Source organism: Haloarcula sp. S1AR25-4, assembly GCF_031624555.1.
GTDB lineage: Archaea > Halobacteriota > Halobacteria > Halobacteriales > Haloarculaceae > Haloarcula > Haloarcula pellucida.
In genome coordinates this window covers 442,556-496,707 of sequence record NZ_JAMQOR010000003.1, presented here as the reverse complement: position 1 = coordinate 496,707, position 54,152 = coordinate 442,556, and the positions used below count along the sequence as shown (strand labels likewise).

General features: G+C 66.2%; 64 protein-coding genes (2 of these 64 running past the window's edge). 25 read left to right on the top strand and 39 right to left on the bottom strand.

Features of this window, described 5'->3' with window-relative positions:
• The 12 genes from NDI85_RS15920 to NDI85_RS15865 form a co-directional block, all read right to left on the bottom strand.
• Positions 1-1,375, bottom strand: partial view of a FlaD/FlaE family flagellar protein gene (locus tag NDI85_RS15920; protein ID WP_310916326.1) — the 5' portion only. Its footprint begins 251 nt before the window's first position; the window shows 1,375 of its 1,626 coding nt (coding positions 1-1,375); the start codon lies at positions 1,373-1,375; its stop codon lies beyond the left edge, outside the window.
• A gap of 239 nt (positions 1,376-1,614) precedes the next feature.
• Positions 1,615-2,136, bottom strand: a complete 522-nt coding sequence (locus NDI85_RS15915) for a chemotaxis protein CheD (protein WP_188999797.1) — start codon at positions 2,134-2,136, stop codon at positions 1,615-1,617.
• Entirely contained in the window at positions 2,136-3,353 is a 1,218-nt protein-coding gene (locus NDI85_RS15910) for a chemotaxis protein CheC (RefSeq protein WP_188999801.1), read from the bottom strand. The genes NDI85_RS15915 and NDI85_RS15910 overlap by 1 nt, the downstream gene beginning before the upstream one ends.
• Entirely contained in the window at positions 3,354-3,713 is a 360-nt protein-coding gene (cheY, locus tag NDI85_RS15905) for a chemotaxis protein CheY (RefSeq protein ID WP_166967876.1), read from the bottom strand.
• Between the two features lie 108 nt (positions 3,714-3,821).
• On the bottom strand, positions 3,822-5,762 hold the full coding sequence (locus tag NDI85_RS15900) for a hypothetical protein (RefSeq protein ID WP_310916325.1): 1,941 nt from the start codon (positions 5,760-5,762) through the stop codon (positions 3,822-3,824).
• Positions 5,759-6,235, bottom strand: a complete 477-nt coding sequence (locus NDI85_RS15895; protein WP_188999807.1) for a hypothetical protein — start codon at positions 6,233-6,235, stop codon at positions 5,759-5,761. The genes NDI85_RS15900 and NDI85_RS15895 overlap by 4 nt, the downstream gene beginning before the upstream one ends.
• Before the next feature lie 45 nt (positions 6,236-6,280).
• Entirely contained in the window at positions 6,281-6,850 is a 570-nt protein-coding gene (locus NDI85_RS15890) for a hypothetical protein (RefSeq protein ID WP_310916324.1), read from the bottom strand.
• Between the two features lie 111 nt (positions 6,851-6,961).
• Entirely contained in the window at positions 6,962-7,567 is a 606-nt protein-coding gene (locus NDI85_RS15885; protein ID WP_166967866.1) for an archaellin/type IV pilin N-terminal domain-containing protein, read from the bottom strand.
• 442 nt (positions 7,568-8,009) lie between these two features.
• A complete protein-coding gene (locus NDI85_RS15880) occupies positions 8,010-8,285 on the bottom strand; it encodes a hypothetical protein (protein WP_166972900.1) in 276 nt (91 codons plus the stop codon).
• A 90-nt stretch (positions 8,286-8,375) separates the two neighbouring features.
• Positions 8,376-8,711: a helix-turn-helix domain-containing protein gene (locus NDI85_RS15875; protein ID WP_166967864.1), complete on the bottom strand. Its 336-nt coding sequence runs from the start codon at positions 8,709-8,711 to the stop codon at positions 8,376-8,378.
• A gap of 155 nt (positions 8,712-8,866) precedes the next feature.
• The gene (locus NDI85_RS15870; protein WP_188999813.1) at positions 8,867-9,592 is read right to left on the bottom strand and encodes an ATPase domain-containing protein; all 726 of its coding nucleotides are present in this window, start codon (positions 9,590-9,592) and stop codon (positions 8,867-8,869) included.
• 85 nt (positions 9,593-9,677) lie between these two features.
• Entirely contained in the window at positions 9,678-10,112 is a 435-nt protein-coding gene (locus NDI85_RS15865; protein WP_188999816.1) for a chemotaxis protein CheW, read from the bottom strand.
• Between the two features lie 171 nt (positions 10,113-10,283).
• On the opposite strand from NDI85_RS15865, the gene NDI85_RS15860 reads away from it, so the two are divergent.
• The 5 genes from NDI85_RS15860 to NDI85_RS15840 all read left to right on the top strand — a co-directional run bounded on the left by NDI85_RS15860 (position 10,284) and on the right by NDI85_RS15840 (position 16,304).
• The gene (locus NDI85_RS15860) at positions 10,284-11,351 is read left to right on the top strand and encodes a chemotaxis response regulator protein-glutamate methylesterase (protein ID WP_188999819.1); all 1,068 of its coding nucleotides are present in this window, start codon (positions 10,284-10,286) and stop codon (positions 11,349-11,351) included.
• Positions 11,351-13,321 carry a chemotaxis protein CheA gene (cheA, locus tag NDI85_RS15855; protein WP_188999822.1) on the top strand — a complete coding sequence of 657 codons (1,971 nt, stop codon included), beginning with the start codon at positions 11,351-11,353 and terminating at the stop codon, positions 13,319-13,321. The genes NDI85_RS15860 and cheA overlap by 1 nt, the downstream gene beginning before the upstream one ends.
• On the top strand, positions 13,318-14,127 hold the full coding sequence (locus NDI85_RS15850; RefSeq protein ID WP_188999825.1) for a protein-glutamate O-methyltransferase CheR: 810 nt from the start codon (positions 13,318-13,320) through the stop codon (positions 14,125-14,127). The genes cheA and NDI85_RS15850 overlap by 4 nt, the downstream gene beginning before the upstream one ends.
• Positions 14,124-15,356 (top strand): HEAT repeat domain-containing protein, encoded by a 1,233-nt coding sequence (locus tag NDI85_RS15845; protein ID WP_188999828.1) that lies wholly within the window; start codon positions 14,124-14,126, stop codon positions 15,354-15,356. Before NDI85_RS15850 ends, NDI85_RS15845 begins: the two co-directional genes overlap by 4 nt.
• 78 nt (positions 15,357-15,434) lie before the next feature.
• A complete protein-coding gene (locus NDI85_RS15840; RefSeq protein ID WP_188999831.1) occupies positions 15,435-16,304 on the top strand; it encodes a CheF family chemotaxis protein in 870 nt (289 codons plus the stop codon).
• On the opposite strand, the gene NDI85_RS15835 is transcribed toward NDI85_RS15840, so the two are convergent.
• The 5 genes from NDI85_RS15835 to tenA all read right to left on the bottom strand — a co-directional run bounded on the left by NDI85_RS15835 (position 16,305) and on the right by tenA (position 21,707).
• Positions 16,305-18,236 (bottom strand): hypothetical protein, encoded by a 1,932-nt coding sequence (locus tag NDI85_RS15835; protein WP_310916323.1) that lies wholly within the window; start codon positions 18,234-18,236, stop codon positions 16,305-16,307.
• On the bottom strand, positions 18,233-18,697 hold the full coding sequence (locus NDI85_RS15830; RefSeq protein WP_188999837.1) for a hypothetical protein: 465 nt from the start codon (positions 18,695-18,697) through the stop codon (positions 18,233-18,235). The genes NDI85_RS15835 and NDI85_RS15830 overlap by 4 nt, the downstream gene beginning before the upstream one ends.
• Positions 18,698-18,769: 72 nt before the next feature.
• On the bottom strand, positions 18,770-20,296 hold the full coding sequence (locus NDI85_RS15825) for a sodium:solute symporter family transporter (RefSeq protein ID WP_310916322.1): 1,527 nt from the start codon (positions 20,294-20,296) through the stop codon (positions 18,770-18,772).
• Positions 20,290-21,045 (bottom strand): TenA family protein, encoded by a 756-nt coding sequence (locus NDI85_RS15820; RefSeq protein WP_310916321.1) that lies wholly within the window; start codon positions 21,043-21,045, stop codon positions 20,290-20,292. The genes NDI85_RS15825 and NDI85_RS15820 overlap by 7 nt, the downstream gene beginning before the upstream one ends.
• Positions 21,042-21,707 carry a thiaminase II gene (gene tenA / locus NDI85_RS15815; RefSeq protein WP_310916320.1) on the bottom strand — a complete coding sequence of 222 codons (666 nt, stop codon included), beginning with the start codon at positions 21,705-21,707 and terminating at the stop codon, positions 21,042-21,044. The genes NDI85_RS15820 and tenA overlap by 4 nt, the downstream gene beginning before the upstream one ends.
• A gap of 110 nt (positions 21,708-21,817) precedes the next feature.
• On the opposite strand from tenA, the gene NDI85_RS15810 reads away from it, so the two are divergent.
• A complete protein-coding gene (locus tag NDI85_RS15810) occupies positions 21,818-22,741 on the top strand; it encodes a thiamine-phosphate synthase family protein (RefSeq protein WP_188999861.1) in 924 nt (307 codons plus the stop codon).
• A gap of 217 nt (positions 22,742-22,958) precedes the next feature.
• On the opposite strand, the gene NDI85_RS15805 is transcribed toward NDI85_RS15810, so the two are convergent.
• From NDI85_RS15805 to NDI85_RS15795, 3 genes are all read right to left on the bottom strand, one after another.
• Positions 22,959-23,837 carry a CheF family chemotaxis protein gene (locus tag NDI85_RS15805; protein ID WP_188999864.1) on the bottom strand — a complete coding sequence of 293 codons (879 nt, stop codon included), beginning with the start codon at positions 23,835-23,837 and terminating at the stop codon, positions 22,959-22,961.
• A gap of 82 nt (positions 23,838-23,919) precedes the next feature.
• Complete coding sequence (locus NDI85_RS15800; RefSeq protein ID WP_166967839.1) at positions 23,920-24,348, bottom strand: hypothetical protein; 429 nt, start codon at positions 24,346-24,348, stop codon at positions 23,920-23,922.
• Positions 24,345-24,734 (bottom strand): 30S ribosomal protein S6e, encoded by a 390-nt coding sequence (locus NDI85_RS15795; RefSeq protein ID WP_188999867.1) that lies wholly within the window; start codon positions 24,732-24,734, stop codon positions 24,345-24,347. Before NDI85_RS15795 ends, NDI85_RS15800 begins: the two co-directional genes overlap by 4 nt.
• Before the next feature lie 156 nt (positions 24,735-24,890).
• Here NDI85_RS15795 and NDI85_RS15790 point away from each other — a divergent pair, with 156 nt between their 5' ends.
• A complete protein-coding gene (locus tag NDI85_RS15790; protein WP_310916319.1) occupies positions 24,891-25,199 on the top strand; it encodes a hypothetical protein in 309 nt (102 codons plus the stop codon).
• Here the strand turns inward: NDI85_RS15790 and NDI85_RS15785 are convergent.
• Both NDI85_RS15785 and NDI85_RS15780 read right to left on the bottom strand, forming a co-directional pair.
• Positions 25,196-25,621: a dCTP deaminase gene (locus tag NDI85_RS15785; protein WP_310916318.1), complete on the bottom strand. Its 426-nt coding sequence runs from the start codon at positions 25,619-25,621 to the stop codon at positions 25,196-25,198. The two genes, NDI85_RS15790 and NDI85_RS15785, sit on opposite strands and share 4 nt — an antisense overlap.
• Positions 25,622-25,678: 57 nt before the next feature.
• Complete coding sequence (locus tag NDI85_RS15780; RefSeq protein WP_188999876.1) at positions 25,679-25,984, bottom strand: Hsp20/alpha crystallin family protein; 306 nt, start codon at positions 25,982-25,984, stop codon at positions 25,679-25,681.
• Positions 25,985-26,113: 129 nt separating this feature from the next.
• On the opposite strand from NDI85_RS15780, the gene NDI85_RS15775 reads away from it, so the two are divergent.
• Positions 26,114-26,545 (top strand): DUF5807 family protein, encoded by a 432-nt coding sequence (locus tag NDI85_RS15775; protein WP_188999879.1) that lies wholly within the window; start codon positions 26,114-26,116, stop codon positions 26,543-26,545.
• A 109-nt stretch (positions 26,546-26,654) separates the two neighbouring features.
• On the opposite strand, the gene NDI85_RS15770 is transcribed toward NDI85_RS15775, so the two are convergent.
• The 4 genes from NDI85_RS15770 to NDI85_RS15755 all read right to left on the bottom strand — a co-directional run bounded on the left by NDI85_RS15770 (position 26,655) and on the right by NDI85_RS15755 (position 28,974).
• Positions 26,655-27,092: a hypothetical protein gene (locus NDI85_RS15770; protein ID WP_310916317.1), complete on the bottom strand. Its 438-nt coding sequence runs from the start codon at positions 27,090-27,092 to the stop codon at positions 26,655-26,657.
• An 87-nt stretch (positions 27,093-27,179) separates the two neighbouring features.
• On the bottom strand, positions 27,180-27,320 hold the full coding sequence (locus NDI85_RS15765) for a hypothetical protein (RefSeq protein WP_166967831.1): 141 nt from the start codon (positions 27,318-27,320) through the stop codon (positions 27,180-27,182).
• A gap of 51 nt (positions 27,321-27,371) precedes the next feature.
• The gene (locus tag NDI85_RS15760; RefSeq protein ID WP_188999885.1) at positions 27,372-28,463 is read right to left on the bottom strand and encodes a DHH family phosphoesterase; all 1,092 of its coding nucleotides are present in this window, start codon (positions 28,461-28,463) and stop codon (positions 27,372-27,374) included.
• Positions 28,464-28,506: 43 nt separating this feature from the next.
• Positions 28,507-28,974, bottom strand: coding sequence for a universal stress protein (locus tag NDI85_RS15755; protein WP_166967828.1), 468 nt, complete (start codon positions 28,972-28,974; stop codon positions 28,507-28,509).
• Positions 28,975-29,078: 104 nt separating this feature from the next.
• On the opposite strand from NDI85_RS15755, the gene NDI85_RS15750 reads away from it, so the two are divergent.
• The gene (locus NDI85_RS15750; RefSeq protein WP_166967827.1) at positions 29,079-29,516 is read left to right on the top strand and encodes a universal stress protein; all 438 of its coding nucleotides are present in this window, start codon (positions 29,079-29,081) and stop codon (positions 29,514-29,516) included.
• On the opposite strand, the gene NDI85_RS15745 is transcribed toward NDI85_RS15750, so the two are convergent.
• A complete protein-coding gene (locus NDI85_RS15745; RefSeq protein WP_310916316.1) occupies positions 29,513-30,034 on the bottom strand; it encodes a GNAT family N-acetyltransferase in 522 nt (173 codons plus the stop codon). The genes NDI85_RS15750 and NDI85_RS15745 overlap by 4 nt on opposite strands.
• Positions 30,031-30,402, bottom strand: coding sequence for a universal stress protein (locus NDI85_RS15740; protein WP_188999897.1), 372 nt, complete (start codon positions 30,400-30,402; stop codon positions 30,031-30,033). The genes NDI85_RS15745 and NDI85_RS15740 overlap by 4 nt, the downstream gene beginning before the upstream one ends.
• Positions 30,403-30,503: 101 nt before the next feature.
• On the opposite strand from NDI85_RS15740, the gene NDI85_RS15735 reads away from it, so the two are divergent.
• Together NDI85_RS15735 and NDI85_RS15730 are read left to right on the top strand one after the other, a co-directional pair.
• Positions 30,504-31,166: a DUF5806 family protein gene (locus tag NDI85_RS15735; protein WP_310916315.1), complete on the top strand. Its 663-nt coding sequence runs from the start codon at positions 30,504-30,506 to the stop codon at positions 31,164-31,166.
• Between the two features lie 53 nt (positions 31,167-31,219).
• Positions 31,220-31,609, top strand: a complete 390-nt coding sequence (locus NDI85_RS15730; RefSeq protein ID WP_188999900.1) for a hypothetical protein — start codon at positions 31,220-31,222, stop codon at positions 31,607-31,609.
• On the opposite strand, the gene NDI85_RS15725 is transcribed toward NDI85_RS15730, so the two are convergent.
• The 3 genes from NDI85_RS15725 to NDI85_RS15715 form a co-directional block, all read right to left on the bottom strand.
• The gene (locus NDI85_RS15725; protein ID WP_310916314.1) at positions 31,606-31,785 is read right to left on the bottom strand and encodes a hypothetical protein; all 180 of its coding nucleotides are present in this window, start codon (positions 31,783-31,785) and stop codon (positions 31,606-31,608) included. The two genes, NDI85_RS15730 and NDI85_RS15725, sit on opposite strands and share 4 nt — an antisense overlap.
• 78 nt (positions 31,786-31,863) lie before the next feature.
• Positions 31,864-33,168, bottom strand: coding sequence for a dihydroorotase (locus NDI85_RS15720; protein WP_310916313.1), 1,305 nt, complete (start codon positions 33,166-33,168; stop codon positions 31,864-31,866).
• 65 nt (positions 33,169-33,233) lie between these two features.
• Positions 33,234-33,914 (bottom strand): lipoate--protein ligase family protein, encoded by a 681-nt coding sequence (locus NDI85_RS15715; protein ID WP_188999910.1) that lies wholly within the window; start codon positions 33,912-33,914, stop codon positions 33,234-33,236.
• Between the two features lie 200 nt (positions 33,915-34,114).
• Here NDI85_RS15715 and NDI85_RS15710 point away from each other — a divergent pair, with 200 nt between their 5' ends.
• Positions 34,115-34,936: a hypothetical protein gene (locus NDI85_RS15710; RefSeq protein ID WP_188999913.1), complete on the top strand. Its 822-nt coding sequence runs from the start codon at positions 34,115-34,117 to the stop codon at positions 34,934-34,936.
• A 1-nt stretch (position 34,937) separates the two neighbouring features.
• On the opposite strand, the gene NDI85_RS15705 is transcribed toward NDI85_RS15710, so the two are convergent.
• A complete protein-coding gene (locus NDI85_RS15705) occupies positions 34,938-35,510 on the bottom strand; it encodes a cysteine hydrolase family protein (RefSeq protein ID WP_188999916.1) in 573 nt (190 codons plus the stop codon).
• Positions 35,511-35,590: 80 nt separating this feature from the next.
• On the opposite strand from NDI85_RS15705, the gene NDI85_RS15700 reads away from it, so the two are divergent.
• The 5 genes from NDI85_RS15700 (at position 35,591) to NDI85_RS15680 (ending at position 40,828) form a co-directional block, all read left to right on the top strand.
• Positions 35,591-37,069 (top strand): Hvo_1808 family surface protein, encoded by a 1,479-nt coding sequence (locus NDI85_RS15700; RefSeq protein ID WP_310916312.1) that lies wholly within the window; start codon positions 35,591-35,593, stop codon positions 37,067-37,069.
• Entirely contained in the window at positions 37,062-38,390 is a 1,329-nt protein-coding gene (locus tag NDI85_RS15695) for an Hvo_1808 family surface protein (RefSeq protein ID WP_188999922.1), read from the top strand. Before NDI85_RS15700 ends, NDI85_RS15695 begins: the two co-directional genes overlap by 8 nt.
• A 238-nt stretch (positions 38,391-38,628) precedes the next feature.
• The gene (locus NDI85_RS15690) at positions 38,629-38,814 is read left to right on the top strand and encodes a hypothetical protein (protein ID WP_189000426.1); all 186 of its coding nucleotides are present in this window, start codon (positions 38,629-38,631) and stop codon (positions 38,812-38,814) included.
• A gap of 90 nt (positions 38,815-38,904) precedes the next feature.
• Positions 38,905-40,071 carry a nicotinate phosphoribosyltransferase gene (locus NDI85_RS15685; protein WP_310916311.1) on the top strand — a complete coding sequence of 389 codons (1,167 nt, stop codon included), beginning with the start codon at positions 38,905-38,907 and terminating at the stop codon, positions 40,069-40,071.
• Positions 40,072-40,543: 472 nt separating this feature from the next.
• Complete coding sequence (locus NDI85_RS15680; protein ID WP_310916310.1) at positions 40,544-40,828, top strand: DUF6360 family protein; 285 nt, start codon at positions 40,544-40,546, stop codon at positions 40,826-40,828.
• Positions 40,829-40,864: 36 nt separating this feature from the next.
• Here the strand turns inward: NDI85_RS15680 and NDI85_RS15675 are convergent, their stop codons facing one another.
• Both NDI85_RS15675 and NDI85_RS15670 read right to left on the bottom strand, forming a co-directional pair.
• The gene (locus tag NDI85_RS15675) at positions 40,865-41,224 is read right to left on the bottom strand and encodes a hypothetical protein (protein WP_188999931.1); all 360 of its coding nucleotides are present in this window, start codon (positions 41,222-41,224) and stop codon (positions 40,865-40,867) included.
• 34 nt (positions 41,225-41,258) lie between these two features.
• Positions 41,259-41,909 carry a glycine zipper domain-containing protein gene (locus NDI85_RS15670; RefSeq protein ID WP_188999934.1) on the bottom strand — a complete coding sequence of 217 codons (651 nt, stop codon included), beginning with the start codon at positions 41,907-41,909 and terminating at the stop codon, positions 41,259-41,261.
• A gap of 494 nt (positions 41,910-42,403) precedes the next feature.
• Between NDI85_RS15670 and NDI85_RS15665 the strand changes: the two genes are divergently transcribed.
• Both NDI85_RS15665 and NDI85_RS15660 read left to right on the top strand, forming a co-directional pair.
• On the top strand, positions 42,404-42,703 hold the full coding sequence (locus NDI85_RS15665; RefSeq protein WP_166967801.1) for a CPCC family cysteine-rich protein: 300 nt from the start codon (positions 42,404-42,406) through the stop codon (positions 42,701-42,703).
• 34 nt (positions 42,704-42,737) lie between these two features.
• Entirely contained in the window at positions 42,738-43,613 is an 876-nt protein-coding gene (locus tag NDI85_RS15660; protein ID WP_310916309.1) for a helix-turn-helix domain-containing protein, read from the top strand.
• Here NDI85_RS15660 and NDI85_RS15655 read toward each other — a convergent pair.
• Positions 43,610-44,188 carry an NADPH-dependent FMN reductase gene (locus NDI85_RS15655; protein WP_188999940.1) on the bottom strand — a complete coding sequence of 193 codons (579 nt, stop codon included), beginning with the start codon at positions 44,186-44,188 and terminating at the stop codon, positions 43,610-43,612. The genes NDI85_RS15660 and NDI85_RS15655 overlap by 4 nt on opposite strands.
• Positions 44,189-44,264: 76 nt before the next feature.
• Complete coding sequence (locus NDI85_RS15650) at positions 44,265-45,119, bottom strand: ZIP family metal transporter (RefSeq protein ID WP_188999942.1); 855 nt, start codon at positions 45,117-45,119, stop codon at positions 44,265-44,267.
• Positions 45,120-45,206: 87 nt separating this feature from the next.
• Between NDI85_RS15650 and NDI85_RS15645 the strand changes: the two genes are divergently transcribed.
• Positions 45,207-46,562 carry an arylsulfotransferase family protein gene (locus tag NDI85_RS15645; RefSeq protein WP_310916308.1) on the top strand — a complete coding sequence of 452 codons (1,356 nt, stop codon included), beginning with the start codon at positions 45,207-45,209 and terminating at the stop codon, positions 46,560-46,562.
• Position 46,563: 1 nt separating this feature from the next.
• On the opposite strand, the gene NDI85_RS15640 is transcribed toward NDI85_RS15645, so the two are convergent.
• The gene (locus NDI85_RS15640; RefSeq protein ID WP_310916307.1) at positions 46,564-47,700 is read right to left on the bottom strand and encodes a site-2 protease family protein; all 1,137 of its coding nucleotides are present in this window, start codon (positions 47,698-47,700) and stop codon (positions 46,564-46,566) included.
• 228 nt (positions 47,701-47,928) lie between these two features.
• Here NDI85_RS15640 and thiE point away from each other — a divergent pair, with 228 nt between their 5' ends.
• The gene (gene thiE / locus NDI85_RS15635) at positions 47,929-48,573 is read left to right on the top strand and encodes a thiamine phosphate synthase (RefSeq protein WP_310916306.1); all 645 of its coding nucleotides are present in this window, start codon (positions 47,929-47,931) and stop codon (positions 48,571-48,573) included.
• Here the strand turns inward: thiE and NDI85_RS15630 are convergent, their stop codons facing one another.
• The gene (locus NDI85_RS15630; RefSeq protein ID WP_166967787.1) at positions 48,574-48,822 is read right to left on the bottom strand and encodes a glutaredoxin family protein; all 249 of its coding nucleotides are present in this window, start codon (positions 48,820-48,822) and stop codon (positions 48,574-48,576) included.
• 82 nt (positions 48,823-48,904) lie between these two features.
• On the opposite strand from NDI85_RS15630, the gene NDI85_RS15625 reads away from it, so the two are divergent.
• The 4 genes from NDI85_RS15625 (at position 48,905) to NDI85_RS15610 (ending at position 52,905) form a co-directional block, all read left to right on the top strand.
• Positions 48,905-49,858: an oxidoreductase gene (locus NDI85_RS15625; RefSeq protein ID WP_310916305.1), complete on the top strand. Its 954-nt coding sequence runs from the start codon at positions 48,905-48,907 to the stop codon at positions 49,856-49,858.
• 33 nt (positions 49,859-49,891) lie between these two features.
• A complete protein-coding gene (locus NDI85_RS15620; RefSeq protein WP_310916304.1) occupies positions 49,892-50,977 on the top strand; it encodes a hemolysin family protein in 1,086 nt (361 codons plus the stop codon).
• Between the two features lie 269 nt (positions 50,978-51,246).
• Positions 51,247-52,638, top strand: coding sequence for a sugar porter family MFS transporter (locus NDI85_RS15615; protein ID WP_166967781.1), 1,392 nt, complete (start codon positions 51,247-51,249; stop codon positions 52,636-52,638).
• 105 nt (positions 52,639-52,743) lie between these two features.
• A complete protein-coding gene (locus NDI85_RS15610; protein WP_166967779.1) occupies positions 52,744-52,905 on the top strand; it encodes a ribbon-helix-helix protein, CopG family in 162 nt (53 codons plus the stop codon).
• Between the two features lie 16 nt (positions 52,906-52,921).
• On the opposite strand, the gene NDI85_RS15605 is transcribed toward NDI85_RS15610, so the two are convergent.
• On the bottom strand, positions 52,922-54,152 hold the 3' portion of the coding sequence (locus tag NDI85_RS15605; protein ID WP_188999964.1) for an MBL fold metallo-hydrolase. 2 nt of this gene lie beyond the right edge of the window; only the last 1,231 of its 1,233 coding nucleotides appear in the window; the start codon is cut by the window's right edge — 1 of its three bases falls inside, at position 54,152; it ends in the stop codon at positions 52,922-52,924.

The following is a 54,152-nucleotide window of genomic DNA, read 5'->3' as shown; positions in this document are numbered from 1 at the left end:
CCTGACTGACGAGGAACTCCAGCCACTCCACGACGATGAGGTCTGCCGCGAACCCCTCCGGCATCGTCTGGAGGTACGGTTTGCCGCCGTCGCTGTCGGCGTCTGCGTCCGCCTGAGTCGTCGTTTCGGGTTCCGGCTCCGGTTCCGGGTCGGACGTAACTTCGGGTTCCGGCTCTGGCTCCGGGTCGGACGTAACTTCGGGTTCCGGCTCTGGCTCCGGATTGGGCGTGACCTCGGGTTCCGGTTCCGGCTCCGGATCGGGCGTGACCTCGGGTTCCGGGTCGGGTTCGACCGCGTCGGCGGTCGGTTCGGCCGTTTCGTCGTCGGTGTCGCCCAGCCCGTCGTCCTCGATGACTTCGTCGAACAGGTCGTCGTTTTCGAGGCCGCCGTCGTCGTCTTCCAGCAGGTCGTCGCCGTCGTCGTCTTCCAGTAGCTCTTCGTCCGCATCCATCGACGCCTCGTCGTCGGCCTCGTCGCCGCTGGCCCAGTCGGCGTCGCCCGACTCGTACTCGTCTTTCAGTTCGGCGAAGGACTTCCCGCCCTCGCTGTCGTCGCTACCACCCTCGTCCACGTCGAGTCCATCGTCCATGCTCATGTCGTCTTCCTCCTCGAAATCGTCGAATCCCTCGTCGAACGACCCGCCGTCGTCCTCGAAGTCGTCTCCGCCGAAGTCGTCGTCGCCGAACATATCGTCGCCGTCGTCCATCGACATCCCACCGCCGTCGTCCTCGACGAGGTCCTCGTCGAAGAAGCCCTCGGCGTCCGCGGTGGCGACGTCGTCGTCGATGTCCGCTTCCTCCTCGTCATCGCCGTCGTCGTCGAACAGACCGAACGACCCGCCGCCACCCATGCCGCCGCCCATCCCGGCGTCGACGTCGTCGGCGAAGGGGTTGACCCCGCGGGTGACCATCTCGTAGATGTCGAGTAACTTCCGGACGTTCTCCTGTACTTCGTCGACCGATTCGGAGATAGATTCGTTCTCCGTACGGACCGTGTTGACCGTCGAGGAGAGGCTGCCGACCTCGTTTTCCAGTTCGTCGATTCGGTGTTCCAGTTCGTCGGTGTCCGGCCCGGTCGCATCCTCCATGTCGCCGAACTCGTCGTCACCGAACCCGCCCATGTCGTCGCCGCCGTCGTCGAGTCCGCCGAGGCCGCCGAGGTCGTCGCCGCCACCCTCTTCGGCCATCAACCCACCGCCGTCGGCCATCTCGTCGTCGCCGTCGTCGCTCTCGTCGTCCGACATGATGGAGTCGAACATGTTCTTGATGCTCATACCGACGAGGCCCCCGGAGAGGACGACGAGCAGCGCAGGCACGAGCGTGACCACGTCCGGGGCCAGTGCCTGCAGCGTCGGTAGGAGAGCGAGACTACTCATTGTCTCTGTCAATTGCCGCAAATGCCCTTGAATATTCCGTCTAGCCTATCATAGTTGATAATAAAGGCGATAATTTCCTCGTTTTGGCCGTAAATTTCTCGTCTAACCCCTCACACTCTTTGGCAGAGGTTCGTTTCGAGTGGAGATCCACCGTGAAGGCGTCTGAAGTCCGCGTTTCCGGCAGACAGGCGTCAGACAACGTTCGTGCTACCGTGGCCCCCCACTATCAGGAAGCGAAATCAAAGCGTCGTCGACTCGGTGTTCGCGCTCTTGACCACGAAGTCGCCGGTGTCGGCCTCTAACCTGAGCGACCGGCCGTGGTCTCCACCGACGTCTTCGCCGAGAAGCGGGATGTCGAACGCCGTCAGCGTTTCCCGGACCTGATCGGCGTTTCGAGAGCCGATAGAGGGACCGTTCTCCGAGAAGTCGAGCATGTCGCTCCCACCGGCTATCTTCGCACGCATGCCGTCACGCGAGGCACCCTCGGCTTCGAGCGCCTCGACGAGCGCCGCCACGCCCGTGTCGGCGAACTTCGCCCGGTTACCACCTTCGACGTCCTCTGCCGTCGGCAGCATGACGTGGACGAGGCCGGCGACACCCGACGCCTCGTCGTAGATGCCGACGCCGATACAGGACCCCAGGCCGCTGGTCGTCAGCACGGCCGAGTCGGTGGCCACCCGATACTCGGCGATGCCGACTTTGATACGCTCAGGTTGGCTCTGTTGGGCACTCTCTGTCTGGCTGCCGTCGTACACCTTCATTATTCGAATATCTGTTCGACGTCCGCCTCGGTCTCGTCGGCACGCTCGACGTCTAAGTCTTCGAGCGCTTCTCGCAGTTCCTTCTCGTTCGGTAACGCGTGTATCTCCGCGTTGAACTCGACGTCGTCGGTCCGCATCGTCGAGTTGATGATGAACGCGTGTTCCTGGTGCTGGCCGACCTGTGCCGCGAGCGGGTCGACGATGGACCGGCCCATGTCGTGGACCAGTCGCGGCGGCGTGTGGTCGACCGACGTCTGGAGCACGTTCGCCCACCCGTCGACGAACCCGCTGGTCATGATGTTGCCGAGTTCCTCGATAGCAGCCTTGTGCTGGTCTGTCACGCTGTCGCCGTCCGTCTCGACGGGCATCATCGCCTCGGCGACGTTGACCGCCGACACTTCGTCGAACAGCACCATCAGGTAGCCACTCGGGACGCCGGTGAACTCGACGACGGTCCCGACGTAGGTGTCGGTCCCGATCTGTTTGGGCACGTCCTCTATCGGCGCGAAGCTGATTTCGGTCACTTCGGCGTCCGTCGGGATCCCCGTCATCATCTCGACGTTGCCCGCGGCCTGTTGCGTGCCGTTCGTGGTCATCTCGTTGAACGTCTGGAGTTTGTCGATGGGGATAGCGTCGGCCTCGGGGTCACCGTGTTCCATCATCATCTCCGCGAGCGGCTCGTACTCGGGGAGCATGTAGATGTAGAAGTTGACCGATTCGCCGACCCACTCTATCTCCGACTTGAAGACGAACACCTGCTGGTGCTCGTCGGACTCCGGTGCCTCGGGCAACACGTCCTTGCCCGACTTCTCGATGTACTCGGGCGGGGAGTGGTCGATGGTCGAGTCGAGGTAGTCGGCCCACCCGTCGATGAACCCGCTCATCATGATGTTGCCGATCTCTGTGACGCTGCTTTGGGCCATCGCCGGGTCGTCGCTCGCTCCCGGCATCAGGGAGTCGGCGATGGTGTCTGCCGACTCCGTATCGAAGACGAGTACCGTCTCCCCCTCTAGTGCCCCCTCGAACCCGAACTGGACGCCGACGAACTCCGATCCGGTGAGACCCTCACCGACGTCGGCCCGGTCCAGCAGCGTGATCTTGGTCACGTCGACGACGGCGTCGATACCCGTCATCTGTGCCAGCGACTGCGTGGCCTGCTGGGCCCCCTCGTGGGCGAGTTGGTTGAACGTGCCGAGCGACTGGATGTCGACGTTCATCTATGTCGGGACGACGTCTTCGATGGCCTCGATGACGCTCGGTTTCTGGAACGGCTTCGTGATGTACCCGTCCGCGCCGGCCTTGACCGCCTCTTTCATCTTCTCTTCCTGACCGACGCTCGTACACATGATGACGTTCGCGTCCGGGTTACTGGACTTTATCTCGTCGGTCGCCTCGATACCGTCCCGGATGGGCATCACGATGTCCATCATCACCAGGTCCGGCGTCTCTTCTTTGTACACTTCGACGGCCTCCACGCCGTTCTCGACCTCTCCGACGATAGTGTGGTCCTCTTCGAGAATCTCCCGGAGGAGGTTACGCATAAACTCCGAATCGTCAGCAATCAGTACGTCTGGCATGACCTATCGACACGAAGTACCGTGATGAGCTAAATAAAGGTGTCCCGTAAATTATCGCCTCTGATACCGGTGTACTGCGGGCGGACGGCACGCTCGTCGTCGCCCCGCTCACAGCGTCGGCAACAGGTCAGCGACGACCCGGACGAGGTCGAAGGCGTAGGCTCCGTACTCGAAGTACACCAGTCCCGACAGCACCAGCAACGCCGTCGTGAACCCGGCCGGCAGTGCGAGTCCGACCGCGACAGCACGGGGAGACACCCGCGTGGGCGCGGCCGTCCGACCGACGACTGCGATAGCACAGACGGCCGCCGCCGCGAGGTTCCACAGCGCGTGATACTGCACGGCCTCCCCGAGTGCCAGCCCGAGACCTACGATGCCGCCGAGGACGACGACCACTGCAAACAGGAGACTGAGGGCGTAGGCCCGGATCAGCCACCCGGTCGCGTCGGTTACGGCCGTCCGAACCGCGGGCACCCGGCAGACGCCGTACACCGCGAGCGGGACGACCGGATGGAGGTACCGCACCGTCAACTGACTGTAGAGCGGCAAGCGAGGGAGGTAGATGACGGTCAGGACCACCGCGAGTGCCACGACGAAGAGGTCTGTCTGGCGTCGGGGCGAGAGACGTCGTGGCTGTGACGGGCGGAGCGACCGCCGCTCGGTACCGACCAACCGCCGGCCGACGAGCACCGGCAACGCCAGCAGCGTCCCGAGTATCGGCGTCGCCTCCAGCAACGCGAGTTCTATCACCTCGTACTCGTTGAGCCGGTATTTGACCCCCGGAATGTGGCCGCTCCGGACGAAGACGTTCGAGAGGCGGGCCGGGTCGTCGAGGGTTCTGACCCCGTCGACGACCGCCCCGCCGGCGAACTCGCCTATCGGCCCCGTCGCGTCCAGTACCGTACCGAGCGGCGAGCTATCGGGTCCCCCGCTGGCACCCTCGCCACCGGAGTCGGTACCGTCCGCCGGTCCGCCGCGTTCACCGCCAGCACCCGCGTTTCCGCTCGCTTCGCCGTCTGTGGCCGGCGAGAACTCGACACCGCCACCGCCCTCGACGTTCGGTAGCAGGCGCGGCGGTTCCGCGGGATTGCCGGAGATAGCGGAGTTCGTCGCCAGCATCGGCGTCGCCGCCAGCAGGAGGACGAGGCCGACGACCAGCAGGTCTCGCGGGCGGTTCGACCGCGCCGTCAGGAGGTCCACGACGCCGAGGACCCCCACGACGAAGAACGCCTCGAAGGCGTGGACCCACGTTATCACGCCGGCGAACGCGTACGCCGCCGCTCTGGCTCGGAGCGCCGCCCGCCCCTCGGACCGCCTGCTCACGGCGAAGGCGTACACCGCCGCGAGGACCAACGCAGCCACCAGCGTGTGTCGTTTCGGGATGGTCGCCCAGAAGCCGACGGGTGTCGCGAGACCGAGTGCGGCGCCGGCGGCCAGACCGACTCGTCGCCCGTGCCAGTCGGCGACCAGTCGGTACAGCACGAGTCCGGCCGTCGCCGCCGCGGCTATCGTCGACAACTGGTAGGCCGCCAGCGCGAGTCGGGTCGGGTCGAGATCCGTCGCCGTCAGGACGCTCCCGGCAAAGAGGAGCGCGACGGCCATCGAACCGACGGTGACCGTTCGCTCCCGGTCCGCACCGTCGAGTCGGCCGACCTGCGTGACGAACGCCAGTCCGAAACCGGCCCACAAGCCGGCGAGGAGAAGCCGCGGGTCGACCACCGTGGCGAGCCCTTCAAGCGCCCAGACCAGCGGCACCGCCAGCGCGAGTTGGCCGTAGTTGCGCCCGTACAGCAGTCCGTCGACCCGGTGGAGGCCGGGCTGTGACCCCAGCGTGAGCGAGTAGCGAATCTCCGTGACGTGTAACTGGCCGTCGGCGAGTGCGACCAGCGTGTTCGCCGTGGCGTAGGTGTCCTGGAGGAAGATGCCGACGCGCCACGTCAGCCCGAACCAGCAGAACAGGCCCAGCCACAGGACCAGTCCGTACCGGTCGGCGAACGCCCAGCGCGCGAGGGTGCGGAGACGCCGCCGCACGGCGGCACCGTCGCTCACGTCGCCACCTCCACGGTCACGTTCTCGCGATAGACCGTCCGGTCGGCGGTGAAACTCTGGACGCGGACCGTCAGGGTGCCGTCGTACGTCTCCGCCGCTGCGGTGCCACGCGCCAGCCCCTCGTCTTCAGGGACGAGTCGGTACGTCCCCGGCCCTCCTACGACCGTCGTCTCAACGAGGTCGACGTCGATATCCGGCACCGAGACGAGATAGATCAGCCGTGGCCGGCCGGTGACCGACGCGACGTGGACCGTCGCCGTCGGCGGCCGGAGATACTCGACCGCAGTGCCGAATCGGCCGTCCGTGACACGGATAGCTGCCGTCTCGGCGCGGACCGACGACACCGTCGCGGTCCCCTCACCGAAGTCGGAAACTCGCTCGGCCGTCACGTCGCTGCCCGCGAGCGGGCCCGTCGACAGCGAGACGACGACGACGAAGAGTGCAACACCAGCCACCAGATACCGTCGGACCATCGTCTGCCGGAGAACCGCCCCCACCGGTGTTAAAACTCTCGCCGCTCAGAACTCCGCACCGTCCCGCTCTTCGACCGCTTCGACGAGGTCCGCGATGCTGTCGTCGGGGGAGAGACCGGTCGACCGGACCATCTCCTTGAAGCTCCCCGGCGGATACTTCACGGGCACGTTCGACTCCGAAAGGAGGATGCCCAACACGTCTTCGACGGGCGTCGACCCGTCCATCTGCCGGCCGTACCAGAGCATGAAACTCTCGAAGGCGGTGACGATGTCGTTGGAGACGAGCTGCTGCTGGTCGACGTCGCCGTCGAACTTCGCCGTCACGTCGAAACCGTACCGGCTGTTCGAGTCGGCCATCTGTTCGGCGATCCACTCGTGGACGTTCGCGTCGGTGAACTCCGGGGTCTCGGGTTCCGGGTCCGGCACAGGCTGTGGGCCCGGGTCGGAATCTGCGGATACCTGATTGCCGTAGGAGTCGTCGGTCCGCACGTCCGGTGAAACGACGTATCGCCCTTCGTCTATCTCCGTGACGTGGTCGTCGTCCGCGATATCCAGTTCCTCCGGGGAGAGTATCTTGCCGTCTTCCGGATTCGGTTCGTCTGACCCCGGGGTCATACGCACTAGTGCGTGAGGGAGTGGTATAATTCCGTCGCTGGTAGGGGCCACTGTCAGGAGACGCGTGGCTGGTGGGGGTTCGCTATCGAGAAAAGAGAAATGGTAGCCGGCTTACAGCGTGACGGCGGAGTTACCGGACAGGGTCTCCGGAACGACCAGGCGGACGGTCGTGGTGCCACCGGACTGCGTGTTCAGTTGGATCGTCGCGGTCGCACCCTCACCGAGGCCGTTCCCCCCGCTGTCGAGTGCGGCCGAGTCGAACTGGAGCGTGGCACGGTCGGACGGATCGTTCAGGACGTTACTGTCCGTGATAGACGTGTCGTCGTCCTGAACGGTCGAGACGTTGAAATTGGTCGAGTTGGCGGTATCGCCCTGCGTCAGATCGTACGACCCAGAGGAGTCGACCCACTGAGCGATCGTGCTTCCGATGTCGATGTTCGCCGCACCGGGCGCTTTCTTCACCGTGATTTCGACGGTCCCGACTTCCTTCGTGCTGGAGTCGATGTTGGTCCCGACCGTACTCACCACTTCGAGACGGTTGGTCACTTGGTCACTGCTCTGTTGACCGGTCTCCTCGGCACTGCTCTGGAGGAATCCGGCCGTGTTGATCAGGACGCCCGCGGCGATCGCGGCGACCAGCACCATCGCGATGAACACGATGAGGGTACCGATACCGACCTGCCCGCGGTCGTCGTCGTTTCGTAATTCCGTGAACATTGATATTTCCGGGCCTGTCTGACCCTACCAACAGTCAATCTTTCACCAGTAATAATACCTCCCCCCAAAATATCCATCCTGATAACAGGGCATTCAGCCCCTGAAAATCCGGTTTACCCGAATTTATCCCCTCGATATCAGACCGAGGCGTGATGTGAATACGTCTGTGAACGAACGGGTAGGCGCCTCTGAATCGCCCCGTCGATAGCGTACGCTCGGTCCAGTATCCGCCCGCCACCATCGGCAGCTCGGTAGAAAACGCGTCATTAATTCCTCGCACATGTGCGCGAGAGTCCTGATTCGAGCGACGGCGAGAAAGGGTCGGTCAACACGACCGGATTGGCGTGTGTCGACAGGGATAGTAGCCATTGAAAATCGATGCACACCTGACCGCACGACGGCGGTGCGGTCGGTGTGTGAATCGTTTCAATTGTTACTCTAGTCACTCGTAGGTGACGAGGCTGTACATCACGAACAGATATCCGAACGTCGTCAACCCGCTGTTGACCAGAAGCAGTGAGCGCACCCCTTCGAAGTCGTTGACGAACGCACTGATCATCGTCGCGGCCGCACCCGCGACGGCCAGCGAGAACCCCAGCGAGAGGTGGAGCATCGCTTCCCGGGACGTCTGGACGTACGCCCGCATCGCCATCCCGACCATAGTGAGGCCGGCAACGACAAACACGAGCGTCGAGATGGCATAGAGGAGTTCTATCATCGGCACTGAGTACGGCTATGCGAAACCCGTTATTAAATCCACCTTCTAAAATATCTGTCCTGATAATCAGGAGAAAAACGACGAGAGACGCTATCCGTCCGAAAGCGTCCGCCACGCTTCGTCGAGTTTGTTGGTCACTTCCGAGCGCTCTTCGACGTTGATCGTCAGATCTTCCTCGAAGTCCACGCTGACCTCGTCGACGTTCCGTCGGTACACCTTGATTCGGCGCCGGTCGTCCGAGAGGATGTTGTCGTGGAGTTCCAACAAGTCGTGTTTGGTGAGTTCGTCGATACGGCGGTAACAGGTGGCGATAGGGATACCGAGTTCGTCGCTCAACTCCTGCGCTGAGACCGGTTCGTCGGTAGCGTCGAGTATCTCGGCGCTGTATTTGTTCCCCAGCGTCTGGAGAAGATCCGCTGAAGCCATCGTTATCAAATCATGAATTTAGATTTTTATAAAACTATCGCCGGTGATACTACGTGAGTTCGGCCGTAATGATCGAGTAACGTGAAAACGGAGAGGAGCCGGCCTACGGGACCTGATTCCGGCGTTTCACCCAATAATAACGGCTTAAGCGACCCCTATATCGGGGACTCTTCTTCGCTCATCATCGAGAACGCGCTGGCGTTCTGATGGACTTTGATCCCGCCCCAGTCGATCTCCATCGGATAGATGTCGGTCTCGATGTTCTGCTTTCGCATCTTCGCGACCCAGACGTAGCGGTTGACACCAGTGTCGGTCGGCGTCTGGATCAGGTAGATGTTCCCGTCGGTGAGGTAGTTCTCGAGCCCGATCTCCGTATCGGGGAAGACCGCCCCCTGCTCGTTCGTCAGGAGCGACGTCAGTCCGTTCTCGCGGAGGATGTCGGTGAACTTCAGTAGGTAGGTCCGCTTTTCGGTCTCGTCCTCGAAGAACAGTTCGAACATCGCCAGCGAGTCCAACACTAGCCGGTCGTACTCGTCGTCCTCTAGATCGTCGAGGAGGAGTTCCAGCGACGAGGAGAAGTCGTTCTCGCGGAGCAGTACCTGCTTGTCGTACACCTTGATGTCGCCGTTATCGACGTACTCGGGCCACTTGTCGAACCCGAGCGATTCGGCGGCCTGCCGGAGGTCGGACTCGTTCTCCTCGAAAGAGAGGTAGATCCCCTTCTCGTCGAACTGTTCGACACCGTTGTAGAGGTACTGGAGGCAGAGAATCGACTTCCCGGCACCTGGATTCCCGCTGATGAGGGTCGTCGAGTTTGTCACGATACCACCGTTGAGGATGTCGTCGAGGCCGTCGATGCCCGTTTTAGTTTGCTCTATCATTGTATCTGGGTCGGAAGGAGGTTGTGTAAGCCTGTGTCGCAGATGTTAAAAAGTCTTGTTCACGAACGCCCGGGAATAGCGGTTTTCAGCCCTCGCTGTGGACGATTGCCGGGTCGACCCAGATGACGAAGTCGTCGTCGCGCTTGACCACGCCACGGATAGATCCCGTGTCGTTGGCGGGGGACTGATCGACCTGTTCGGGCGATATCTGGACCACCTGAAACACCTCGTCGACGAGCCATCCCGCCGCCCCCTGATTCTGGACGATGGCCGGGTCGAAGACGATGATTCGCTTCCCGTCGGTGTCGTCGTCGATACCGAAGACAGTCTTCGGGTCGACGATAGAGGTGGTCCGACCGCGGAGGTCCATGACCCCCTCTACGTGCGCCGGCGCGTTGGGGACCTGTGTGAGGTCACCGACGTCGACGATTTCGGTCACGTAATCGATGCTGACGCAGTAGGTCTCCTCGCCAAGTTCGAACTCGAGTACCTGGCCGGTCGTGGCTGACTGTGCTGACATGGGTCCCGGAGTACCAGAACGTGGTCGGTAGGTGTGTATAAAGATGTCTGCTGGACTATCAACTTTGATTACGTGGGCGGAGTCTTTATTTCGGGCCGAACGGGAGTACGGCACAGGAATGCAGATGCTCCGCCCGCAAACGACGCCCACGTCACGGGAGTCCGTGTGACGATGGCCGGTGGTGTGCGCGCAGTCGTCGCAGACGACTCCCACTTCATGCGAAGTGTCATCTCCGACATTTTAGCTGAGGGAGGGATCGACGTCGTCGCACAGGCCCGGAACGGACGGGAGGCCGTCGAGGCAGTCGTACAGCACGAACCCGACGCCGTGACGATGGACGTCGAGATGCCCGAGATGAACGGCATCGAGGCCACAGAGCGAATCATGGCCGAGCGACCGACGCCGGTCCTGATGCTGTCGGCCCACACCGACGAGAACGCCGACGTCACCTTCGAGGCGCTCGATAAGGGCGCGGTCGACTTCTTCACCAAACCCGGCGGCGAGGTGTCGATGGAGATGTCCCGGCTGAAAGACCAACTCGTCGACATCGTCTCCTCCGTAGCCGAAGTCGATGTCGGCGGGAGCGGCCAGTCGGCGACGACGACGGCGCGACAGCGCGACCGGTCTCGGCCCGAGTCGGCGTCGTACACGGCGAACCCGACGCTCGTCGTCGGGTCCTCGACGGGCGGCCCGAAGATGGTCGAACAGGTGCTGTCGGCCCTGCCGCTGTCGGCCGACCTCAGAGTCCTCGTCGTCCAGCACATGCCGGAAGGGTTCACGGGCCGGTTCGCAGAGCGCATCGACGCGCGAAGCGACTACGACGTGACGGAAGCGACGGATGGGGCGCGAATCGGCGGGGGCGAAGCGCTCGTCGCTGCTGGCGACCGCCACATGGAGATCAAGAACTACCGGAACGGACGCCTGCGGGTGAAACTGACGCAGGAGGACCCGGTCAACAGCGTCCGACCGGCCGTCGACGTGACGATGGCGACGGCCGCCGACGTCATCGACGACCCCCTCGTCGGCGTCATCCTCACGGGGATGGGCGAGGACGGTGCGGACGGCATCCGGCGCATCAAAGCGGCGGGCGGCCGGACCATCGCACAGGACGAAGCCACGTCGGCCGTCTACGGGATGCCAAAGCGAGCGGTCGAGACTGGCTGCGTGGACGACGTGCTCCCGATAGACGACATCGCGAACGGTATCTTAGATACGATTACGACAGAGGTGACCTCATAATGGACGACCAGTATCTCGACGCATTCATCCGCGAGAGCGAGGAGGCGATAACGGAACTCAACAACTCTTTGCTCGACCTGGAATCGGACCCCTCCGACGAGGAGGCGATGGACGCTATCTTCCGGACCGCACACACGCTGAAGGGGAACTTCGGCGCGATGGGGTTCGACGACGCGGCGAATCTCGCCCACGCGATGGAGGACCTCCTAGACGCGATGCGGCAAGGCGAGATGGAGGTCACGCCGGACGTGATGGACCTCGTCTTCGCCGGTGTCGACCAGATAGAGGTCATCGTCAAAGAGATAGAGGCCGACGGCGAGTCACAGACCCAGACCGACGAGATGGTGACCGAACTGCGGTCCGTCCTCGAAGAGGGCGCCGAGGCCGCCGGCGAAACGGCGGCCGGGGGCGAGACCACCGAGACGGACGACAGCGGCGACGCCACCGACATCGCGCCGACCGACATCGACCTCGACCCGAGTGCGGCCGACGGGCAAGTCGTCCACGTCTCGGTCAGCGTCGGCGACTCCGACATGCTCGGCGTGGACGCGATGCTGGCACTGGAGGCCATCGAGGACGTCTTCGACATCCTCGCCTCGGACCCCGAGCGACCGAGCGTCGAGGACGGCGAGTTCGAGGAGACGTTCGACCTCTATCTCGACGCCGCCGACGCCTCGACGGTCGATGCGGAACTGGGGACTCTCGGCAAGGTCGACACCTTCACCGCGACCGACGTGACAGACAGGTTCGAACCGGCCGGCGAGGCCACGACCGAGGCAGGTACCGACACCGACCTGAACCCCGCCGCGACGGAGGACGAAGAACACAGTGTCGACGAGATCAAGTCCGTCCGAGTGGACGTCGACCAGTTGGACGACCTGCACGGACTGGTCGAGCAACTGGTGACCAGCCGTATCAAGCTCCGCCGCTCGGTCGAACAGGAAGACGTCGACTCGGCAGGCGAGACGCTGAACGAACTGGACAAGATCACGGCGAACCTCCAGAACACGGTGATGGACATGCGGCTCATCCCGCTGAAGAAAGTGGTCGGGAAGTTCCCGCGACTGGTCCGTGACCTCGCCCGCGAACTCGATAAGGACGTCGAGTTCGAAATAGAGGGCGAGGACATCGAACTCGACCGGACCATCCTCACCGAGATTTCGGACCCGCTGATGCACATCCTGCGAAACTCGGTGGACCACGGCATCGAACCACCGGCAGAGCGTGAGGCGGCAGGCAAGCCCGCCACCGGCCACATCACGCTCCGGGCCACCCGGGAACGGGACCACGTCATCATCGAAGTCGAGGACGACGGTGCGGGCCTCGACGTCGAGGGCATCAAGCAGAAAGCCATCGAGAAGGGCGTCCGCTCACCCGAGGAGATAGAGGCGATGGACGACTCGGCCATCTACGACCTCGTCTTCCACCCCGGGTTCTCGACGGCCGACGAGGTGACCGACACCAGCGGTCGCGGGGTCGGGATGGACGTCGTCCACGACACCGTCACGCAACTCGACGGCTCCGTCAACGTCGAGTCCACCGAGGGCGAAGGGACGACGGTCGCACTCCGCCTCCCCGTGACGATGGCTATCGTGAAGGTGCTGTTCGTCGAAGTGGGCGACGAGGAGTACGGCGTTCCCATCAAGAACGTCGACGAGATCACCGCGACGGACGCGACCAAACGGGTCAATGGCAAGGAAGTCATCAAGCACAACGACGACATCTACCCCGTCATCCATCTCGACGATACGTTCGACGTCCCGGGAGAGACGGCGAACGGTGACGGCATGCTGATTCGCATCCGGGAGTCCGAGCGACAGGTTGCGCTGCACTGTGACTCGGTCAACAGTCAGGAGGAGGTCGTCGTCAAACCCCTCGAGGGGATCCTCTCCGGAACGCCCGGCCTCTCCGGGACGGCCGTGCTGGGCGACGGCAACATCGTCCACATCCTCGACGTGGTGACCCTATGAGCAAAGGCAACGACCGCCAGTTTCACCGCCTGCTTGAGTTCATCGGGTCGGAGATGGACTTCGAGTCGGGATTCTACAACGACGCGTACCTCGACCGACGTATCACCGCGCGGATGCGCCGGACCGACACGGAGACCTACCGGGAGTACAAGCGCCTCCTCGAACGCGACGACGGCGAGCGCGAGCAGTTGCTCGACTCGCTGTCTATCAACGTCACCGGGTTCTTCCGGAACCCGGAGGCGTGGGAGCACCTGCGGCCGGTCCTGCGCGACCTGACCGCCGAGAACCGGCGAGTGCGACTCTGGTCCGCGCCGAGCGCCGACGGTCGTGAACCGTACTCGGCGGCGATGCTGGCGCTCGACGATCCCGAAGTGGACGACAGTCGCATCGAGATAACCGGGACCGACATCAACGCCGACATCCTTCGGGAGGCCAGACGCGGCACCTACGAGACGTCACAGACGACGGACATCGCCGAGGAACTCGCGCCGCTTGATGACTACAGCGAGTACGTCGAGGAGGACGGCAACACGTTCCGGGTCCGTGACAACGTGACGGACATGGTGACGTTCCAGCAACACGACCTCATCCGCGGGGACCCGAAACGGGACTTCGACCTCGTGTTCTGCCGGAACCTGCTCATCTACATCGACACCGAGTACAAGGTCCCCATCTTCGAGACCATCCGCGGGTCGCTACGAGAGGGCGGTTACCTGATGATCGGGATGACCGAGACGCTGCCCACGGAGTGTCGGGACGCGTTCGAACCGGTCGATAAACAACACCGCATCTACCGACGGGTATGAGCCTCTACGAACTCGAACGCGACGGCGAGGTACAGGAACTCATCCGTCTGCTTCGAGAGAGCGACAACGAGCGAGTGACCGTTCGCGCCGCGGAGTTGCTCGGCAACTTCCCGGACCACGACGACCGCAAAGACGTGGTCAGCGCGCTCGTACAGGCCGTACAGACCGACAACGACGCCGTCACGGCGGCGGCTATCGACTCGCTCGACGAACTCGGCGGCGACGCCATCGAGCAACTCATCGGGGGGATGGCCGGCATCGAACTCGACGACGACGCCGCCGACTGGGTGCGGGCGAAGGCGTTCATGCAGGCGCTCGACGCCGAGGTCCCGGAGTTGCGGATGGCCGCCGCCAACGGTCTGGGCCGACTCGACCAGACGGACGCCGTCCCGAAACTCACAGAGCGCTTCGAGGACCCGGACCCGCGCGTACGGGCGCGGGCCGCCCGGTCGGCGGGAAAGATCGGTGACTCGCGGGCGACCGGCCCGCTGGAGTCGCTGCTGACAGACCCGAAAGTCGCGGTACGTCGGGAGGCCGCCGAGGCGCTGGGCAACATCGGGAACAGACAGGCCCTACAGGCCTTGCTCCCGATGTACGAGGACGACAACCAACAGGTCCGGCGCATCGCCGTCGGCGCGTTCGGGAACTTCGAGAACGACCGCCCGGTCGACTATCTGGTCGAGGCGCTGTCGGACGACTCGGCCGGGGTCCGTCGAACGGCCGTCTACTCGCTCGTCGAACTGCTCTCGAACGTTCCGACCGAACAGAGCCACGACATCCGCGAGACGGTGGTCGAAAAGCTCTCGAACACGGACGACCGCAGCGTCGTCGTCCCGCTGGTCGAGATACTCGAAGAAAGTACGCAGGACGCCCAGCGGCGGAACACCGCGTGGTTGCTGGGCCGGGCGACCAGCGAGGCGGAACGGGACCGCGTCATCGACGCCCTCGTGAGCGCACTGGCCGACGACGGGCAGATGCTCCGGCAGTTCGCCGCGACGAGCCTCGCCGAACTCGGCGGCGAGGACAACATGGTCGAACGCCGCCTGCTGAAACTCGTCCAGGACGACAGCGTCGACCCCGAGGTTCGCGGGCAGGCCATCTTCACGCTGGGGAAGGTCGGCGGCGAGCGCTCTCGAAAGGTCCTCGACAAACTCATCGACGAGACGGACCACGACATCGTCCGGAAGAAAGCGTTCTCGGCCATCTCGAAGCTGGGTGGGCGTCGATGAGCGGGCCCCGACCGGCTGGACGGCCGGTCCGATTAAGGCCGAGCGGGTCGTATCACCCGGCCATAGCTGAATAGAGCGATGGCCGACGGAGAACACGCACTGGTCGATACGAAGGGGAAGTTCGTTCAGGTCGTCAAAGACGGGCGCAAGCGCAACGACATCGAGTGGCTACCCGGTCGCATCCTCCTGTCGAACAAGCGCCTCGTGCTCGCGACCAACGACGGCAAGCGGACCATCCCGCTCTCGAAACTCACCAGCGTCACCGCCAGCCAGATGAACCAGTCGCTGGCACAGGTCGACAGCTACGTCAAGCTACAGGCGGGCCGGGACGTCACGCTCGTCTCGGCGACGGCCGAGGAGTTCCAGGAGGAACTGTACCGGGCGCTGTTAGACCAGATCGTCGTCCTCGTCAAACACCCCGCCGTCGAGGGCGGTGTCGTACAGGACACCGGGTGGGAGAAAGCCCGCCTGAAACTCGACGACGAGAACGAGGACACGCTCAACCTCGCCATCGCCAGTGGCACCTTCGTCGAACTGGACATCGACGACGTCGGCACCGTCGAGGCCAAGCAAAAGGAGATTCGCGGCGCCGAACGCCCCCTGCTGGAGGTCGAACACACCATCGACGGCACCAGCGTCGAGACGCACATCTCCGGCGGACGACGGCACGTCTCGCTCATCGAGGGGCTGGTCCGACAGGGCGAGCAGCGAAACGCCGCCGACGACGTCGACCTCGAACCCGAGGAGACGCAGGTGCTGATGGCGCTTTACTCCGGCATCTCGCCGTTCAAGATTCCCGACTTCGTCGGCATGGACGTCGAGGAGGTAGAGGACGTCTACGACCGACTCATCGAGGCCGACATCCTCGAACCGGTCCGAACCCGCCGCGAAATCGAGTTGGAAGCGCGCGGGCGGTCTATCGCCGGGGACGCCATCGCCGACCAGTAGTCAGGGCGGCGGCGAACTGCCCAGCAACCGCGCGTAGTGGACGGTTTCACTGACCGCCCGAGAGAGCGGCAACAGGAACTCGCCGCTGGTCGGGAACAGCGACAGACCCGCCACGAGGAGGTACACCGTCGTCGCGCCGGCGGCGACGCCGAGGGTACACGCGCCGATCCGGAACCCGACGTCCGTCAGCACCGCGGCGACGGTCCACACCGCGAGGCCGACGGCGACGGTCAGCGCGACGAGCGCGAACAGTTGGACGGCCTCGGAGAGCACCAATCGACCGACGGCGATGGCGGCGAGGGACGCGGGCGTGCCGAGGATGACGGTGGCGGCGTAGGCGAACGTCAGCGTCCGACGCTCGGTGGCGACGACACGGCGAACCGTCGGCATGCGGACGAGCCAGTAGACGCCGAGGGCATACAGCGGGTGGAGGTACCGAACCGTGAACATGTGGTGTGACGGGAGCGTCTTGAGGTACAGTCCCACGAGCAAGAGCGCGTACAGGACGGTAAACGCGTCGAGGACGCGGGCGGGCGACCACTGTCGGGGTGACGGGAGCGGCCAGTCGGACCGAGCGATTCCGCGCCGTATCGCGAGTACCGGATAGCCGACCAGCACGCCCAGTAGCGGCATCGATGCCAGTACGCTCAGGTTGACCGCGGCGTCCTGCGTAGGCCGGAGGGACGGGACGTAACCGGTTCGGACGAACACCCGGAACAGGTGTTCAGGGTCAAACAGTAGGCGGTAGGAGTCGACGAACTGCGAGGTGATACGCGACAGCGGTGCGGGGAACAGCGACCCGCCCGTCGCGGTCCCGCCGCCACCGCTAGCGCCACTGCCCCCGCCACCGCCCCCGCCGGAACCGCCCGCCGACGTTGGCGCGTCGGCCTCGGACCGCAGCACGTCGCCGGTGTACTCTGAGAGCAATCGCGGCGGTTGCAGTGGGTTGCCGGAGACGACTGCGTTCGTCAGCAGGAACGGGAGCAACGAGAGCGCTAGCGCCGCGCCGACAGACAGGAGGGAACGGACCCCGTTCCACCGGGCTGTCGGCAGGTCGACGACGCCGACGGCGACGAGCAAGACGAACCCCTCTGGCGCGTGGACCCACGCCGTCGCGCCCACCCAGACGTACGTCAGCGCCCGGAATCGAGTCGCCGACCGACGAGTGTCGGCTTCGCGGCTCCGGTACAGCGTGTACATCGCACAGACGATCAGCAGCGCCGTCACGCTGTGGCGTTTCGGAATCGTCGCCCAGAACCCGACGGGCGTCGCGGCGATCGTCGCGACGGCCGCGGCCACGCCCAGACGGCGGTCGTACAGCCGAGTCACGAGACGGTAACAGACGACGGTCAGGAGGACCGCAGCCAGCGCCGTCGTCAGTTGCAGGGCCAGTAGCGGGAGCCACAACGTCGACAGCGGCGTCGTGAGGGCCAGCGACGCGACGAACAGCCCCGCGGCGGCGACGACGCCGCCGAGGCGGCCCGCGTCGGGGCGGCCGACCACCCGGCCGACGCCCACGCCTACACTGGCGACGGCGAGCGACCACAGGCCGACCAGCAACACGCGAACGTCGGCGACGAGCGAGAGCGCGCGCAGGACGACGTACCACACCGCCGAAACGAGGACGACGCCGTAGTTCCGACCGTAGACGCGACCGTCGACCAGATAGGTCCCCGGTGTCGCACCGGACGCGGGGCCGTAGACGGCCTCGGTGACGTGCAGGTGGCCGTCGGCGACGGCCAACAGCGCGTTTGCGAAGGTGTACTGGTCGTTCGAGAAGAACCCAAGGTGCCACGTCAGGCAGACCCAGACGAGCGACCCCATCGCCAGCGTCGCGCCGACTCGGTCGCCCAGCACGGCCCGCCAGAGCGCGTCCCGCAGTTCCGATACGTCGACCGTCTCGCCGGCCAGCAGGCGGTCGGCGACGCTCACGAGACGACCTCCAGCGTGACTCGCCGCTGGAGGACGGCGCGGTCACGCTCGCCGGACTGGACCCAGACGGCGACGATGGCGTCGTACTGTCGCCGGTCGACCCGGTCCGGACTGACGGTGACGGGACTCGGGCGCAACTGGAGACGGCCCTCACGGCCGGCGATCTCGTATCTGCTCGTCGCGGTCAGCCACACGCCGGGGACGTCGATAGTGTACCGGAGCACCGGCGTGCCGGTGACGCCGGAGACGGAGACGACGGCGGGCGGCGCGTCGATGTGGTAGCGCCCGCTCCCGAATCGCCCGCGTTCGAGCGTGAGACTGCCGTCGGGTATCGACTCGACGGTCACGCTCGCGTCGTCGGTGGTCGAGCGGGTCGACTCGCCCGCGACGCCGAGCGGTCCGACGGCGACGGCGGCGACCACGACGACCAGCGAAAACCCGACGAGCAGGCGCCGCTCCATGGATACCGGCGGTTGGCGAGCGCGGTATATGACTGTGGTGGGGCAGTTATCAGATCGGAGAAAACCGACTGGTCAGTCGGCGGACTCGGACCCGCCGTCGGTCATCGACGCCCTGCCGGTGTCGGCGAGGCGGTCGAAGTCGAACGTCGCGCCGGAGACGCGAGCAGCCACGAGAGCGGCGGCCGTCGAGACGAGGAAGGCGCCGGCGAACGAGGTGAGATACAGCGGGTCCGCCGCCGGAAGGAGGCCCCCGACGACGGGAATCGCCGTCGTCACGCCGCGCAGGTCCGGGAAGTACGCTAGACCGACGGCGAGGCCGGCGAGACTGCTGACGAGCGCACCGGGACCGGTCAGCCCCCGGGAGTAGAGCCCATAGACGAGGGGGAAGGCGACGGCGGCCCCCAGCAGGTCCGCGAAGAAGAACAGGCGGAGGACGCTCCGAGCGCGCAGGCTGACGTAGATGGCGGCGACGGCGACGACGACGGTGAGCGCCCGAGCGCCGAGTCGGAGGGTGCGGTCGTCCGGGTCCGCGAGCAGTCGCGGGAGGTCAGCGGTGACGAGACTCGCAAGCGCCGAGAACAGCGAGTCGACGGAACTCACGACCAGTAAGAGCGCCAGCAGGACGACGGCCAGCAAGAGCCACTCGCCGAACGCGCTCTCGACGAGGACGAAGAAGGCCACGTCGGCGTTGTACGCCGAACTGGAGATGTCGGTGACGACGTCCGAATGCCCGGCGGCGACGACGCCGAGCAGTGCCGCGACGAAGACGGTAGCGCCGTTGAGGACGGTGGCGTTACGGAAGCCGCGAGCGACCGTCTCGCTGTCGCGCCCGGCGTAGATGCGCTGCCACCACGTCTGGTTGATGAGTTCCGCGCCGAGGATGGCGAAGGCGAGGCCGAGTCCGAACTGGAGGCCGGGGAGGAAGCCGACGTCTACGAGCGCGGGGTTCGTCGCGGCGACGCCGGAGTACACCGCACTGGGGCCGCCCAGCGAGAGGACGACGCCACCGGCGACGAGTGCGAGAAGCGGCAGAACGAGGACGGCCTGTACCGTGTCCGTGACGATGGTCGCCCGGAGACCGCCATACCCCGTATAGAGGAGAACGAACCCACCGACGAGGACGGCCGTCTGCCACTGCGGGACGCCAGCGACCAGCGAGAGCGCCCCGGCGATGCCGGTGAGTTCCGCGGCGACGAAGACGAACATGTACAGCGCGCTGATGAGGACGACGAAGCCGTACATCGCCGACCCGTAGCGGGCGTGGGCGTACTCGGTGAGCGAGTGGCCCTCGGGGAGGAGTTCGCGGATTCGGGGGCCGAGTTTCGAGTACGCCAGCATCGGGAGGGCCTCACCGATAGCGTACCCGACGACGGCGGCGACGCCGAAGCCAGCACCGGCCTCGGGCGCGGCGAGCAGAATCCAGACGCCCATCACCGACGCGACGAGCGTCGCCGTCGTCCGTCCCTCGCCGACGGAGTTGCGGGCGGTGAGGAAGTCGTCGGCCGAGCGGTCCTGCCCGCGGGTGAACCAGACGCCCAACCCGGCGAAGGCGGCCAGCGTGACGACGGTCAGTCCCAGCGCGACGGCGGTGGTCACCACGAGCGGTCATCTCCGTCGGTCGCCGTGCCAGCATCGTCGGCCCCGTACGCGGCATCGAAGAACGCGACTTCGAGGTCGACGGTCCGACAGAACAGGTCGGCGAGGCGGGCCTGACGGCGCTCGCTCGCGGCCGCACCGGCACGGTCCAGTTCCGTCCGAAGCCACTCGACGAACGACTCGAAGGCCGGGACGGCGTGGAGGTCGACCCACTCGGCGAGGTAGAACCGCTCCGGTCGGTCGGCGTCGCCCTCGGCGGTCGCCCACGCGAGGTACACCCACTCCGCGGGGACGAGGACGGCCAGCGTCTCGGCGTACCCGCCCTCGCGCGAGGCCCGAAGGAGCAGGTCCCGGAACGCCGCCGTCGTCTCGGTCAGTGCCGGGTCCTCGTAGGTCGACTCGGGTACGCCGAGGGCGTCGAACGACCGCTCGAAGTAGTCGTTCTCGTCGTCCGTGAGCGTCCCGAGGAAATCGACCAGTCGGGACTTGGCGGCCATCGACGGCGCGTCGCCGACCGAATGCCCGAACGTCCCGACGAGCGTCTCCAGAAAGGCGTAGTCCTGCACCAGATACCGCCGGAAGACGGCGTCGTCGAGCGTGTCGGCGTGGAGTTCGCGGGTGAACCGGTTGTCGGTGGCGGCGTCCCACGACGGCCCCGCCTGTGCCCGAAGCCACTCGGTGAACCGGGGGTCCTCGCGGCCCTCGGCGTAGGCGGCGTAGGTGTCCGGCACCGCCGACGAGTCGCCCGTCACACCGACCACGTCTCCTCTCGCCACGCGGCGTCCCAGAAGCGGTACTCGTACCGCGCCGACGTCTCGAAGATGTCTCGGTAGCGCTCGCGTTCGGCCGCGGTGGCGTCGGCGGCCACGTCGTCCATCAGGTCCTTGCACCACTCGGCGAGGTCGGTGAACTCCTCGCCGGCGTACATCTCGATCCACGCGGCGTACTGCTCGTGGTCTGGTCGGCCCCGTTCGTCCAGTCGCCGGGCCGTCTCGTTGAACCCCCACATACAGGGCAGCAGCGCGGCCACGAGGTCGCCGAACGTCCCGGTGGCGGCGATTCGCACGAGAAAGTCAGTGTATGCCCGCGTCGTCGGTGACGGGTCGGTGGCTTCGAGGGCGGCCTCGCTGATGCCGAACTCGGCGGCGTATTCCCGGTGGAGGTCCATCTCCGTGTTGATGGTCGTATCGAGAAGCGTAGCGAACGTACCCATCCGGGCGAGGTCCGGGGCGTTGGCGGCTCCCAGCGCGAACACCCGCGCGTACTCCACGAGGTAGACGTAGTCCTGTCGCACCCAGTAGCGAAACGGGGCCTCGTCTAAGGTCCCCTCCCCCAGCTGTTCGACCATCGGGTGGTCGACGACGGCGTCCCAAATCGGATCGCCCACGTCGGCCAGCTCGTCGGTGAAGCTCATAGACGTGCATCGTCGACCCACGGTGATATAACTTCCCGATACAATCCAGTTATAGGCCGCAGCGCCGTCGATGTCGAACTGTTAAGCCGTGGGTCGTCCAACCCCGTGGTATGTCGCTCCGGTTGCCGAGCGAAATCGTCGTCGAGGACGTGTTGCCGACGCTCCGGGTACTGCTCGCCCGCGAACTCGCAGACCACGGGCTGACCCAGCAGGAGATAGCGGCACACCTCGGCGTGACGCAGGCGGCCGTCTCGACGTACGTAAGCGGCGACCCGAGCGTCGAGGCACGGATCGCCGACCACCCGCGAACCGCGGCGACCGTCGAGCGAGTCGCCGACGGACTGGCAAACGACGAGATGGACGCCTACGACGCGCTCGCGGCCGTCTTGGAACTCGTCCGTGCGTTCGAGGACCGCGGCCCCATCTGTGAACTCCACGAGGAAGCGATGCCGGGCCTCGAAGGACTGGGGTGTGACCTCTGTGTCCGCGGCGTCAACCCGGAACTCCGGACCGAGCGCGCAGTACTCGACAGCGTCCGGGAGGCCAGTCGCGTCCTCGCGACGACGCCGGGCCTCGCCGCGTTCGTCCCGAACGTCGGCACGAACGTCGGCACGGCGCTCCCGGACGCCGAGAGTCGGTCGGACGTGGCCGCGGTGCCCGGCCGCATCTACGTGATGGACAACAGCATCGAAGTCCCCGCGAACCCGGAGTTCGGCGCCTCCGCTCACGTCGCGACGACGATTCTCGCGGCGATGACCGTCGACCCCGACCGCCGCGGCGCGCTGAACCTCGCTACCGACGACGCCTTCCTCGCGGCCGCCCGGGACCGCGGCCTCGACACCATGGAGTTCGACGCCGGCTACGAGAACCGCGGCGACCGCCTCAGCGAACAGTTCGAGGAACGCGGGAGCGTCCCCGACATCGTCTTCCACCGCGGCGCGTTCGGTATCGAACCGATCACGTACGTCCTCTCGGAGACGGGTGCCGATGCGGCGCGACTGGTCGCAGAGTTGGTCGCGGCGACGGAGTCCTAGGCGTCGTCGAGAGTGGGCACGATGCGGTGGCCGGGAGCGCGTTCTGTCGCGCGACCCGGGGACAGGCAGGCCTGCCTGTGAAACAGACCGCGCCTCCGGCGCGGTTTCACCGGACGCGAACAGCGTGAGTGGCCGGCGGTTTTCCCAAGTTTTTGCAACGGGTGGTTCCCGCAGCGCCTCCGGCGCGAGGACACCCCTCGCAGTAAAAAGTGGGAGCTTAGACGTTGACGTCCTCTAAGAACCGGCTCGCCACGACCTGTCCCTTCGGGGTGAGCGTCGGGCCGTCCGACCCGTCCTGAATGAGGCCGTCGGCTTCGAGGTCCTGTAGGAGCATCGACACCGCCGCCGAGTCCTTCCCGAGGATGCCCGCCAGCGGCATCCCCTCCATGTCGCCGGTCGAGTACATCGCGACCAGTACCTCCTTTTTGTCCTTCGTGAGGTCGACGTTCTGTAGCTCCTCCATGAGGCCGGAGTACTCCCGGCGGAGGTATCGACCGAGGATGGACATCTTTCGGGAGGAGGCCAGCGCCGCGAGCGTCGTCACCGCGGTGCCGTTCTGCATGTGTCTGACGACCAGCACTGGCCGGGTCCCGCCGGCTATCTCCCGGCTCGTACGGTCGAAGTCGGAGACGGTCTCGAGGTCGATGGCGAAGGTGTCGTCGCCGCGGCGGAACTCGACGGACCCGGGCGTGAGAAAGAGGCGGGCCGACTGGAACTCGTCGTCGGTGACGCGACCACCGACGCGGGCGCGCTCTTTGACCGTCGTCTCGGTGCCGTTGATGATGGCCTTAAACAGGAGCGTCCCGAACTTCTCGATCTTCTCGTCGTCGGCCTCGATGGCGGCGACGAGTCGACGACCGCCCTTCTCGAAGGCGATGGTCACCGTCGAGTCGAAGAAGTCCCCGAGGTCGGGCGGCACCTGCCCGATGGCGATGTCGAAGATGGCATCGAGGGGAATCGTCAGTTTGTCGTCCTCGCTGGCGGCGAGAACGAGGCGTTTCTGCGAGAGGACCACGCGGCCCTTGACAGGATCACCACGGCTGGCCACCTCCGAGTTGAACTGGCCGACGAAATCCGCGATGACTGATTCCGACATGTCGCTCGTGGTACCGGTTACAGCCGCCGGTCTATTGAGCGTTTCGCGCCAGTATCAGTCGGGAAAACCGGGGCCGACGCGGTCATCCGTCGAGGTCCCGTGCGATGTCGGACAGCGAGGAGTCCGGGGAGTCGGTCGCAGTGTAGACGACGCGAGTCCCCGGCGTTCGGAGGCCGTACTGGTGACCGGCAGTGACGACGTCTAAGTGAGCCGACCCGCCCAGCGAGACGCTACCGTCGGCGATCCACTCGGCGAGGCGGTTCTCGCCCTCGTGGTCGCGTGCGACGCGCCGGTTGTCGGCGACGTGCGTGACGACGACGTCGCCCTCGATGCTCGTCTCGATAGCCGCGTGGTAGGTGTCGCCGTCCAGCGCCATCCCGACGACGTCGCCCTCCTGCAGGTCGACGGCGTCCGGGAGTACGACTCGCGGGCGGTCGGTGCGCCCGATGGACTCGACGGGGACGCGGTGTGTCTCGACGGCGTCGTGGTCGCTCGGAACGCGCTCGCTCACTCGTCGTCGGCACCGAGCAGATCGTCGACCGGTTCGCTGCCGCGGCCGACGATTGTGGCGTTGATCTGGCGCGTCTCGTCGCTGACTTCGCGTCCGCGGATGGTGATGCGCTTTCGCTCGCCGTCGGTGGTCGGTTCGAAGCCGATACCGCCGTCGGACATGATAGACTTCGTCTGGGTGCCGCGGACGTCGGGTCGCATCGGTCGGCCGGCGGTGTCGGAGCCACCGGTGAGTTCGAGCGTGTAGCCGTCGAGGCCGACGGCACCGGCGTCGACCTCGTCGCCGAGTTCGCGGCCGATGAAGCGGTTTGCGTCCTGTCCGTCGACGTCGATCTGGTACGTGTGGCCGCTCTCCGGGTCGGAGACAGCGACAGTGAATTCAGCCATACCTATTTCGTATCTATCGCGCTTCAAAAGCGCATCGAAGCGTCCCGGCCAGCACCTCGTGACGGTCCACCACGGTCTGTCGGAGGCCGACTGCGACGGCGAGACACTAACTGGTTAGGTACTACTGGCTCCACCACCCGGTGTGTCGGTAGGAGTATGAGCAAGACGACGAGGGCGGCGGAGCGGGTCGGTGACGGCGAGTCGGTACGGGACCTCGGCGACGCCATGGGGACGCTGAGCGGGTCGATGGGCGACTTCAGCGACGAACTGACGTCGCTCCAGCGGGCCGTGACGGACCTGCAGGACTCGGCCCGGCGAGCGAGCGAGCACCAACGGGCAGTGTCGGCGTCGCTACACCGCGCCGCCGACAGTTTGGCGGGCGAACCGTCGGCGGACGAACAACGTGCCAGTCGAGTGAGCGATAAGTCGACGGCCGCGAAGACGTCGATGGTCGCCGACGACTAGCGTTTCTCGGCGTCGACGATGGTACTGACGCGGGCGTTCGCCTTGAGGCGGAGTCCGGCACCGCCGACCGACAGCGGGATCCTTGGCAGTTCGTCGACGTGGAGCGTCGGGTGGGTCGCGCCGCGTTCGAGGAGTTCGGTCCGTGGCTGGACGGTCACCGTCGTCTCACCGGTCAGGGACTCGTTGAACTCGACGAGGTACTGCCCGGCCCGGAGCGTCCACCAGTCGTAGTCGTCCTCGGGGTCGCGCTTCGCGCTGGCGTGGGGCGCGGTCCCGGCCGGTTCGAGTTCGCCGCCGCCGAAGTCGATGCGACCGGGGTCGACCACCTCGTACACCTCGGCGACGGTCAAGTCGAAGCCGGGACTGTCCGTCTGTGTCTGTTCGTGGACGGCGTCGGTGACGTACTCGCTGAGGTCGGCCATACGTGGACGTGTCGGCCCGGCGGCGCAAAACTATGGGGGCGGACCGACACCGAACAGTCAGGTGATATCGATACGCCGGCCCTCCCGTTCCCGGTCGTCGAGAGGGAGCGTGACTTCCAACACACCGTCCTCGATGGTCGCCGTGATGTCGGCCTCGCGAATCGACCGCGGGAGACCAATCGACCGGTGGAACACCCGCGAGCGCTCGCCCGGGTCGTGGCGTTCGGCCTCGACGTGGAGGTGCCGGTCGTGCCACCGCAGGTCGACGTCCTCGCGGTCGAACCCCGACAGTTCGACGAGGACGACGAACGCATCGTCCTCGCGGTACAGTTCGACGCCTTTGGCGGGATGGTGCGTCACCATACGTGTTACTTCGGCAACTAGATGGAAAAAGGGCACAGGCGGTTCCCAGCAGGGGAGACGGCTTCGGGCGGCCCGAGCGCTGGCTGGGAGAACGCCGTGCTTTTGCGTTCCGAACGACTCGGAGCCAGTATGAGCAAGCACACGGAGTTTCTGGCGGGCGAGCGGCCCGACGACGTCCTCTTTTTCCTCCACGAGGACGCCGTCTCGAACCCCGGCGCGCTGGCGGAGTACGCCGACGCCGTCGACGACGGTCACGTCCTCGTCCTCCCCGGCGACGACGGGCGCAGCGCCTTCCAGTCGGCCACCGGCATCGATCCGATGGGGCTCGCACAGGAGGCGATGGGCACCGACGGGACGGTTCGGGACGACCTGACCGGCGCGGTCTGTCCGGTCGAGGAGGAGGAACCCGAGGAGAACCACACCACGCGGTTCGTCTTCGCCTTCGCGGAGGCCCAGAACGAGGAGGTCGGTGGCCTCTACGCCGACGGCGACGTGATTCACGCCTACGCCGTCTGTGCCTGCGGCGAGCGGTACAGCGACAAGTGGGTCGTCGACGAGTAGCGGTGTCGCACATCGGGTCGAGACACTGCGCATGGACGTCCGCCACGAGTCCACCGACGCCACGCCACTCGTTCTGAGCGCCTCGTCGGTCCCGCCGCCGGACGGCCGATTACAGGCGGAACGGTTCGGCGACGCGCGCGACCAGCGCCCGCAGTAGCCCCGTGAGTACGCCGCCGTCGTGGACGTACGGCGACCCGACCTCCTCGCGGGTGACGCCGTGGCGGAGGTGTTGGACACCGTCGACGAGAAACCACCCACCGAGGAGCGCACCCGCCGCGGGCGTCCACCACGGGGCCGAGAGCGTCGTCACGTAGCCCGCCCCAACGAGGACGAGACCGCCGAATAAGACGTGGTCGGCGTAGTCGCCGGCGATGGCTTCGACACCGTCGGTCACGAGTTGCAACAGAACGAACAGCGCGGCTACCGCCACGGCGAACGACGGCGTCTCACCGAGGACGAACAGCGTGCCGCCGACGGCGACGCCTCTGAGAAGTTCCCCAGCCAGCGTCGCGCGGTCGGGCCACCACGTAGGGAGGGCGGAGGGCATCGCGCTGGTCGGAGCATCCGCCGGCGGCCACATCAGCGTTCCGGCGCTCGCGTTCGAGCGCGCCCGTCGGCGTCTACTCGGCTGCCGCTACCGCTCGGTGTCGACGCCTTCGTCCTCCTCTTCCGGCAACCGCTTGAACGCGTCCACGATGGCCTGTTTCGCCACCGCGCCGTGGGTCGTCCGAGTCCACCTTTTTCTTCGTCGGGTGGTCTCGCTCCGCTCGACCACCACTCCTCGAAAAACGTGGGCGAAAAAGACCTCGCTCCGCTCGCGTCCGGTCTACCGCTCGGTGTCGACGCCTTCGTCCTCCTCTTCCGGCAACCGCTTGAACGCGTCCACGATCGCCTGTTTCGCCACCGCGCCGTGGGTCGTCCAGTGGTGGGCGTAGTCCATCATGTCGTCGTAGATGTCCGGCTTGCACCCCGCCGCCTTCGGGTGGCCGCCGCCGTTGACCTGTCGAGCCACCTCGTGGGCGCGCTCGAAGTTGTCGGTACCGCGGATGGACGCGGACCCGGCGGGTTTGACGATGACTGCGGCGTCGGCGCCCTGTTCGCGCAGGGCCTCTGCGACCTCGTTCTGCGAACAGCGACCGTAGGTGACGCCGACGGTCCACTCGCCGACCTCGCGCAGTTCCGCGCGGTCGACGGCCTTCTCGATGAGGGCCTCCTTCTCGACGCGCTTCTCGGCGAGGAACTCCTGAACCTCCGGGGAAAGATCGGGACCGTGTTCGGCGACGGCCTCGATGTACTCCTCGGGGTCCGACCAGTACGAGAAGTCCGCGAGGTCGTCGCTGCGCTCGTCGTCGCGAATCCAGAGGTCGTGGTCCCGCGTGACCGCCGCGAGGTCGGCCCAGCGCTCCTCGAAGTCGTAGTCCAGTTGTTCGAGCGCGACGTCGGCGGTACACACCTCGTCGCTCTCCCCGACGGTTCGCTCGACCCCCGCGTCGTCGACGATACCGCCGAGTTCGGCGTCCCACTGGTGGTGGTCGAACCACGCGACGCGTTCGACGCGGGCGACGAGGTTCGAGAGCGCGCCGAGGTCCGACTCGCTGTCGGGACAGAGGTCACAGACGAAGACGGTCGCCTCGGGTTCGGCGTACTCGGCGGTCCACGCCAGCGCCTCCTGCAGTTCGTGCGGGCCGGCGGGCAGCAGTGCGCCCTCACCGTGGGCTTCGCGAATCAACGCGGTGCAAGCCAGTCCGTCGGCGTCGGGGTCGGCGATGACCACCACGCCGGCGTCGGAAAGCGTCTCGGCGGCCTCGGCCTCGGCCTGCTCCTCTTCGTAGGAGTCCGGGATGAAAAAGCCCTCGCCGGGGAGGACAGACTTACGCTCGATAGAGAGACGGTCGTCGTCGATGAGCCAATCGTCCATGCCCGTTCATGCCGACCGTCAGCAATGAACCCCGCGGTCCGTCTCAGACCTGTTCGCGTTCGGGGTTGACCGCACCCTCTAGCTGGCGCACCGACAGCACCGGCATCGGGGCCTGTCGGACGATCTCCTCGGCGACGCTGCCGAGCAGGAAGCCGTGTTCGCCGTGCCGGCCCCGGGTTCCAGTGGCGACGACGTCGGCGTCGTGGTCGATTGCGTACTGGCAGATCTCGTCGGCGGGGTCGCCCTGCCGGACAGCGGTGACGATGTCGTCGCTGTCTGCCTCGGCGATGGCGGCCTCCCGGACGAACGAGAGCGCGCGCCCGCCGGTGGTCGCCAGCGCACGTTCCAGTTCGGTACGCACTTCCTCGGGCGTCGACTCGACTTCGCCGGAGTCGACGACGTACAGCGCGTGGACGGTCGCATCGAAGTGTGCGGCGAGGTCGAGGGCGGCTTCGACGGCCCGTTCTGCGCTGCCGGACCCGTCTGTCGCGATGACCACCGTGTCGAACATACCCCGGCCTACCGCGGGCACGACCAAAAAGCCGCCCCATCAGATCACAGTGCCCACTGCGGGATGAGGTGGCTTTTTGTCCGGGCCGGTCACAGAGACAGGTGATGGACATCGACCTCGTGCTCGTCCCAGTCGACGGCAGCGACCGGTCCGAGCGGGCGGCCGAGTACGCTATCGCCATCGCCGAGCGATACGACGCCGACCTCCACCTCCTGTTCGTTCTCGACGAGCGACTCCGACGGGACATCGACGATGGCCACGTCGACGCCGAGACCATCGCGGAGGAACACCGCGCGTTCACCGATCGGGTGCGCGAGCAGTTCCGAGGCTCCGGCCACGACGGCACCCTCGATACGTCGACGGCGACGGCGTTCTCGGAACACCGCCTGATGCAGACGCCGGGCAGCGTCGTCTTAGACGTCGCCGAGGACGTCGCGGCGGACTTCATCGTCATCCCGCGAGAGGGTGACAGCGAAGAGCCCGTCGGCCGCGCGGCGCTGTACGTCTTAGAGTACGCGAGCCAGCCAGTCCTCTCGGTTTAGAGCCGTATCGCCATCTCTATCTCGAAGCTCTCGGCGTTGCTCGTCTCGAACCCGACCTTCCGGTAGAGGCTGGCGGCGGCGTCGTTCCACCGTTCGACCGTGAGCCACACCTTCTCGATGCCCGCCCGCTGGCCCTGTCCCAGTAGCGTCTCGACGAGGGCAGTGCCGATGCCGGCCCCCTGAAACGACTGGAGGACGAAGATAGCGAGTTCGTGTTCGCCGTGTCGGTCCGGCACGAGCGTCGCGTGACCGACGACGTCGCCGTCGTACCGGGCGACGACGTTGACACAGTCGCCGTCCAGAATCGTGTCCAACCAGTTGCGGATGCCCTCCTCCTTGGCAGGCGGGATACCCTGTGCCCGGTCGGCCGGGTCGAAGTCGACGTACATCGCGACGATGGCCTCGCGGTCGGCCTCGTCGGCGGGGACTAATTCGACTTCGCGACCCTCCTTGTCGGTGACCGTCCGGGGCGGCGCGGGGAACTCGCCGGCCGGTTCGTCGGGGTAGGTCCGGCTCATCGGATGAGCGTGACCGGCGTCTGTGCGTTCAACAGGACGAACTCGACGACGGAGCCGAGTTGAATCTTCCCCAGCGTGGAGCGCTCACCGCCGCCCAGTACGATGCGGTCGAACCCTTCGCTCTCGGCGATGTCGACCAGTTCGCTCCCGGGCGACTCGCCGCCGATGGTTCGTATCGACGCCTCGAAGTTGGTCTCCGAGAGCGTCGACTCGACGCGTTCTCTGACCGCCTCCGCGTCTGTATCTGCCTCCTCGTTGTCGAAGATGGCGATAGTGAGGTCGTCGTCCGTCTCCTGTGCGCGTGCTATCGTCTCGTCCAGTGCGTGGTAGGACAACTGGCTGCCCCCGACGCCGAGCAGGATGTGCATACGCGGTCACTCGGTCGGCATCGCTCAAAAAGCCACCTGACGAGCGAGACGGAGCGGTCGGGGGCGATACGCTTTTTCGGCGCGGGCACACACAGACGGCCATGACACCGCCGGACAGCGACGAGGAGCCGACACGGGTGGTCACGCCACACGAACCAGACGATGCGCCCGACGACGACAGCGAGGAGTCGGTCGCCGAGGACGCCGCAGACGGTGGCGTCACGCCGGCCAGCGACGTGCCCGAGGACGTCCGGAAGTACGAGCGCTTTACGAAGATAGAGGGTGGCACCTACGACCGGGCCAACGAGTTCCTGCGCGAGCGGACGTACGTCACTGCCCGCGAGTGGGCTATCGCTCGCCTGTGTGCGGACTTCCGGACCGAGACCGGCGTCGAGATGACGAAGATAGGGGAGAACCTCCCCGAACTCGTCCCGTTCATGACCGATACGTACACGCCACAGGCTGTCAATCAGGCCCGAGCGTCTTTCGAGGAGAAGGTCCGCAAGGCCGGCGCGACGTTCCTCTACGGTGCGATGTCTGACTTCTTCACCGCCGAGGAACTAGACGACGTGATGTACGAGTCAACCGAGGTGGCGAAGTTCCTGCTGGAAGTCGAGGGCGTCGACCTCGCCGTCGAGGAGGAGATGGAAGCAGAGGACCGCATCTCCTCGGTCATGCGCGAGGTGCGCGAGCACTCGGCGGCGCTCCGACACGACGAGGTCTGCTGTCCGGAGTGCGGCCACGAGTTCGACGTCGACGAGTGAGTCGGCGGCGGTCCTCGGCACCGTTTTCTGTCGGTCGCCCGAACGCTGCGGCGATGGACCCTCGCAGGAAAGTCCTCCTCACCGACGGGGCCCTCGCCGTTCTGGCGCTCGCGCAGGTATGGCTCACCCTCGGCGAAGGCGTCTCGCCGCCGCTCGCGGCGCTGTTCACGGCGACGACCGTCCTCGCCTACTACGTCGACGAACACGGCGTGCTGGACCGGCTACCGGGAACGCGACTGCACCAGACCGTCGCGCTCGTCGCGGTGGCCGGGACCGGCATCGTTGCGCTCGGTCTCGGTCTCGGACCCGACGCTGTGGAGACGGTGCTGTTGGCGTCGCTGACCGGTCTCGGCGGCGGCATCCTCCTGTATCGGTGTTACTTCGGTCTCGTCCGCCCGGTCCCGGAGACGAGGCTGCGACGGGCGAGCGAGCGGCAAGTCTAGCTCACACCGAGGACCTTCCCGCACTTCTTACACCGGTAGACGTCGCGGATGTCGACGCCGATCTGGATGCGTGGCGGCCCCTCGTCCTCGTCTACGAGCGTCACTTCGTCGACCTCCTCGTGTTCGAGGTCGTCGGCGGTTTCGAGTTCCGCGCCGCAGTTCTCACAGCGTGGCATACGTCTCTATCACCGGACTGACCTAAGACCACAACGCGATTATGTGTTGTGTTCACACACCCTGAATGAGCGGCGGGATCACTCCAGCACTTCGCCGTCGGCGTCGCGGACGTTCTCGCCCTGGTGACGGTAGAAGACGTCCTCATCGGAGTCCCGCTCGTACACCATCGTCCCACGGACCATCGTCCACTCGGGGAAGACGGCCTCGAACCCCTCGAACGGCGTCCAGCCACAGTCGGTGTGGAGGTCCCCGGCACGAATCTCGGTCGTCTCGGTGGTGTCGACCAGCACGAGGTCGGCGTCCTTGCCGGGTTCGATACGCCCCTTCTGGGGCACGTCGAACACGTCGGCGGGGTTCGCGGCGGTGAGGTCACGGACGCGCTCGTAGGTCAGGCCGGTGTCGGGGTCCCGGGCCTCCGCTAGCAGGAGCGGCAGGACCGTCTCGACACCCGGCACGCCGGAGGGGGCGTCCCAGATACTCGCGTCTTTCTCCTCGCGGGTGTGGGGCGCGTGGTCGGTCGCGATCATGTCGACGGTGCCGTCGACGACGCGGTCGTACACCTCGCGACGGCGCTTCTCGCGGCGAAGCGGGGGGTTCATCCGGCCGAACGTGCCCAACTCGCCGAGGTCCTTCCGCGAGAGCAGGAGGTGGTGTGGCGTCACCTCCGTCGTCATCCCGGCGTCGGCGGCGATGTCGATGCCCTCCGGCGTCGAGGTGTGAGCGATGTGGATGCGGGCGCCCATCCGCTCGGCGGCCTCGCAGGCCCGCGTTACGGCCGCTGCCTCGGCCTCGGCGGTGCGGTAGGCGCTCCACGCGTCGGCGTCGTCGCGGGCGCGGGCGTCGTCGTTGAAGCGGTCGGCGTCCTCGGCGTGAACCGTGACGGTGACGCCCTCCTCGGTCGCCAGTTCCAGCGCCGCTTCGAAGAGAGCCGTCTCGATACCCATATCGCCCGTCGAGTCCGCGAGGAACACCTCACCCAGCGCGAACAGGCGCCGGCGCAGGAGGACGTTCGGAATCCAGTCGGCCGTGACACCGCCGTTGATTCCCCAGTCGATTATCGAGTCGGCGGCGAACTCGGCTTTCTGGTCGAACGCTTCGCCGTCGATGGTCGGCGGGTCGGTGTTGGGCTGGTCGACGACGGTGGTGACCCCGCCTGCGGCGGCGGCGCGCGACCCACTCTCCCACGTCTCCTTGTGTGGGTAGCCGGGCTGGCGGAAGTGGACGTGGACGTCCATCATACCGGGAAACAGTCGCTTGCCCGTCGCCTCGATAGTTCCCTCGTCGTCGGGTTCGAGGTCGCGGCCGACCTCGGCGATGGTCTCACCACGCACCCGGACGTCCCGTTGCCGGCCGTCCGCGAGCGTCGCGTTGCGGATGAGCATACCGTCTGTCGTCCGGGCGCACCCCTAAGTGTCTCGGATGTGGTTCCGGGGGGCGACCCCCCGTCTCACTGGACAGTCCGCCGCTCGGAGACCGAACGCTCCCCGACGAGGGCGCGTTCGAGCGCGTCCACGACCTCTGCCGGGTCGCCGCGGCCGCCGGCACGCGACACGCTCCCCACCGAGTCGGGGTCGAACGGGACGCCGAGCGCGTCGTACACCGGGTCGAGCACTGCCGCGATGGCTTCGTGGTCGCTGACGACGACGATGCCGGCGGTGAGTGCGACGTGCTGTCGAACACGCTGGGCGAGGCCCGCCACCTTGCCGTCGGCCTGCAACGAGTGAGTTCCCGGACAGAAGGAGTCGGGTGGTTCGCCCTCGACGGCGTCGACGCCGACGGTCGCGAGGCCGCGCCGGACCGCCGCCGAGACGCGGTCGTAGCGCCCGCCGATATCTCCCCGGGAATCGGCGACCGGTTCCGCGAGGGCGAAGGCGACGGTGGACCCGGTGTAGGCGACGGCCCGCCCGCCGACGGCCCGTTCGAGGACGGGGTAGCCCCGGGATTCGGCGGCCTCTTGAGCGCGGTCGTACCCCTCGACGCGGCGGTCACGGCGGCCAAAGGCCACCTGTCGGTGTGGCGTCCAGACGCGAAGCGCAGGCGTGCCGTCGTCGGCGACGCCGGAGACCATCGCTCGCGTGCGCTCGTAGTCGCGTTCGTGGTCGCTCGCTCGACCGCGGAGGAGTCGCATGGCGGTCGTAGGACAGCGACGGATTAAACGCTCTCGCAACCGGTGGCGAACAGGCGACACACGGCGGTCACGACGGGACGTGTCGCACACCCGCGGCCCCCGTCGCGGTGTCGGTCAGCGCACTCCCGATCGTGGCCCCGCCTTCGGACGTAAACCCTCGGACGATAGGCACATACCTCGGCGTGCCCAACTTCTCGCCGATGGCCGTCACCGTCCCGCGGGACGTACTCCACCGCTACTACCGATTCTCGCTGTACAACTCGCCGTTCGACGCCCACGACGACGGGTGTGCCATAGACCTCTACCCCGAGGGTGAGCGCGCACCGTCGCCCGTGGCCGGCGAGGTGCTCGATACGAAGGCGGTCCGTGCCCCGCCGAAGCCCTACGCCGCAGAACACGACCACCTGATTCTGATCGACACCGGAGAGTTCGTCGCCCGCCTCCTCCACGTCGACCCGAGCGTCGAACCGGGCGAGACGGTTGCCGTCGGGGACGACATCGGCGAACTGGTTCGGGCCGGGTTCTTCGCGCCGTGGGTCCCGAATCACGTCCATCTGGGCTTTCGGGACCACGACGCCGACCCCTATCGAGCGTCGGGGTCACTGCCCGTGGACGTGGGCGTCGACGTCGAACCGCTGGCGTGGGACGGCACCGGCACCGTCGTCGAGACGGGTGAGACGTGGGCGCGACTCGACAGCCCCGAACACCCCGCCCCCGGCGAACGCTTCGCGGGCGTGGCGAACGACCGGGGCGGCGTCCTCGACGGCGGCCTCCCGCACTACGAGTGGGGCGGGCTACTGGGTGACGACGGCCCGACGCGAGCGAGCGTCGCCGGCCAGCAGGTCGGCACCGCCGACGGTAGAACGGTGGCGTGGGATAGCGTGACCGTCTCCGCGAACGGCGACCCCGTGACGGGGCTGGCACTGTTCTGCTCGCGGGACGACGCCGGCGTGAAACTCGTCGGGGAGGGGGTCGATCTCTCGGTCGGCGACCGGGTCGACGTCACCGTCGAGCGACGCTAACTCAGGCGAACTCGACGGCGTCGCGCTCGGTGACCTCGCCGAACAGCCAGTCGGCGTGCTCTAAGGCGTACTCGCGGTGGTCTTCCTCGATGAAGCCGACGGCGTCCTCGGCGAGCACCGGGCGGTAGTCGCGCAGGCCCGCGCTGGCGGCCGTATGGAGGACACAGACGTTCGCCAGCGTCCCGCAGACGACGAGGTCTTTGACGCCGTGGGCGTCGAGCCACCCCTCCAGTTGCGTCCGGTAGAAGGCGTCGTAGGTGTGTTTCTCCACGACGAGGTCGTCCGCTCGCAGGTCGAGTTCCTCGACGAGTTCGGCCTCCCAGGTCCCCTCGACGACGTGTTCGCCCCACCGCTCGAACTCGTCGTAGTAGTGGGTCTCCTCGAACTGTCCGGGCGGGTGTACGTCGCGGGTGAAGACGACGCTCGCGCCGGCGTCGCGGGCCCGGTCGACGAGTTCGTTCACGGGGTCGATGGCCGCCGCGCTGTCCGGTGCGTAGAGGCTGCCGTCGGGGTGGCAAAAGCCGTTTTGCATGTCCACCACGACGACGGCCGTCTGGGTCGGGTCCAGTTGCATAGTCGACGGTTCGGCCGCGAGGCCTACGAACCTTACTCTGAGCGTGTGACTTTTCACCGCGCTCCCCCTCGATACGGTAGATGCGCCGCCAGTCTGTCGCCCTTCTGTGTGCCGTGACGCTCCTCCTCGCCGGGTGTCACGGGTTCGAGAGCAGCCTCGGCGCTCCCGAACAGCCGGCGACAGCGACGCCGACAGCGGACACGGTGTTCACGCTGGAACTCGTATCGAGCGGGAGCGGCGACAACGCCCACGCGAGCGAGACGGCCCGACCGGACCCCGAGACGGACGTCCGTGGCTGGGAGAACGGGGTCTGGCACAACGAGACGCTGGCGGTGACCAGCGAGGACGGCCTCAACGAGAGCGAACGCGCCGCCGTCGTCGCCCGGTCGATGGCCCGCGTCGAGTTCGTCCGCGAACTGGAGTTCGAGCGGACGGTGTCCGTCGAGGTCATCTCCCGTGAGGCGTACCGCAATCGGACCGGCGGGAGCGACCCCGGCGAGTCGCTCCGCCGGTTCGACAACGCGAAGTTCGAGGCGCTGTTCCTCGTCGGCGAGGGCCGGGACTCTATCGCGGTCCAGCGGAGCGAACTCGGCGAGAGCGTGCTGGGGTACTACAGTCCCAGTCGCGAGGCCATCGTCCTCGTCTCCGACGCGGAGACGCCGACCGTCTCGGAGTCGACGCTTGCACACGAACTCGTCCACGCCCTGCAGGACCAGCAGTTCGGTCTCGACGGCGACGCCCGGACCCGCGATGCCGTACAGGGGTACAACGGCCTCGTCGAGGGCGACGCGGCGGCGACGACCGATAGCTACACCGCTCGCTGTGGCGTCCAGTGGGAGTGTCTGTCGAGCGAACCCGGTGCAAGCGGCGGCGGCGACCGGCACTTCGGACTTGGCTTTCTCCTGTATTTCCCGTACAGCGACGGCACTGGGCTGGTCGACGACCGCCGGGAGCGCGGTGGCTGGGCGGCGGTGAACGACGCGTACGGCGAGGCGCCCGACGGCGCTCGCGAGGTCATGGCCCCCGACGAGTACCCCGACTGGGAGCCACGCGACGTGCAACTGGCCGACCGGTCGACCGACGAGTGGGAGCGAGTCAGGCCTTCGGGCCGCCCGGACTACGCCGTCGTCGGCCCCTCGGCCATCGCCGCGACGATGGCCTACACGCTCGCCGACGACTACAACGAGTCGGCCGTCGTCGCCCCCGACGAGGTGTTCAACTACGACGGGCGGTCACTCGACAGTGCCGACCCGTACGACTACGCCCTCCCCGCGACGACCGGATGGTCGGGCGGCCGGATGCACGTCTACACGAACGGCACGGAGACGGCCTACACCTGGCGTACCGTCTGGTCGACCGAGCGCGACGCCGAGGCGTTCGCCCGGGCGTGGGCAGCCGTCCTCAGCCACTGGGGCGGGACACGGACTGCCGACGGAACGTGGGTGCTGGCCGAGTCGAGTCCGTTCGCCGACGCCGTCGCCGTCCACGTCTCCGGCGACACGGTCACCGTCGTCAACGCGCCGACCGAGCGCGAACTGAACGAGGTCTACGATGCGTAAGGAACTACTACTCGCACTGACTGTCGTCCTCGCTGGCTGTACCGTCCCCGCCTTCGGCGGCAACGACCACCCCGACGCCCCGAACGGCGAGGACAGCATCGGTTGGGAGAACGGGTACTGGTACGACGACCCCGTCGACGTGACGACCGACGACGGCCTCAACGAGAGCGAACGCGAGGCCGTCACCGCCCGGACGATGGCCCGCGTAGAGCGGATTCGGGACCGCGAGTTCACCGAGACGGTCCCCGTCGAGGTCGTCTCGCGGGCCGAGTACCGCAACCGTTCGCGGGGCAACGGCAGCGGTGCCGGCCCGCCCGAGGACCCGTGGAACGATCAAGTGTGGGAGTCGCTGTTGCTCATCGGCGAGGACTCGGGGAGCAGCGAGACCATCGACGACACGCTCTCGACCTCCGTGCAGGGCTTCTACTCGCCGAGTCGTGACGAGATAGTCATCGTCAGCCCCACCGAGACGCCCCACATCGACCGGCGGACGCTGGCACACGAACTCGTCCACGCCCTGCAGGACCAGCAGTTCGGACTGAACGGGTCCGCCGAGACCCAAGACCAGCAGCTAGCCCGCGACGGCCTCATCGAGGGCGAGGCGAACTACGTCCAGGCACTGTATCAGCGACAGTGTGAGGGCGACTGGAACTGTATCACCCGCCCCGACCGGAACAGTGGCGGTGGCGGTGGCGGCCCGCAGAACCCCGGATTGTTCACGGTCATCTACCAGCCCTACGCGACGGGACCGTTCTTCATCGACGCCATCTACGACGACGGCGGGTGGGACGCCGTCGACGCCATCTACGACGAGTACCCGGAGAGCACCGAACAGGTCATCCACCCGAAGAAGTACCCCGACGAGGAGCCCGAGAACGTCACCGTCCCGGACCGCTCGAACGGCGAGTGGAACCGGTTCGACCACGACCCGGTGGCCGACACCGTCGGCGAGGCCTCTATCTTCGCGACGATGTACCACAACAACCAGACCGACGCCAACCGCTACCGCTACCAGAGCGAACCGTCGGCGGGGTGGGCCGGTGACAGCGTCGTCCCCTACCACAACGGGTCGGGTGCCGGCGGCTACGTCTGGGTGAGCACGTGGGACTCCGAAAAGGACGCCCGCCAGTTCGCACAGGCCTATCGGGCCGCGCTGGTCGAGGAACACGGCGCGACCCAGCCACGGGCGAACGTCTACGTCGTCCCCGACCCAAGTCCCTTCGCGGACGCCTTCCGAATCAGCCGGTCTGGCGATACCGTCCGCATCGTCAACGGGCCGACCGTCGACGACCTCGCGGACATCCATCGGCCGCGCGGATGAGCGGACGACGAATCCCGCGACGACGAGTATCGCGAAGGTCGGCGACCCACGCTGCCTGTCCCGCTCGGCCCGTCAGCGGGGCTGTGTCGTCCGGGCCGTAGTAGACAGTGACCGAGTCGCCAGCGTGGTATCTGGTCCAGCGTGCACGCAGCGCGACGGCGTCACCGATGCTATCAGTTAGCTGATTGCACAGATTCATATAGATCGAATTACATCTATAGTGTAGATGCAACCGACGATGTCCGCATCAGCGACGGACCGAGACGAAGCGTCGTACGCCTGCCCCCTCTGTGACCACTCCGGGGAGACGGCAACGGACGTCTACGTCCACCTGCAGGTCTCACACCGCAAGAGCGAGATAAGCGAGGCGCTCATCGAGGCGATTACCGACGACCGTACTCGGTCCGAACTCGCCGAACAGTAGTCGAACGGCGCTGCGACCGCTATCGAACCAGTGTGACCGTGACGACCCGTGGACCGGGGTCCTTTTTGAACTACCTGCCGAAAGCGAGGTATGAGCGAGGAGTTCGACGTCGTGCCGCCCGAGGCCATCCGAGAGGGGCGGGCGACCGACGCCTACTTCGACCGGACGATGGAGGCACTGGACCACGCCGGCAAGAACCCCGACGTGGTCGCAGAGGTGACGGCCAACCAGTTCGCTACCGGGACGTGGAAGCTACTGGCGGGGCTGAAAGACGCCGCCGGACTGCTGGCGGGGCGCGCGATAGACGTCGACGCCCTCCCCGAGGGCCAACTGTTCGACGGCGGCCCAGTCATGCGAATCGAGGGCCCCTATCAGGAGTTCTGTCGGCTCGAGACGGCGCTGCTTGGCTTTCTCTCGCACCCGACCGGCGTAGCGACTCGGGCACTGGAAACCCGGCACGCAGCGCCCGACTCGACGGTGCTGTCGTTCGGTTCGCGGCACGTCCACCCGTCGCTGGGCGCGATGATCGAGCGCTCGGCCCTGCTGGGCGGACTGGACGGCTTCTCGAACGTCGCCGCCGGCGACGTCCTCGGTCGCGAGGCCGGCGGAACGATGCCCCACGCGCTGGTCATCTGCTTCGGTCGAGGCCACCAAGAGGCCGCGTGGCGGGCCTTCGACGAAGCCGTCCCCGAAGAGACGCCCCGCATCGCGCTGACCGACACCTACTCTGACGAGGTGGACGAGGCCCTGCGGGCCGCGGCGGCGGTCGAGGACCTAGACGGCGTGCGCCTCGACACGACCGGCTCTCGGCGCGGCGACTTCCGCTACATCGCCCGAGAAGTTCGCTGGACGCTGGACGCCCACGGCCACGAAGACGTGGACGTCTTCCTCTCGGGCGGCCTCGGCCCCGAACAGCTCCGGAATCTGCGGGACGTGGCCGACGGCTTCGGCGTCGGAAGCTACGTCTCGAACGCCGACCCGCTGGACTTCTCGCTCGACATCGTCGAAGTCGACGACGAACCGGCCGCAAAGCGCGGGAAGTTGACGGGGAAGAAGTCGGTGTACCGGACCGCAGACGGCGGCCACCACGTCGGTCTCGCCGGCCGCGAGGGACCGGCAGACGCCGAGTCGCTCGTGGAACCCCTGCTCCGGGACGGCGAACTAGTCCGCGAGTTCGACCTCGACGCGGCCATCGAGCGCGCCGCCGCCGACGCCGAGGCGGTCGGGTTTGCGAGCGAGAACCGCGAAGCGGAGTAACCCACCACTCGTCGCCGGCGGGATGACCGACGGTTTCTGACGACGACGCAACCGACTGTTGCTGCCAGTGACACGGCCGCCCAGTTTCCGCCGGTGACGCAAACCGACTGGGTGGACTGAAAGGGGCCGGGCGGTCGCGTCGGAGAGAAGTCGCCTGCTCGACCACTATCCGAGCGAGGCACGAGCGAGGATATGTCGGGCAGCGACCGCGACCGTCCGGGGGCTTTCGACAGCACGGTTACGGAAACGCTCTCAGCGGACCGGTCGGGGGCTTTCGACAGCACGGTTACGGAAACGCTCTCAGCGGACCGGTCGGGGGCTTTCGACAGCACGGTTACGGAAACGCTCTCAGCGGACCGGCCGGGGGCTTGCCGCTGGAGCGGTATCGCTGTCACACCGGACGAACGGTTGTCCACGTTCGCAACCGAACCGAGTGACCGGGGTTAAGTTCACAGCGACGCTACGAGCGGACATGGCAGACCGCATCATGAAAGTCAACGCGTACACCACCTTCGACCTGCTAGACGGCACGGTGGAGGGCCACGGCTTCGACGAGGAGGCGCTGGCGGTGCTGAACGTCACCGCACCCCGGAAGAACCCCGACCACGTCGAACTGCAACTGGAGATGGACAACACACAACTGGACGCGGTGAAGCCCCACGCCGACACGGTCACGCTCTCGGCGGCACAGGCCCGCGAACTCGCCGCCGAACTCGAAGAGTACGCGGAGAAAGTCGAGGCCGCACAGTCCGAGTAGGGGCGTCGGGAAGGGGTTCTACCGTGCGCAGGCGAGTTACCGTGTTGCTGTGACGCTTCGGGCAATCTTGTCGAGTCCCGCAAGTGCCGTGAGGAGCACACCGGCGACAAAGTAGTTCGCTCCTTGCACTTCCACGCCCCACAACCAGATGAGTGTCTGAACGAGAACGATAAACACGACGCCAGCGTACGCGAGGTACTTCTTAGACAATTTATAGTACAGCGAATAGAGTGCATAGATGCCGACCGCGTAGAAGACTCCAAAAAAGATGCCAGTCTGAAATGCAACGCTATCGAATCCGACATTGTAATGGATCAACAATCCACTCCCAATAGTTTCAGCTATTGGGCCGATAAGTATACACAGCACCCACGGTGGATACTCCGAATCAGGCATGAAATTCAAGTTTCAGGTGTTGTTTTAGATACTGTTATGGATTAGGTATAAATATATGGCTGTCAGGCTTGACAGCGGTCGGAATCATTCCATCTGCATCTCGGTCGTTCCAGTATCCGGAGTACTGGTATCGTATCGCGGGAGCATAAGCCCCATATCCACCGATGTCCTGATCAACAGCAGCAATAGTTGCCGTTTCAGTGTCATATCCCATCGAGATGAGGCCGCCAACGGCACCCCCAATAAACCCACCAAAGGCCGCACCAGCTGTACTCCCTTCTGGACCAACAATGCTTCCAACGAGAGTACCGAAAGCACCACCAACCGCCGCTCCGCCGACCACTGATAGTGGTTTGGTAGCATCAATTGTCCCACCAGCAAAGTAGTGCTCTGGATATCCACTAATCGATTGGCATTCTTGACCAATGGGGAAGTCGTAGGCATCCCACCGGTCAATCCAATCCGGAGCAGAGGGTAACCGGCCGATATCTTGCGTTGTGACTCCGTCTTGGCGCATAGCTGCCTGGGTTGACTCGTCTACTCTGTCGAGTTTCAACTGACCGTTCTCTACTGCTCCAACGAATCGGGTAGTAGTGTCTTCCTTTCTATCGTGTGCTGTTACGAGTACGGACTCTACTGTTGTCTGGCTAGTTGCGTTAACCCCATTATCTACCTGTGGTTCCACTTCAAACACCCAGCGGGACTTAGTTTGCCGAGGAGTGTGGGAGCGACGACCACGCTCAGTGCGGTTAGACGGAGCGCGTTCTCCGTTGGAGGCAGATACAGTACCTGAAACGGTAGTAATCCCGGCAGCGGCACCGACTTTTCGAAGGAAGCTTCGTCTGGTATTAGCCATCGTAGGCATATTACATTAACTTCGGTACTATCAAAAAAAAAAGAATTTGCCAGTGAAACATTCATATTCAGTTACTTTTATCAGCTATGAGAAAAGGAGATCTGTGACCATGAAATGGTATTCAAAGCGAGCTTTTGAATCTGCATTTAATTATTAGTATTTGCTGAAGTGAGAAATAGTGATTTCTTCGGCGCAGACCTGCGAACTCGAAGAGTACGCGGAGAAAGTCGAGGCCGCACAGTCCGAGTAGAGCGCTTTCTTGCGGTTTGTCGGCGTGTGAACGACCCGGTGGTTCTTTGATGTGTCGCCACTTACCACGGGCCATGTCGACCGACGCGCCCGGGAACCCCGCGGCACGGGAACTGGGGTACTGCCCGTGCTGTGGCTACCGGACACTACCGAAAGGACGGCCGGGGTCCTACGAGGTCTGCCCGGTGTGTCACTGGCTCGACGACCCGACCCAGTTCGGCGACGTCGACTGCGTCAGCGACACCAATCACGTCTCACTGGCGGCGGCACGAGAGAACTTCCGCGAACACGGGGCCTGTGACCCCGACGAAGTCGAGTCCTGCGTCTCGCCCGACGGGTTCGACCGGGACCCCAACTGGCCGTACGACAGGTAAATCACTATTACCGACCGGTGGCAACGCGCCGGGTATGGGCGAACAGCGACGGGCGGACATCTCGCCGGAGGAAGCGTTCGCGCTGGTGGGTCACGAACTCCGCATCAGCATCCTTCGAGCGTTGGGCGAGGCCGACGGCCAGCGACTCTCGTTTTCGACACTTCGTGAGCGTATCGGTGAGCGTGACAGCGGGAAGTTCAACTACCACCTCTCGAAGTTGGAGGGGCGGTTCGTCGCGAAGACCGGCCGAGGAGTGTACGCGCTGACCTACCCCGGTCACCGAGTCGTCGATGCCATCCACAACGGCGCGTTCCACCGACAGGACGGCGTCGACGCCGAGCCAGTGTCGGGGTCGTGTCTCGACTGCGGGGGTGGGCTGGCATTTACCTACGACACGCTCGAAGGCGGTCGGGTCGCCTGCGTCGAGTGTGGGCGGCGGCATCTGCGTCACCCCTTCGACCCCGGCGGACTGGTCGACCGGAGCGGCGACGAGATCGGGCGCGTCTTCGACCGGGTGGCACGCAACACGTGGGCACAGGCACAGACAGACATCTGTCCGGTCTGTGCCGGACACGTCAGGCGGTGGCTCAGAACGGACGCACCACCGAAGGCCGTCGCCGTGCCGGGGCATCCCGTCACCGTCGGCTTCGACTGCCGGCAGTGTAGCTACCACGGGAACGTCCCCACCGGGGTACTCCTGTTGTCACACCCGGCGGTACGGGGCTTCTGTTACGAGAACGGGGTCGACCTCCGGAGCGAACCGCTGTGGGAACTGCCGTTCGTCGTCGACCCGGACGCCGTCACGGTGCGCGACGACGACCCGTGGGAGGTGGCGGTGACCGTCGCCGTCGGGGACGAGGAGCGTGTGGCCGTCGTCGACGAGACGCCGACGGTCACGGCGTTCGATTAGTCGTCAGCGGGGGCGCCGGGGCACTGCTCGGCGGGATGGCTGGGGTCGATACCGGCGTAGGCGACGGCCCGTTCGCCCAGTTCGGTCAGTCGTTCGCGGTCCGCGTCGGGGAGTGCCCCGTCGATAGCGTGCGAGTCGGTGATGGCGGCCTGATGGGGGAGCACCCACGCCTCGAACGCCCGACAGACGCTTCTGAGATGTTCGAGGGCGGGGAGGGGGAAACTGCCACCGGAGACGGCCAGCAGACCGACCGTGGTGTCGTCGAACTCGTCGAAGCCACAGTAGTCGAGCGCCGTCTTCAGCGGCGACGAGTAGGACCCGTGGTACATCGGCGTTCCCAGCAGTACCGCGTCGGCGGCCTCGATACGGTCCGTGAGCGCCTCGACGTCGGCGGGCGGGGTCGCGTTCGGGTCGAACGCGGGCAGGTCGTACTCACGCAGGTCCAGCAATTCGGTTCTGGCACCGCGTTGACGGGCGGCCGCGAGGGCACACTCGGTCGCTTTGCGGGTGACACTTCCGTCGTTCAGGCTCCCGGCGACGCCGACGACCAACGGCCGGGACGGGGTCGATGACATAGGAGAGTCGAGGGGCGACCCCTCCCTTAATGTTTCCAGACCTACATTTCTGTAGCCGCGTTTACTGAAACTCAGTTCAGGCGGCCAGCGAGACGTCCAGATACAACATGACGATAGCGCCGCCCATCAGCCCCAGCGTCGCGATGCGCTCGTGACCGTTCCGGTGGGTCTCGGGGATTATCTCGTCGGAGATGACGAACAGCATCGCACCCGCTGCAAAGCCCATCGCGTAGGGGAGCAGCGGTTCGACGAGGGTGACGGCGACGGCGCCCAGAACCGCCAGCGGGATCTCGACCACGCCCGCTCGGATGCCCGCGACGACGGCGTACAGGCGCCTGTCGAGGCCGGCGTTGATGGCCGCCACCGACACCGCCAGCCCTTCCGGGATGTTCTGGATGCCGATGGCGAGCATCAACGCGAGCGCGCCGCCGAGTTGCGACGGGTCGCTGGCCGCCGCGCCGAACCCGACGCCGACAGCGAGCCCCTCGGGCATGTTGTGGAGCGTGATGGCGAGGATGAACAGGACGACGCCGGCCAGTCGCTGGTCGTCGACTGGCAGCGTCTCGCTCTGGCCGGCGGCATCGGTCCGCTTACTCCCGGTCAGGAGGTAGTGGGCGTGGGGCAGGAAGCGGTCGGCCTGGTCCAGAAAGAGCGCGCCGAGGCCAACGCCGACCAGCGTCGGAATCGGGTTCCCGCCGGAGTACTCCTCGATGCCGGGGATGATGAGACTCGTGAACGCCGCCGCCAGCATGACGCCGGCGGCAAACCCCAGCGCGGTGTCGAGTGCCTCCTGCGAGGGGTCTCGCCACACCAACACGAGCGACGCTCCGAAGAGGTTCAACGTCGCGATGACGAGGCCGCCGACCAGTCCCAACACGAGCGGGTCGGTGCCAAAGAGCGACGAGAACGTCTCGGCGAATCCTGACTGCATGGTCGTTGCCTGCGGGACGCCGACCTTTGTAGCTACCGTCCGAGGACCCCGGAAGGCTTTTTTCTGCCGTCGGCGGAGACGGGGGTGATGGAACGTGCCACGCGCGGTGTCGCTCTCGTCGGCCTCAGCCTCCTCCTCCTCGTCGGAACGCTCGCGGTCGGCGCGGCGACGGCACCGGACCGCGGTATCGGCGGCGACGGCAGCGAGGGCGCGACGCTCGTCGGGTCACAGGGCGGCGGCCCCGGATGGCACGAGAAGGGGAGCGTCTACCTCGTCGAAGACGGCTCTATCGCGTGGCGCGAGGGCAGCGCCGACAGCTACTTCGACGTGACGATGCTGCCGGACGGCACCGTGATGGCCGGGTTCATGCACTCGGGCTACGAGTCCGGGTGTGGCCCCTACGACGCCCCCTGTACGAAGACCGGGTTCCGTATCATCGACCCCGACACCGAGGGCGGGCCGAGCGTCGTCTCCGAGTACGCCTTCCCGGTCCGCACCGCGAAGAACAGCGAGACCCACGACGTCGAACGGCTGGATTCGGGCGAGTACCTGCTCTCGGACATGGAACACGAGCGCATCTTCACCGTCCGGAACGAGACGGTGACGTGGCAGTGGAACGCCTCGTCGTTCTACGACGCGCCGCCGGACGTGACCGAGCGCGATTGGCTCCACATCAACGACGTCGACGCCGTCAACCAGACCCACTACCTCGTCTCGGTTCGCAACGCCAACCAGATTCTCCTGATAGAACGCGGCGAGGGCGTCGTCGAAGTGATAAACGAGGACCGGGGCGGCGACGACAGTTCCTGTCTGGGCAACGGGCAACTCTCGGACTTCGACGGCGACGGCGACGTGCGCTGTGGCAACCCCGAGCTACTCGACCACCAACACAATCCCCAGTGGCTGGGCGAGGGCGCGGTTCTGGTCGCGGACTCGGACAACGACCGCGTGGTCGAACTCCACCGCGAGGACGGGCGCTGGGAACCGGTCTGGACGCTCGAACGGGCGGGCGGCATCGACGTCCACTGGCCCCGTGACGCCGACAGACTGGACAACGGCAACACGCTGGTCACGGACACCCTGAACAAGCGCGTCTTCGAGGTGACGCCGAACGGCACCGTCGTCTGGAGTACGGGGACCCCAAGCGACTCGCCGATTCCCTACGAGGCCGAGCGACTGCCGGAAGGCGAGCGTGCCGGGGCACAACAGTACGGGACGGCAGACGGCGAGAGCGGGGCCGGGACCGCCACCGAAGCGGCGACCGGCACCGGGACGGCCACCGACGGCGGGCGGATTCCGGGCCTCTCGCTGGCGCTGGTCGGCGTCCGAGCGGTGGCCCCGTGGATACCGTTCTGGTTCGGCGAGACCCACCTCGCCCTCTCGTTCGTCGCGATAGTCGGCGTCGCCGCCGGGAGCGTCGACTGGTATCGCCAGCGGGACTGACTCAGAACGGGCCCGACGTCCCGACCAGCCGTCGCATCTCCATCGCCGACGCGAAGTCCGCCCGGGTGACGACGTGAACGCCGTCTGGGCCCTCGATGAGGGCCGCGCTGGCCCGGGCCGTATCGAGTTCCACAAGCGCGTCGAACGCGGGACTGTCGGCGGCCATCCGGGGCAGGTCCGTCTCCATCAGGTCGGCGACGGTGTCGGCCTCGCGCTCGGCCTTCGAGAGGGCGCGGAAGTCCTCGATGGTGACGACTCCGATCACCTCGCCGTTCTCTGTGACGGTGAACTCCGAGGAGCGGTCGGCGAACATCCGGTCGACCAGGTCCTCGATGCTGGCGTCGGCCTCGACGGTCAGAGCCACGGGTCGGGCGACGTCGCCGACTGTGAGGCCGTCGAGCAGGTCAGACAGGGCGACGGTCCGGGACTCGCCGGTGGCGGCGGCGTAGATGAACAGTGCCAGTAGAATCAACAGCGGGCTAAAAGTCAGCGCTCCGAAGACGGCAAAGAGCACGGCGAAGGCCGTCCCGATACGGGCGGCGATGCGGGTCGCGGAGGCGTACGGACGGTTCCGCGCGAGCAGCGCCCGCAGGACCCGCCCCCCGTCCATCGGGAACGCCGGGACCATGTTGAACACCGCAAGCAGGACGTTCGTCACGGCCAGCCACCCGACGACGAACAGCGTGACGGTCGCACTGGCCGGGAGCGTGAGCACTCCGGCGTAACAGACCGCGCCGACGGCGACGCTGGTTATCGGGCCGGCGACGGCGATCCAGAACTCCCGGTTCCACTCTCTGGGCATCTGCTTGAAACTCGCCAGCCCACCGAGAATCCACAGCGTGATCGACTCGACTTCGAGGTCGTAGCGCATCGCCGCCCACGCGTGGCCGAGTTCGTGGAGGGTGACGCTGACGAACAGGCCGACGGCGGCGAGCGTGCCGACGAGCCACGGGGTCGTTCCGGCCTGCAGGCGGACGAGGTCGAGTTCGGTCCCGGCGAGACCACCGACGATGCCGGCGTAGAACTCTATCTGTGCACCGCTCCCGATGAGCCACGCGAGTACCGGCAGAAAAACCAGTAGGGAGATGTTGACACGAATAGGAATCCCCCACACTGTCGTGATGTGGTAGTTTCGCACGCTCGAACGGACGGGTGGGAAACGGTAATATCTTCGGCTCAGATCCCGGGGACTCGGGCCCCGAGGGCGGCGGTGGTGGCCGCGAGGTGTCTCACAGTGCGCCGACGAGCAGGCCGACCACGAGCGAGAGCAGCGAGGACCACGCGACACCGTTCGGCGACCAACGAACAGCGTCTTTGCCGGGCCGAGAGCACAAGAGTGAGAACGATGCCGGGCCGAGCCGTCCATATGGTCGACTGGGACGTGTATCTGGTGACGGGCGAGTCGCTGTCGGCGGGCCGGACCACCCGCGAGATAGTCCAGCGGGCAATCGAAGGCGGCGTCGGCGTCGTCCAGTTGCGCGAGAAGGGCCGAACCGTCCGCGAGCGCTACGAGATGGGCCGCGAGATCCGGGCCCTCACCCGCGAGGCCGGCGTTCCCTTCGTCGTCAACGACAGAATCGACCTCGCACAGGCACTGGACGCCGACGGCGTCCATCTGGGCGACGACGACCTGCCGGTCTCGGTCGCCCGCGAGATACTGGGCGAGGACGCCATCATCGGCCGCTCGGTGTCGTTCGTCGCGGACGCCGAGGCCGCCGAAGCGGCCGGCGCGGACTATCTGGGCGTGGGGACGGTGTACCGAACCGGGTCGAAAGACGACATCCCCGACGAGGAACACGGCGTCGGCCCGGAGCGAGTCGCAGACATCGCCGCCGCTGTCGACATCCCCATCGTCGGCATCGGCGGCATCACGGCCGAGAACGCCGCCGAGGTGAGCGCGGCAGGGGCCGACGGCGTCGCGGTCATCACCGCCATCACGCGGGCCGAGGACCCCGAAGCGGCGACGGCGGCGCTCCGCGAGGCCGTCGAACGAGGGAGAGCCGAGCGGTGACTACGCGGTCAGTTTCCGTCTGAGTCGCCGCTCGTCGACGCGGTACTTGAACGCCGGGGACCCGTCGAGCAGGACGTACGGGACCCGTTCGCCGTACTCCTCGCGCAGTTCCTCGTCGGTGTCGACGTCGACCAGCGAGAGGTCGAGCGCGACGCCCTCGTCGTCGGCGACTCGTTCGATAGTGTCGATAGCCTCCTCACAGAGGTGACAGTCCTCGCGCGTGTACACCGTGACCGACACGTCGCTCATCACCCGGCCGTACCCGCTCGACGGGCAAATGCCCATCTGTTTCGCCGAGGGGTTTCTGTGTGTTCGTCCCCAACGACGGGCTATGGCAGGGTGGACCGCCGACGATATGCCGACGATGGAGGACAGGACCGTGGTCGTGACCGGGGCCAACAGCGGCCTCGGCTACGAGGGAACGAAAGCGTTCGCCCGGAAGGGCGCGACCGTCGTGATGGCGTGTCGGAGCGTCGACCGAGGCGAACGGGCGGCCTCGGAGATTCGCCACGTCGACGGCAACGCCGACCTCGACGTCCGGGAGTGTGACCTCGCCGACCTCGACAGCGTCGCGGCGTTCGCCGAGGGCGTTCGCGAGGACTACGAGGCCGTCGACGTCCTCTGTAACAACGCCGGCGTGATGGCCATCCCGCGACAGGAGACGGCCGACGGCTTCGAGATGCAACTGGGGGTGAACCACCTCGGTCACTTCGCGCTGACGGGCCACCTGTTCCCAGCCTTGCGGGCGAGCGACGGCGAGGCCCGCGTCGTCACGCAGTCCTCGGGCGCCCACGAGATGGGCGAGATGGACTTCTCGGACCTCCAGTCCGAACGGGACTACGGGAAGTGGGCGGCCTACGGCCAGAGCAAACTGGCGAACCTCCTCTTTGCCTACGAACTCGACCGGCGACTCGACGACCACGGCATCGACGACGTCCGCAGCGTGGCCTGTCACCCGGGCTACGCCGACACGGACCTCCAGTTCCGCGGCCCGCGCGAGATGGGGTCGTCGCTCCGGATGGCCGGGATGAAAGTCGCCAACGCGCTGTTCGGCCAGTCGGCCGCACAGGGGGCGCTCCCGATGCTGTACGCCGCGACGGCCGACGACGTCCTCGGCGGCGAGTACGTCGGCCCAGACGGCCTGTTGGAGATGCGCGGCCATCCGGAGTTCCAGCAGTCCAACGAGGCGTCCAGAGACGAGGGCGACGCCGACCGTCTCTGGGCGGTCTCCGCGGAGTTGACCGGCGTCGCATACGACTTCGAGACGGCGACGATACAACACTAGCTTTTTCCACGGACGCGGCTGAACTGCCGGGCGATGCAACCCGTCGAGATAGCGGTCAGACTGCTGGCCGGAGTCGGACTCATCCTCGCCAACGGCTTCTTCGTCGCCATCGAGTTCGCCCTGACGCGGGCTCGGCAGTTCACCGAAGACGAGTTCGTCAGCGACGGCAACGCCGCCTTGGAGCGCGCGTGGGAGATGACGAACGACCTCGAGATATATCTCACCACCTGTCAGGTCGGCATCACCGCCTCCTCCATCGCGGTGGGTATCGTCGCCGAACCCGCGCTCGCCGTACTGTTCGAATCGGTGTTCACCGAGTCGGGGCTGGCCGGTATCGGTCTCGGAGCCGCTATCGCCTTCCTCATCATCAACCTCGTCCACCTGACCCACGGCGAGCAGACGCCGACGTATCTGGGGGTCGAGCGGTCGCGGTTCGTCTGTCGCTACGGCGCGACGCCGCTGTACTGGTTCAACTGGCTCATCTCGCCGCTCATCACGCTCGGGGACGCCGTCGCGAAGTGGACGCTGCGACTGTTCGGCATCGAGATGACCGGCGCGTGGCTCGAAACCGAGGAGGACGTCATCGAGTCCCGGGCCGACCTCCGGAACAAACTCGGGTCGGTACTGAACGAGGGCGGCCTCTCGGAAGAACGCCGCGAGGAGGTGCTTGCGGCGCTCCACGCCGGCGACCAACAGGTCCGGGACGTGATGGTCCCCGCCGAAGACATGGTCGTCCTGTCGACGAGTCTCGACGAGACCGAGAACGCCCGCCGAGTCGCCGAGACGCCCCACACGCGGTACCCGCTGGTCGGCGAGGACCTCGATGACTTTCTGGGCATCGTCTACGTGCCCGAACTCGTCCGCGAACACGGCGAGGAACCGATCGACGGCACCGTACTCGGCGGTATCGACCTCGAATCGATCGCGGCCCCGCCGATGGCGATGACCGCAGAAACAAGCGTCAGCGACGCCATCGACCGGTTTCAGGCAGAGAGTCAGGAACTCGCGCTCGTCCTCGAAGACGGCGAAGTACTCGGGATGCTCACCGTCACCGACGCGCTAGAGGCCGTCGTCGGCGACATCCGTGACCCGATGGACGAACAGGCCGGCGTCGCCTAGCGCGTCGACGCGGTCGTTCTCCGGGCCGCCGACGCCGACGGCTTCTCGAACCCGACCGCCACGCCGACGTGGCCGAGCGCGCGGGAGTCACTGACCGATACCGCCGCTCCCGTGACCACGGGACCCGGATATTTCATGTAGAAATAACGTATACTATATACATAGATTGTTTCGAAATCGCCGTACGTGATGGGTCATATGTTATTAAATATGATTGATAGATCCGAACGATTCATAACGGACTTCCAACTATGTGGAAGATGTACATCATGTCAACAGCAGACATCCGGAGCGTCCTGCGCGGAGGCGGAGACCGGTTCATCTACCTCACGTCCGCGCTGGCCGCACTGAACGGTCTCCTGTTCGGGTTCGACACAGGCATCATCTCGGGGGCGTTCCTCTACATCAACGACACATTCACGATGTCGCCGCTGGTCGAGGGCATCGTGATGAGCGGCGCGATGGCCGGCGCCGCACTGGGCGCCGCCGTCGGTGGGAAACTGGCAGACAGACTGGGGCGTCGCAGACTGATACTCCTCGGGGCTGGCGTGTTCTTCGTCGGGTCGCTGACGATGGCCATCGCCCCGTCCGTCCCGGTGCTCGTCGCCGGCCGACTGATAGACGGCGTGGCCATCGGCTTCGCCTCTATCGTCGGCCCGCTGTACATCTCCGAAATCGCGCCGCCGCGCATCCGCGGGGCGCTCACCTCGCTGAACCAACTGATGGTCACCGTCGGGATTCTGGCGTCGTACTTCGTCAACTACGCCTTCGCCGACGCCGGCGCGTGGCGCTGGATGCTCGGCACCGGGATGATTCCGGCCGTCATCCTCGCGGTGGGGATGCTCAAGATGCCCGAGAGCCCCCGCTGGCTGTTCGAACACGGACGGAAGGACGAGGCCGAGGCCGTCCTCCAGCGGACCCGACAGGGTGACGTAGACGAGGAACTCGAAGAGATAGCCGAGACCGTCTCGAAGCAGTCCGGCACGGGCGTCCGAGAACTCCTCGAACCGTGGCTCCGCCCGGCGCTGATCGTCGGTCTGGGACTGGCCGTCTTCCAGCAGATCACCGGCATCAACGCGGTCATCTACTACGCGCCGACCATCCTCGAATCGACCGGGTTCGGGAGCACCACCTCTATCCTCGCGACGGTGGGCATCGGCGTCATCAACGTCGTCATGACCGTCGTCGCCATCGCGCTCATCGACCGCGTCGGCCGCCGCCTCCTGTTGCAGGTCGGCATCGGCGGGATGGTCGTCACGCTCGGCGTCCTCGGGACGGTGTTCTACCTCCCCGGGTTCGGCGGCGCACTCGGCTGGATCGCCACGGCGAGCCTGATGCTGTTCGTCGCGTTCTTCGCCATCGGCCTCGGGCCGGTGTTCTGGCTCCTCATCTCGGAGATCTACCCGCTCGCGGTCCGCGGGAGCGCGATGGGGACCGTCACCGTCGCCAACTGGGGGGCGAACCTGCTCGTCTCGCTGACTTTCCCGATGCTGACCGCGGGCGTCGGCAAGCCCTCGACGTTCTGGCTGTTTGGCGCCTGCAGTCTGGTCGCACTGCTGTTCACCTACCGACTCGTCCCCGAGACGAAGGGGCGCTCGCTGGAGGCCATCGAGGCAGACCTCCGCGAGAACATCGGCACACCCACAGAAGCCGCGGACTGAAGCGCGGTCACCCCTGTCCTCGACCGGCAGACGGGCCGTGTCACACGAACGCAGGACACCCGTCTGACGAGAGTATTTACCCACCCGTACCCTGTTTCGAATCCGATGAACGAGACGTTCCTCGACCTCGAAGAGGTCGAACTCGAACTGGACGAGGCGTTGCTCGAAGCGGTCGACGAGAAGGCGTTCGCGGACCACCGCGACAACCGCGACGCCGCGATACGGGACCTGCTCGACGAGTGGCTGAAGCGTCGCGACGAGGAGTGAGGGCTGTCGTCGACGGTCAGAGCCCGACGGCCTCGCCGAGTGCGGGCGCGCTGGCCGTGAAGCCGTCGGCACGCAACTCCTCGGCGAAGGCCGCCGTCCGGTCGCCGTGGTTGATGAGGACCGGCGTCTCCCGGTAGCTATCGAGGAATTCGAGCAGGCCGTCGCGGTCGGCGTGGGCCGAGAACTGGTGGAGTTCCACCTGCGCACTGACCGGCATCACGCGCCCGTCGAGTTCGGCGCTGCCCGTCTCTAGCAGTTCCCGACCGGGCGTCCCCTCGACCTGATACCCCGTCAGCGCCACCTTGTTCGTCGGGTGCTGTCGGATGGCTGGGACGTAGGTCATCGCCGGGCCGCCCGAGAGCATCCCGCTCGTCGTGATGATGACGGTGTTTTGCTTCGCGATGCGTTTTCGCTGGCCGTCACGACCGTCGACGAAGCGCGCAGACGACGTCGCGCCGGCCAGCGCGTCGGCGTCACGCAGGAACTCGGGGTGACGCTTCAGTTGCGTCGTGACTCGCTGGCCCATCCCGTCGACGTAGCAGTCCACGTCGTGGGCGGCACAGACGAGCATCGCCTCCTGCGTGCGGCCGATGGCGAAGGCGGGGACGACGACGGTACCGCCCTGCCAGACGGTCTGCTGGATGCTCTCGGCGAACCGTCGCTCGACGGCGTCGCGGGCCTCGTGGGTCACGTCGGAGTAGGTCGACTCACAGATTACGGCGTCGGCCTCGGGACGCGCGGTGGAGGGAGCGACGAGTCGCTGGTCGCCGGTGTGGAAGTCGCCGGTGTACAGGAGACGGGTGTCTCCATCGTCGACGAGGACGTGTGCGCTCCCGGGGATGTGGCCGGCGTTGTAAAGCGTCACCTCGTAGCCGGCCGCCTCGAAGGACTCGCCGTAGCCGTGAGTCACGGAGGCCTGTGTGAGTCGGCGCACGTCGGTGTCGGTAAAGGGACAGCGCGGGGTCGAGCCGTGAAGTTTCAGCGTGTCTTCGGCGAGCGTCGTCGCGAGGTCACGGGTCGGCGGCGTCCAGTGGACCGGCGGCAGGTCGCCACTCGACATCAGTGCGGGGACGGCCCCGACGTGGTCGAGGTGGCCGTGGCTCACGACGACGGCGTCGGGGTCCACGTCGCCGACGGGGTACTGCGGCGGTGACTCGCTTGCCATTCCGTAGTCCAGCAGGAGACTGTCGTCGACGAGCACGGCGCTCCGGCCGATCTCGTCGGCACCACCGAGGAACTGGACCTCC

Coding starts and splice junctions, on each gene's coding strand:
- NDI85_RS15915 (WP_188999797.1), bottom strand. CDS start 2,136: ATGAAGGTGTACGACGGCAGCCAGACAGAGAGTGCCCAACAGAGCCAA.
- NDI85_RS15910 (WP_188999801.1), bottom strand. CDS start 3,353: ATGAACGTCGACATCCAGTCGCTCGGCACGTTCAACCAACTCGCCCAC.
- cheY (WP_166967876.1), bottom strand. CDS start 3,713: ATGCCAGACGTACTGATTGCTGACGATTCGGAGTTTATGCGTAACCTC.
- NDI85_RS15895 (WP_188999807.1), bottom strand. CDS start 6,235: ATGGTCCGACGGTATCTGGTGGCTGGTGTTGCACTCTTCGTCGTCGTC.
- NDI85_RS15890 (WP_310916324.1), bottom strand. CDS start 6,850: ATGACCCCGGGGTCAGACGAACCGAATCCGGAAGACGGCAAGATACTC.
- NDI85_RS15885 (WP_166967866.1), bottom strand. CDS start 7,567: ATGTTCACGGAATTACGAAACGACGACGACCGCGGGCAGGTCGGTATC.
- NDI85_RS15880 (WP_166972900.1), bottom strand. CDS start 8,285: ATGATAGAACTCCTCTATGCCATCTCGACGCTCGTGTTTGTCGTTGCC.
- NDI85_RS15875 (WP_166967864.1), bottom strand. CDS start 8,711: ATGGCTTCAGCGGATCTTCTCCAGACGCTGGGGAACAAATACAGCGCC.
- NDI85_RS15870 (WP_188999813.1), bottom strand. CDS start 9,592: ATGATAGAGCAAACTAAAACGGGCATCGACGGCCTCGACGACATCCTC.
- NDI85_RS15865 (WP_188999816.1), bottom strand. CDS start 10,112: ATGTCAGCACAGTCAGCCACGACCGGCCAGGTACTCGAGTTCGAACTT.
- NDI85_RS15860 (WP_188999819.1), top strand. CDS start 10,284: ATGGCCGGTGGTGTGCGCGCAGTCGTCGCAGACGACTCCCACTTCATG.
- cheA (WP_188999822.1), top strand. CDS start 11,351: ATGGACGACCAGTATCTCGACGCATTCATCCGCGAGAGCGAGGAGGCG.
- NDI85_RS15850 (WP_188999825.1), top strand. CDS start 13,318: ATGAGCAAAGGCAACGACCGCCAGTTTCACCGCCTGCTTGAGTTCATC.
- NDI85_RS15845 (WP_188999828.1), top strand. CDS start 14,124: ATGAGCCTCTACGAACTCGAACGCGACGGCGAGGTACAGGAACTCATC.
- NDI85_RS15840 (WP_188999831.1), top strand. CDS start 15,435: ATGGCCGACGGAGAACACGCACTGGTCGATACGAAGGGGAAGTTCGTT.
- NDI85_RS15830 (WP_188999837.1), bottom strand. CDS start 18,697: ATGGAGCGGCGCCTGCTCGTCGGGTTTTCGCTGGTCGTCGTGGTCGCC.
- tenA (WP_310916320.1), bottom strand. CDS start 21,707: ATGAGCTTCACCGACGAGCTGGCCGACGTGGGCGATCCGATTTGGGAC.
- NDI85_RS15810 (WP_188999861.1), top strand. CDS start 21,818: ATGTCGCTCCGGTTGCCGAGCGAAATCGTCGTCGAGGACGTGTTGCCG.
- NDI85_RS15805 (WP_188999864.1), bottom strand. CDS start 23,837: ATGTCGGAATCAGTCATCGCGGATTTCGTCGGCCAGTTCAACTCGGAG.
- NDI85_RS15795 (WP_188999867.1), bottom strand. CDS start 24,734: ATGGCTGAATTCACTGTCGCTGTCTCCGACCCGGAGAGCGGCCACACG.
- NDI85_RS15790 (WP_310916319.1), top strand. CDS start 24,891: ATGAGCAAGACGACGAGGGCGGCGGAGCGGGTCGGTGACGGCGAGTCG.
- NDI85_RS15785 (WP_310916318.1), bottom strand. CDS start 25,621: ATGGCCGACCTCAGCGAGTACGTCACCGACGCCGTCCACGAACAGACA.
- NDI85_RS15780 (WP_188999876.1), bottom strand. CDS start 25,984: ATGGTGACGCACCATCCCGCCAAAGGCGTCGAACTGTACCGCGAGGAC.
- NDI85_RS15775 (WP_188999879.1), top strand. CDS start 26,114: ATGAGCAAGCACACGGAGTTTCTGGCGGGCGAGCGGCCCGACGACGTC.
- NDI85_RS15770 (WP_310916317.1), bottom strand. CDS start 27,092: ATGCCCTCCGCCCTCCCTACGTGGTGGCCCGACCGCGCGACGCTGGCT.
- NDI85_RS15760 (WP_188999885.1), bottom strand. CDS start 28,463: ATGGACGATTGGCTCATCGACGACGACCGTCTCTCTATCGAGCGTAAG.
- NDI85_RS15755 (WP_166967828.1), bottom strand. CDS start 28,974: ATGTTCGACACGGTGGTCATCGCGACAGACGGGTCCGGCAGCGCAGAA.
- NDI85_RS15750 (WP_166967827.1), top strand. CDS start 29,079: ATGGACATCGACCTCGTGCTCGTCCCAGTCGACGGCAGCGACCGGTCC.
- NDI85_RS15745 (WP_310916316.1), bottom strand. CDS start 30,034: ATGAGCCGGACCTACCCCGACGAACCGGCCGGCGAGTTCCCCGCGCCG.
- NDI85_RS15740 (WP_188999897.1), bottom strand. CDS start 30,402: ATGCACATCCTGCTCGGCGTCGGGGGCAGCCAGTTGTCCTACCACGCA.
- NDI85_RS15735 (WP_310916315.1), top strand. CDS start 30,504: ATGACACCGCCGGACAGCGACGAGGAGCCGACACGGGTGGTCACGCCA.
- NDI85_RS15730 (WP_188999900.1), top strand. CDS start 31,220: ATGGACCCTCGCAGGAAAGTCCTCCTCACCGACGGGGCCCTCGCCGTT.
- NDI85_RS15725 (WP_310916314.1), bottom strand. CDS start 31,785: ATGCCACGCTGTGAGAACTGCGGCGCGGAACTCGAAACCGCCGACGAC.
- NDI85_RS15720 (WP_310916313.1), bottom strand. CDS start 33,168: ATGCTCATCCGCAACGCGACGCTCGCGGACGGCCGGCAACGGGACGTC.
- NDI85_RS15715 (WP_188999910.1), bottom strand. CDS start 33,914: ATGCGACTCCTCCGCGGTCGAGCGAGCGACCACGAACGCGACTACGAG.
- NDI85_RS15710 (WP_188999913.1), top strand. CDS start 34,115: ATGGCCGTCACCGTCCCGCGGGACGTACTCCACCGCTACTACCGATTC.
- NDI85_RS15705 (WP_188999916.1), bottom strand. CDS start 35,510: ATGCAACTGGACCCGACCCAGACGGCCGTCGTCGTGGTGGACATGCAA.
- NDI85_RS15700 (WP_310916312.1), top strand. CDS start 35,591: ATGCGCCGCCAGTCTGTCGCCCTTCTGTGTGCCGTGACGCTCCTCCTC.
- NDI85_RS15695 (WP_188999922.1), top strand. CDS start 37,062: ATGCGTAAGGAACTACTACTCGCACTGACTGTCGTCCTCGCTGGCTGT.
- NDI85_RS15690 (WP_189000426.1), top strand. CDS start 38,629: ATGTCCGCATCAGCGACGGACCGAGACGAAGCGTCGTACGCCTGCCCC.
- NDI85_RS15685 (WP_310916311.1), top strand. CDS start 38,905: ATGAGCGAGGAGTTCGACGTCGTGCCGCCCGAGGCCATCCGAGAGGGG.
- NDI85_RS15680 (WP_310916310.1), top strand. CDS start 40,544: ATGGCAGACCGCATCATGAAAGTCAACGCGTACACCACCTTCGACCTG.
- NDI85_RS15675 (WP_188999931.1), bottom strand. CDS start 41,224: ATGCCTGATTCGGAGTATCCACCGTGGGTGCTGTGTATACTTATCGGC.
- NDI85_RS15665 (WP_166967801.1), top strand. CDS start 42,404: ATGTCGACCGACGCGCCCGGGAACCCCGCGGCACGGGAACTGGGGTAC.
- NDI85_RS15660 (WP_310916309.1), top strand. CDS start 42,738: ATGGGCGAACAGCGACGGGCGGACATCTCGCCGGAGGAAGCGTTCGCG.
- NDI85_RS15655 (WP_188999940.1), bottom strand. CDS start 44,188: ATGTCATCGACCCCGTCCCGGCCGTTGGTCGTCGGCGTCGCCGGGAGC.
- NDI85_RS15650 (WP_188999942.1), bottom strand. CDS start 45,119: ATGCAGTCAGGATTCGCCGAGACGTTCTCGTCGCTCTTTGGCACCGAC.
- NDI85_RS15645 (WP_310916308.1), top strand. CDS start 45,207: ATGGAACGTGCCACGCGCGGTGTCGCTCTCGTCGGCCTCAGCCTCCTC.
- thiE (WP_310916306.1), top strand. CDS start 47,929: ATGGTCGACTGGGACGTGTATCTGGTGACGGGCGAGTCGCTGTCGGCG.
- NDI85_RS15630 (WP_166967787.1), bottom strand. CDS start 48,822: ATGAGCGACGTGTCGGTCACGGTGTACACGCGCGAGGACTGTCACCTC.
- NDI85_RS15625 (WP_310916305.1), top strand. CDS start 48,905: ATGGCAGGGTGGACCGCCGACGATATGCCGACGATGGAGGACAGGACC.
- NDI85_RS15620 (WP_310916304.1), top strand. CDS start 49,892: ATGCAACCCGTCGAGATAGCGGTCAGACTGCTGGCCGGAGTCGGACTC.
- NDI85_RS15615 (WP_166967781.1), top strand. CDS start 51,247: ATGTCAACAGCAGACATCCGGAGCGTCCTGCGCGGAGGCGGAGACCGG.
- NDI85_RS15610 (WP_166967779.1), top strand. CDS start 52,744: ATGAACGAGACGTTCCTCGACCTCGAAGAGGTCGAACTCGAACTGGAC.